We start from the raw sequence: 57,671 nt of genomic DNA, 5'->3' as shown, positions 1-57,671 counted from the left end.
CTTGTTCTTGGCGGTATCCTATTGATCATCGCAGAGAAGAAGAAGGAACAGCCGAGTGCTGTCGTTTTGGATGATTTGACTTATCGTCAAGCGTTCTTCATCGGTTTGTGGCAATTGGTATCCATTTGGCCAGGATTCTCCCGGTCTGGATCGACAATTGCGGGTGGCATGCTGTCCGGCGTAAGCCGCGCTGCTTCTGCCGACTTCACGTTCATTATGGCGATTCCAATTATGTTTGGAGCTTCAGGTGTCTACTTTCTTAAAAACTACGAAGCACTCTCTTCGAATGACTTAGGTTTCTTTATAGTCGGTTTTGTCGTTGCATTCATCGTTGCATTGTTAGCGGTTGTTACTTTCATAAAGCTTGTTCAAAATATGAAATTAACGTACTTTGCCTACTATCGATTTGCAGTAGCCATCATTTTCGCACTTTATATGTACTTAAAGTAACAATAACTGTTTTATTTATCGAACCGCGTCGAATGATGCGGTTTTTTTTATTGAACTTTTTTGTGAAATCTATTACATTTAGATAGAAAGTAACGCTCACCTATTCGGGGGTCCTGAAATGCTGTTAATGCCGATCAACATGTGTCATCCTGGAATGAGGTTGGCCAAGAATATTTACAACGACGATGGTATGGTCCTGCTGGCCGTTAATGTTGAGCTTTCTCAGAGACTCATTGATCGACTTTTTACATACGGAATCGACTACATATATATTCAAGATTCTAGGACCAATGACATCATTCAAGAGGATATTATTCAAGATGAAACGAGAACGAAGGCTGTTCTCGAAATCCGTAACACCTTTAAGAAGGTAATGGAAGATTCGAACAAACGCGGAGCCGTTAATTATTATGATATCGGACGTAACTTCCGCGATGTGATGAAAATGATTATTGACGATCTAAGCGCTCATCAAGGGGCTATGGTTATGCTCAATAATATGAATGTGAAAGATAATTACTTATTCCAGCATTCTGTGAATGTAAGTATTTATGCCATTATGCTGGGAATTAGCTTTGGATACAGTCGTGAGAACCTAGAAACACTCGGATTAGGCGCTTTGCTTCACGATATTGGTAAGACGAAAGTGCCACTTGGTATTCTTCGCAAGCCTTCGCAATTGACTGAGCAAGAATTTACTGAGATGAAGAATCATACGACATACGGGTTTAACATTTTGAAAGACGAACCAAACATTCCTCTTCTGTCTGCGCATTGTGCTCTTCAGCACCATGAGCGAATTAACGGAAGCGGTTATCCGCGTGGGATTCAAGGTACAGACATCAACGAATTTGCCAAATGGGTTGGGTTAGTCGATTCTTATGATGCTATGACGACAACAAGAGTATATAGAAGACCTTTACTGCCGCATGAAGCTATGGAGCAACTGTTCGCGGGCTCAGGCACGATGTATGATCAAAGTCAGATTGCCTTATTCCGTGATAAAATCGCGATTTACCCATTAGGCATAACAGTTCGATTGAATACCGGGGAGTTTGGCATCGTATCTAAGTTAAACGTGACCGTGCCTCATAGGCCGATCGTTCGCGTGCTGCAGGATCAATCCGGTCAAGAGCTAAAGGAACCGTACGAAATTGATCTGTCATCGAAGCTTTCTACATTAATTTCAGAAATTGGGGAAATTAAAGTAGGCGAATTTGATCCAGATGAAAGTATGCCGACGATATTTTAAGATAAAATATAGATAACAAGCACGAAGAACCTGGGATTCCAGGTTCTTTTTGCAAATTAGGGGGATGCATGTGAGAGAATCAGCTGTGAAAGGAAAGTTCTGGAGATGGGGATACGCGATGCATCGTTTCCGATGGCTCGTGCTGGTAATTGGCGTACTCCTGCTTCTCAGCTTTGCTATTTTTGCTCAGCAAACACCGGGTATGCTCAAAGATAACGGCTTTACGCCTAAAGGTAGTGAGTCTGATCGTGGCCTCATTCAAATGCGGGATGAGCTGGGTGTCCCACTTACGATGTTGAACCTGGTTTATACGGGGGAAGGGCTCGATATGACGGACAAAGTCCATCAACAAGCCATTTTGGACTCGCTTAGCGAACTTAAGAAGCTGCCGTATGTGGAAAGTGTGAAATTCGTCGCGACACCTCGTAACGAAGGTCATTTGGATGTACTAGCCGTATCCGTATCACTAAATCTAGATACCGACCCTGCTCTGGAGAAATATCCGGAGCTTAAAGAACGCGTGCACCCGCCAACTGGCATGAACGTATATGTGACCGGCGGACCTGCTATTTTGCATGATATGCAGGAAGCGAGTAAACATGATATTGCCAAATCAGAAGCGATTGGTTTGCCGATTGCGCTGATTGTATTATTAATTGTGTTTGGCACCCTGGTTGCGGCGCTATTACCTATGATCGTTGGGCTTATGAGTGTTACCCTTACATTAGGGATTACCTATTTTATCGCCCAGCACCAATCCTTATCGAACTTCCTTCCGAATATGGTGACGATGCTCGGTCTCGCCGTAGGAATTGATTACGCTTTGTTTCTCGTTAGTCGCTTTCGGGAGGAACTCAAGGTACAGAAGAATGTAGCTGAGGCTGTGGCTATGACGTGCCAGACTGCGGGGAAATCGATCTTTTTTTCAGGTATAGCGGTGCTGATTGGGCTGCTTGGCATGTTATTCGTAGATCTCACCTTTTTCCGCTCCTTGTGTTTGGGCGGTGTAATTGTCGTGTCGATATCCGTTATAGTCGCGAATACGATGCTGCTGTCACTTCTCGGTATACTTGGTGAAAGAATTAACTCTTTGCAGGTCGTTCCTAAACGCTTTCGGAAGCAAGAAACGTCACGCTTTTGGGAACGGATAGCTTATGCTGTAATGAAACGACCCGTTCTGCTGGTTGTCATCGTCGGGGGTGCCCTGATCTACACGATGACTCCGATGGGGCAAATAAAGTTAAACGTACCGAATGCTGAGGTGCTGCCTCCCAGCTATGAATCCCGATATGGCTCGGAATTATTGAAAGCGGCCTATGATCCGCGTATGATGGGGCCCATCCAAATTGTTATTCATACAGAAGGAGAAGTGTGGAAAGAGGCTTCGATTCGTCAGCTTCGGGCTTATAGTGATCAGGTTAAAGGAGTATCCGGGGTAAAAGATGTACAGAGTTTTATCAGTTCACTTGGTCAACGTTCGGATGCCGAGTTAGCAGCCATGCTAAGGGATTCAAATGTCAAAACACAAATAGAAGGCAATAAATTGGCAAAAGGACACACAGCACTAATGGTTGTAGTACCTGAGAAAGATACCGATGATCCGGCGACGGATGGCCTTGTCCGAGAACTTCGCAGCTTAAGTAAGGACGGACTTGAAATTGCAGTCACAGGAGGACCGGCCTATAGGTTGGATATTATAGATCGCATTCAGAATGAAATTCCTGAAGTATTAACTTTTGTGATGGGGATTACTTACATCGTTCTATTGCTTGCCTTTAGGTCCGTCTTGCTACCGCTCAAGGCTGTATTAATGAACATGCTCAGTCTTGGCGCGAGTCTAGGCGTTGTGGTGTTAGTGTTCCAGCATGGCTACATGGCTGATTTGCTGCACATAACGTCCATTGGTTATGTCAGTGCGACGCTGCCAGTTATCATTTTTTGTGTAGTATTTGGCATATCCATGGATTATGAAGTATTCCTGATTTCTCGCATTATGGAGGAGTATGAAGCAAGCGGTGACAATGATAAGAGTACGGCTGAAGGGCTTAAGAAAACTGGAAGTTTAATTACAAGTGCAGCTTTCATTCTAGTTGTAGTTGTAGGATCATTTATTTTTACAGATATCGAAATCATGAAGGCGTTGGGGCTTGGTCTAGGTCTCGCCGTGCTGATCGATGCGACCATAGTTCGAGTGATGCTGGTTCCAGCACTCATGAAACTGCTTGGGGATGCGAACTGGTGGGCACCTAAATGGCTGCGAATGAGTTCGCAATCGAAAGCAGAGAAGCGGTAGCGGAGCTACATAATAACTTGCCGCCGTTTCCTTTTTTGCGAATCATAAGTTACAATAAAGGGCATAGGTATAGGCATGATAGGAACAATTAGCTTGTGAATAGGAAATGATAGGTCAGGTGTAAACAGCATGAATATGAATGGAACAAGCTCCATCCTACCGGAGCTAACCCCCGATTACGATCCATGGGACCCTATTCGGTCTTATCGCAAATACGGGAAACACGTACTAACAAGTGTAGAGCTTACAATAACGAATTTGTGCAATATGCGATGTGAGCATTGCGCGGTTGGGGATTCGTTAACCATGTCGGAAGGACCGCGTATTCCCTTGCCGATCATTTTGAAGCAGCTGGACCAGGTTGAGCATTTAGAAACGATCAGCTTGACCGGTGGAGAGCCTTCGTATCACATCAAGATCGTCAAAGACTATATGCTTCCAATCCTTAAATATGCACGAGAGCGCGGTATACGTACACAAATCAATTCCAATTTAACGCTTGACTTAGCCAGGTATGAACTTCTCGCTCCATATCTGGATGTCATGCATATTTCTTTCAATTACTTGAACGCTGCCGATTTCCATCAAGTCGGCTTTGTGAATAGCGGGCATCCTGTTAGTCATGATACAGCGGCGCGCATGTATGAACGTATGGTTGATAACACGATCGCGCTTAGCAAAGGTGGACTTTATGTCTCAGCGGAATCGATGATTAATACACGCACACATGAGAAATTACCGCAGATTCATAAGCTCATTGAGGAAATGGGTTGCAAGCGCCATGAGGTTCACCCGATGTATGCCAGTTCCTTTGCCTCCCATCTTCCAATGGTATCTCTGGACGAGTTAAGAACGAGCATTCATCGGTTGTTAGACAGCCGGAATCGTGACATGTGGATGCTGTTTGGCACATTGCCATTCTTTGCTTGCAACGATCTTCAAGAGGACAGAATATTGGTTAAAAGGCTTCGCGAGGAGCCGAATGTAACCGTACGTAATGATCCGGATGGACGCAACCGCTTGAATGTGAGCACTTTTACAGGAGAGGTGTTCGTCACGGATTTTGCAAATGAACCCGCTCTCGGTAACATTCATGACGACCAGTTAGATACCATTTTTGCCCGTTGGGAGAATAATCCGCTGAATCAGCGTGTAAACTGCTTCTGCAGCAGCGCTTCTTGTTGTGGCCCTAACCTGCTGGTAGCCGACTCGTATTACCGTTCTGTTGATTTCAAAAGCCGCAAAGCTATCATCTAATCATATTACTGAAGGAGATATACGCTTGCCACATACTTCGTTTGATTTCGGTTCCATTGTTCTTAACCTGATAGTAGTTATTATATTAGTCTTGCTCAATGGTTTCTTCGTTGCTGCTGAATTTGCGCTTGTGAAAGTTCGACAATCCCGCATTCAACAGTTAGTCAATGAAGGCAGCGGCAAAGCAAAGTATGCCATCAAAGTTACGTCGCAGCTAGATACTTATTTATCAGCAACACAATTGGGGATTACACTTGCCTCTCTGGGACTAGGCTGGGTTGGTGAGCCTGCCATCTCGGAGTTGATCATGGAACCCCTCTTACATAAGCTTCAAGTAGAGACTTCGGTTTATACGACAACATTGTCTTTCATTGTTTCTTTTGGATTTATTACGTTCCTACATATTGTGCTCGGTGAGCTGGCTCCGAAATCGTTCGCGATTCAAAAAGCGGAATTAACCTCACTATGGCTTTCAGCGCCGCTGCTCTTCTTCTACAGAGTGTTTCGCCCGATTATCTGGGTGCTTAATGGTACAGCAAATAAATTTCTTTCATGGATTGGTGTAGATCCGGCAAGCGAGCATGAGGCGGCACATACAGAGGAAGAGATTCGTATCTTAATGGATGAGAGTGTCAAAAGCGGCCATATCGATCAAGATGAAATGGTGCTTTTCGATAATATTTTTGAATTCTCAGAACGCATTGCCCGTGAGGTGATGCTGCCGCGGACTGATATGGATTGTCTATACCTTGAGCTAAGCTTCATTGATAATTTGCGTATGGTTCATGAGACGAAGCATACACGTTACCCTGTGGCGGATCAAGATAAGGATAACATCGTCGGTTTCGTTCATATTGCTGATTTACTAACAGCAGATCCGGATGAAGAGCAGGAAATTAAAAACTTTATACGTCCAATTCTCAATGTTCCAGAGTCGATGGAAGTCAGCCGCGTATTGAAATTAATGCAGAAAAAACATTCCCAACTTGCTATCGTCATTGATGAGTACGGTGGTACTGCAGGACTTCTAGCACTAGGGGACATTCTGGAGGAGATCGTTGGCGAGATGCACGATGAGTTCGATATCGATGAACGGCCCGGTGTTGAGGTGAAAGAGAAGTATACGTCCGTAGACGGCCGTGTCCTGATTGAAGACTTGAACGATATGCTGGATCTGGACATCGAGGACGATGATGTGGACTCTATCGGTGGTTGGTTGTTTAAGAAGCTTGAAGGTGCACCTGTAAAAGGCAAAAGGGTGGCTTTTGGCAACCATGTGTTTGAAGTATCCGAAGTAGATCGACTGCGTATCGTGCGCATTCACATAACGAAAATCAACCCTGTCAAACCTGTAGATGAATAAGCGGAGGAGTACTGATGTCGCCTAAGACGATCTTAATCATGGTGCTTGGATTGCTGCTATTGTACGGATTGTTCACCATAGGTTTGCCATTCTTACTCGCGCTCGTGACAGCTATTTTCTTGGACCCTTTAACCGTACTTCTCATGCGTGCTGCAAGGGTGAACCGATTAATTGCAGCTGCGATCATTTGTACCGTCTTTACGCTGCTGACGCTGACCTTATTTTATTTCATTGGGTTAAATGTCGTCACAGAGCTCATTGATCTTGGCCGCAAAGCGCCAAATTATATGGATGAAGTGAATAAGTATATGGATCAAGCTGTCAACCGCACACAGTTGTTCTATGATTCCTTGTCACCAGATATGGCGGCACAAGTGCAAACTTGGCTGGAAAGCAGTACAGAAACCTTAACAGGGGCTTTAACCAATGTATTAAGCGGCATTTCTGGTTTCTTTTTAAATATGGCTGGAAAAATTCCGAATTTATTTATCTTAATGCTCATGTACGTCATTGCTTTATACTTGTTTATGTTTAGTTTGCCAAAGCTTAGGATGTCTTTTCTGTCCATGTTTGAAGAGCATTCCAAAGGGAAGATGGAAAACGTGCTGACTTACCTGCGGGAAGCTATCTTTGGCTTCATTCGAGCTCAGCTCATCATGGCCGTGTTAACCTATTTAGTCACGTTTATAGGCTTGCTGGTCTTAAGCGCTGAATATCCGCTAGCCATTTCCTTATTAGTAATGGTTATGGAGTTCGTTCCTGTGATTGGTACCGGGCTTGTGTTTATTCCTTGGCTCGTCTATCAACTGCTGATTGGACATACGGGAATGGGGGTAGGATTGTTAATCCTTTTCCTTGCTTTGACGATATTCCGCCGCATTGTAGAGCCAAAAGTGCTCAGTGATGCTGTTGGAATTAATGCGCTCGCTGCTTTGATCAGTTTGTACGTTGGTTTCGAGTTATTAGGAATAACTGGTCTCTTTCTGGGGCCTTTGGTTGTTATTATTTATCAAGCTATGCGTAAAGCAGGCCTGTTGAACTTAAATATTAAGCTGGATTGAGCCACAGTAGATGAACAGGGTGGTAAGGTATGAAGTTAATTTTATTTGATTTGGATGATACGCTGTTTGACTTCTCAAGTACGTGGAATGTCGTGATGAAGAAGATGTTTGCGGAACATGAGGTGACCAAAGAGTATGATAACGAGTCGTTCTTCTCCGCATTTCAAAAGAAAAGCGATGAATTATACTACCTATATGAACAGCGCATTTGCACGGTTGAAGCGTATCGCAACCGAAGGCTGATCGAAACATTAGCTGACCACCAGTACACGATGTCGGAAGATGAGGCAGATGCTTTCAACCTCCAGTACGTCCAACAATATGAAAAAAGCTTAGAGCCTGATCCTCACGTGTTGGAGCTGCTGCTAAAGCTCAAGGAGCGTTATCAGCTAGGAATTATTACGAATGGACCTCATGATATGCAAGAGGGTAAAATAGTGCGTCTAGGCCTGAAGGAATTATTTCCTCCTGAGCAGGTGTGGATCTCTAATGTCGTCGGTATAGCCAAACCTGATCCACGTATTTATCAACTGGCGCTTGATTATTTCAATGTGCTGCCAGAGGACACTTTATTCGTTGGTGACTCATGGGAAGCGGATGTAGCTGGTCCGCTGCAAATAGGCATGAAGGCAGTTTGGCTCAATAAATATGGTAAAACGGCTCCTGCCTCAGCCTCCGATAAAAAACCGCTAGCGATCGTTAGTCAGCTTCATGAACTTATTGATTTTCTAAATTGGTAAGCCTCTGATTCATAAATTGAAGTCCCTGCTTTGTTGCCCGATGGCAACGCGGCAGGGATTTTTTTTCAATATACGCGCTTGGCTCCTAAATATTTAGGTCCCCAGTACGAACTCATCATACTCTGAGGATAAATGCCAGCTGACCTAGTAGCTGATAAGAACTGCCCATTCCCCATGTAGAAGCCTACATGGTCCACCACTCCCGGAGCTGCAATTGCAAAGAAAACCAAATCGCCTGGCTGCAAATTAGGTTGACTTACAGAGATTCCTGAATCAAAAAGGCCTTTAGACGTAGTCCGCACAGCGGGTATCCCATGTTTGTTGAACATGAAATAGACAAAGCCAGAGCAATCAAAGCCTTGCGGGGTCACACCTCCCCAAAGATAAGGTACTCGAATGAAGTTCATGGCATCTTCCAACATCGTACGTTTGGTTAAGGCATGGACGATTCTGAGCCTAGTTGCGGCGTCTACGATCCCTGTGGAAGGAAGGAGATAAGCTTTCTGGTAATCTTTCACGGCTTGTGTGGTTATTGTTCCAAAGTAACCGGTTACAGTTGGATATGTAAAAAAACCGAGGCTTTTCAAGTTTCTTTGCAGTTCCGAAACAGAGGTACTCGTCATTCCTCGCGTCAAAGCTGTATTACTTGTTATTGAGGTAGTGGCAGCGGCAGAAACAGGAGATAAGGCGAATATACTGCTTACGGAGGTTGTTACGAGTATTGCGGCAATTGCGAGAATCAGCTTTGGATTAGTCATCGTAATTCCCTCCATGGTGTACGTAGATTCTACAAATCCTTCGTTTTGATAACGATTGATTTCATTGTAGCCGTCAACGATTAGCCCATACAATATGGAAATGTTGGAAAACATGTGATTTTGGCCAAGTCATGCAGCATATAACGAGCATATAGGCCTTTGTTGATACGCCTGTTTACTCCCAAGACAGAAGAGGAGGAGAGATATGCATATGCATGCGGATTCACAATTCAAAAAATATTTTCCATTCATCGGTCCGTTTGATCCTTGTCCACCCATTCGAGTGAAATTGTATAACACACCGCCACAATTATATATTAACTTTCAACCACCCGGCTTGCCACAGTTTAGCCCCTATGAAGCATTGAGAAAAGGAACGCTCTGGCCAGCGCTTTACGGACCTTATGAGTCCAAAGCGGTAGAAGGAGGCCCATTGACATGAGTGAACCCATGTTACCAGACTCGTATTACAGACAGCTTCACGATCTGCAAGCCGTAGATTTCGTCTTAGTCGAGCTGACGCTGTATTTAGATACTCATCCTGATGATCTGGGTGCCATTCAACAATACAATCAATTCGCACAGAAGAGGAAACAAATTGCTGGGCAGTTTGAGATGGAATTCGGCCCCCTCATGCATTTCGGTCATAGTTATACCAAACAACCTTGGCAGTGGTGTGAGCCTCCATGGCCATGGCAAGTCTGAGAAGGAGGAGAGCGCATGTGGATTTATGAAAAAAAGCTGCAGTATCCGGTCAGAGTCAGTAAATGCGACCCTCGGATGGCTAAACTGCTCCTTGAACAATATGGGGGTGCTGACGGGGAGCTTGCGGCGGCATTGCGATACTTGAATCAACGCTATTCGATCCCAGATAAGGTGGTGGGGCTGCTAACGGACATTGGGACTGAGGAGTTTGCCCATTTAGAAATGATCGCAACGATGGTGTATAAGCTTACAAAAGACGCAACCATCGATCAACTGAAGGCCGCTGGTCTGGACGATCACTATGTGAGCCACGACAAGGCGCTCTTTTATCAGAATGCATCCGGTGTACCTTGGACAGCCGCCTACATACAAGCCAAAGGAGACCCCATCGCGGACCTCTATGAGGACATTGCCGCAGAGGAGAAAGCAAGAGCCACCTATCAATGGTTGATTGATGTAACCGATGACGTTGACCTGCAGGACAGTCTAAAGTTCCTCCGCGAGCGAGAGATTGTGCATTCCCTGCGATTTAGAGAAGCTGTTGAAATTTTGAAGGATGATCGGGAGGCACAGAAGGTTTTTTAATAAGGAGGAGCAGACAAGGACGAGGTAGCTAGGATAAGGGATAAAAGAAGCGGGCCAGTGAGGCCTGCTTTTTGTTGTTTTACGCAAGTCGTAAAATCGGAAACAGACGTTCAGTCGATATCCACTAGTTTCATCGCTGTGCTACTTTAGGCTCCGAAATCGCGCTTATTTTAATTGCGATTAGTTGAAAGCGCGTTTTCTGAGCCTCCGGAGACCATTGATTCATTCATCCTATCTCGCTCTACATTGAAGTGTCATAAATCGGGATCAAGCATCATTTATGCCCAATTGAGGTTGCTGAATGAATAAATCTATATTCGAGGTTGAATGATGTTGTAGTAAGTGCAACAATTGGTGCCTAAAACTCGCCTCTCTCGCTTCGTTGTTGCATCATGTACAACAATTTGGTCCTATACAGGCCATTTCGCAACATAGGGACTAGAAATGTTGTACAAACTACAACTTCAAGTTGCGAAATAGCCTTTGGACGTGTGAATTGTTGTAGAGAATACAACATAGGTAACTACTATAACCCATTTGCCCTCACGAAAGCTGGATGACTCTCAATCGAATTTTGGAGTTTTGAATATCAGTTGTGAGGAGGCATAATGAATCAATCGACAGCCTCCTCTGTTCTCTCTTATTTTAGGCTCCGAAACGGAGCTTATCGCAAGTTCCATCAGTTGAAAGCACGGTATTGGAGCCTATACGCTTATGTCACTTCTAACTTGCATAGGCTCTTTGAAAGTGACAGTTGCAGGGTTAAGGAACAAGATTTAGTGGGGGAGAGGAGAATTGAAAGCCTCAGCAGCAAAAGATGCAAGGATGTATGAATGTAAGGATGTAAGGATGTAGGAATGCAGAAGATGCAAAGGATGTAAATGTTGTAAATGTTGTAAATGATTTAATGATACAAAAGGAATACCAGTGCTGTTCTTGTATGAGTGGCAATAAGCGGATATCCGTCTAATTGTTCCTAGCTGCAAGCAAGCCTAAGAATTCCTTCAGCGCAATGGTTGTAGTGGATAAACCGCTGGAAGATGGAATGAATTTGCTTATACTTAGGAGCTGATTCTGCTGAGAAATATAGTCGTTAGGGTATGGGACTACATCTATTTTGAGTTTTTGGAATTGCTTAACGGATCTGGCCATGTGGAAGGCAGATGTGATGAGAATTGGAGATTTCCATCCTTTTTCTGTGAGAATAGCTTGTGTATTCACGGCATTTTCCTCGGTATTGCGACTCTTATCGTCCATGGTAATGGATGATTCGGGAACGCCAAGCGCGAGAAGGTGCCTTTTGGCAATTTGGGATTCATTGCCCGTATCACGAAACACTTGACCGCCAGACAAAAGGATAGGCAGCTTTGTGCTTCGGTATAGCTCAGCAACAGTTAATACACGCGCGGCCGTGTTTCCAGTCAGATATCCTTCCCCTTTGGTAAGAGGGTCTGGATTTTCCAAGGTTGCGCCTCCTGTTAGGAGAACTAGCACGTCGCCGGACACTTGAACTGGTGGTGTGTACCTTCTTTCAATGGAATTTAGTAATGCATTGCCGAAATAAGGCATGGAGGATACGCCTAAAAGAAGTGCGGTTAGACCCACAAGTAGCGTACCGAGGTACTCCTTTTTTTGCTTCAGCCATAAAGCTATAGCCAAGAGTAGAAGTATGATAATTCCAGGAGGGAATAATAGGGTGTAAGCGATTTTTATCAAATAAATCATATCAGGTGTCAGACCCTTTCTTTTGTAAGCTCAAGTATGGTTTTAGGGGTTTTCGACAAAAGTTGGTACTTTCCTGCAAATTTACAAGAGCTTCAAAGTAGCGAGATGCAAAAAGCCCCGGCTTCGCGATATGAACGAAGTCGGGGCTAGTATCAACAAATATGTGCGTCAAGCCTACTTATGCTGTAATTTCTTTGCCGCGAACCCATACTTGTTCGAGCTCTAATTCAGGGCTGACGAGCAGCAAGTCAGCCTGCTTGCCCTGCGCAATCGAGCCGTGCGACCCCTCGAGGCGCAGCAGCCTCGCAGGGTTGCCGCTTGCGAAGCGGCTCGCGTCTTCGACGCTGACACCGACCTCACGCACCATAAACCGGAGCGCCTCGATCATCGTCAGCGTACTGCCGGCGAGCGCGCCGCCTTCCGTCAGCCGGGCTACGCCCGACTGTACGGTCACGGCTTGCCCGCCCAGCTTGTACTGCCCGTCGCCGAGTCCCGCGGCTGACATGGCGTCCGTGATCAGCAGCAAGCTATGCGGCTGCTTCACCATAGCCAGCAGGCGAATCGCTGCCGGGTGCACGTGGTGCCCATCAGCGATCACTTCGCCGCTGATGCGTTCGTCGGTGAGGATCGCACCGACGGTTCCAGGTTCGCGATGATGCAGCGGCTTCATCGCGTTGTAGGTGTGCACCGCATGCGTAAGCCCCTCTCGAACCGCCGCCTGAATGTTGGCATAGGTCGAGTCAGTGTGGCCGCAAGCGGCAACGATGCCATGATCGCGCAGCCACGCGATCATCTCAAGGCCCCCCTCGCGTTCGGGGGCTAGGGTCAACTGCTTCATGAGCTGCGGATAGCGCTCGTGCCAGTCTTCGATCCATGAGAGCTGAGGCGGTACCATGAGGTTCGGATCTTGCGCGCCTGCCCATTTGGGTGAGATGAAAGGACCCTCTAGATGTACGCCGAGCAGCTGAGCATATGGCATCTCCTGGTTCTTATAGCGGTCTACTTCACCAAGGACTCGATCAATTGCATATCGAGTCGCTGTCATCGTCGTAGCCAGCATGGAGGTTGTGCCGTGTAAGGCATGAAACCGAGTAATAATGTCAAGTGTCTCTGGATTCGCATCCATGAAATCGGCACCGTATCCTCCATGAACATGAACATCGATGAACCCTGGCAACAACCAGCTGCCATGGGCATCGACTGACCTAGCGGCAGAACCGGCAGCAGACGGGTCCCACTGTGACATATCGCCAACAAAAGCGATAAAGCCATCCTTCACATGAAGGATGCCTCGCTCAATAATTCCCTGCTCAGTTACGATTTTAGCCCCCGAAATCACAAGTTCACTCATTCAAAAAGCCTCCCCGCCTCAGCATCAAGAAGAACGACAAGGTGTGGGTGAGTTTGCAAAAGGGTTGCCGGAATTTCCGTTGTAATCGGACCTGTAAGTGCGCGATGTACGATTTCGGCTTTATCGGCTCCACGAACGATCAACAGGATCGTTTTGGCTTTCAAGATGGTGCCTACACCCATGGTTAAGGCATGAGTCGGAACTTCATCGATGGAGTTAAAGTAACGTGCATTCGCTTCGCGAGTTTCCTCTTTTAATTCTACGCGGTGTGTACCGCTGATCAAGGAATGATCAGGTTCATTAAAACCAATATGCCCGTTATGGCCTAAGCCGAGAATTTGCAAATCGATTTGTTTCGCTTCTTCTAAAAGCTGGTTATAACGTTCGCATTCCGCTTCTAGATCCGCTGCATTACCGTTTGGGATATGGGCTCTAGCAGCAGGTAAGTCAATATGTGCAAACAAATGCTGCTGCATATAAGCGTGATAACTTTCTGGGTGATCTACCGGTAAACCGCAATATTCATCCAAATTAAAGGTTGTGACGGATTTAAAGCTAACCCGTCCTTTATCGTAAGCTTTAACTAGCTCCTCATAAACGCCTACAGGTGTTCCGCCTGTGGCTAGACCCAATACCGCTTTAGGCTGCATTTGGACAAGCGAGGTAATAATGCCGGCTCCAGCTTCATTCAGCTCTTGTTGATTTTGAAAAATATGAAGATTCATGATCGTCTTCCTCACTTTCAAAGATAAGTTATCGAATAGGGATGTTTGCAAGATGTGATCCCTATTTTGACTAATTATGATGGTATTTTGCATGAAAATATCATTTTAAAAACAAATTACTCTCATTTCAATCATAACTGAATTTTTTCTTATCGGCAACAGGCTTTTTCCTAATTATGAATATTGACTTACATGGGTATGTTTGCCATTCTTATCTAAGATCATAACTTTTATTTTCTATACTGAGCATAAGAAGGAGCTTGATAATGAGTAATCAGAGAAACCAACCCGAAGCGATGCTTTTTGACTTGGACGGAACATTATTTCAGACGGAGACCTTACTTCTGCCTGCTTACCATAAGACGTTCGATGAGCTTCGAGCTAAAGGCCTTTTTACTGGTGAGACTCCGCCGGAAGAACGAATTTTAGGGGCGCTAGGTATGCTTCTTGAGCATATCTGGGAGCGGGTTATGCCAAATGAGCCGATGGCCACTCGTCAGGAAGCAGATAAGCTTCTGATCAAGTATCAAGTGGAGGGACTGCAGCAGGGGCAGGGCGATCTTTATAAAGGAGTGGCTGAAACCTTAGAAGTTTTACATCGTAAAGGAATTCGTTTATTTGTCGCAAGCAATGGACTTGAAGATTATGTTCGGCATGTTATTGATTCTAAAGGTGTAGCGCATTTATTCGAAGGATTGTACAGTGCAGGGCAATATCGAACAAGATCCAAGGTGGATTTAGTAAAAATACTGCTGGAAACACATCATATCCAATCAGCCTGGATGGTTGGCGATCGCTCATCCGACGTAGAGGCAGGACTCCAGAATAACCTAACCGTAGCGGCTTGCGATTATGCAGGTTTTCGTGAGTCGGGAGAGCTAGAGGGTGCGCATATACGAATCCGCAGCTTCGCCGAACTGCTTGAATATTTGTAATTGAGGGCTAGGCTGTCGCAAACATGGCTAGATAGGCATACACTGTAGAACTTTGATAGAAAAAGGGTGATCAGAATGCCTTCTTTTATAGGAATATTCAACGTTATTAGGAATGAAGGAAATCTGGTGAACGGCGATACTTGCGTAATTGCTCCGACAAGCGCATCCAAAACCTATACAGGTGGAGGCGGCGGAATTACGGGAGATTTTGGGGTAACCAATACGCTGGTTAGCGCAACGATCACGTTTGACCCGGATGGGATAGAGGCTGGAGCGAACAAAGCCGGAACGGTGGCATAGCAGTTAGAGAACCATTCGTTAGATCGATTCAGGCTCAAGTGAATTTGAGCAAATGAATCGATCTTTTTTTTGCAGAAACGATATTGACATCAGCATGTTTCACTTACTATTATGTATATATGAGCAATTGTTCATATATAGTGTTGCCATGTATAAACCAAACGGCAGCATTTCATTCTAAAGGATTGAGAGACAGGGAGGGAAATCCATGCAGCATCATGAGTCTGACGTACAATCACATCAACACAAAGATCACTCTAATTGCAGCGGTCACGTGGGTCACCAAGGACACGAGCACGCTCACCATGGACATCATCATGGACATCACCACCATGGCCACAGCGGAAATAAACAAGGACTCCTTATTGCGCTATGTATTACAGCGAGCATCATGATTTTAGAGTTTGCAGGTGGATTATGGACCAATAGTTTAGCGCTGCTCTCGGATTCAGGCCATATGTTAAGTGATGCAGGCTCTCTTGTATTGAGTCTCACCGCCCTTTGGTTCGCTGCCAAGCCATCATCAGCTCATAAATCCTATGGTTTTCATAGAATTGAAATCTTAGCGGCTCTTTTCAATGCTGTCACCCTATTTGTAATAGCAGGGCTCATTATCTGGGAAGCAATTGGGCGATTTATGGATCCTCCTACTGTTGCCAGCGGTTCAATGATGCTCATTGCATGCGTCGGTTTAATGGCCAACTTACTTAGTGCTTGGGCACTTATGCGTAAAGGGGATGTGCATGGCAATCTCAATCTGCGCAGCGCTTATCTGCATATTCTAGGTGATGCTTTGGGCTCTGTGGGCGCTATATTAGCCGGTGGGGCTATGCTGATCTTCGGTTGGTATGCGGCGGATCCAATCATTAGTATTATTGTATCTCTACTTATTCTTAAGGGGGCTTGGACCGTCCTGAAATCGACGATCCATATATTGATGGAGGGAACTCCAGCAACTGTTTCTTATGGGGATGTCAAACACGCACTGGAGAGCATTGATGGTGTTATTAATGTTCATGATTTACATATTTGGACAATTACTTCAGGCCTTGATTCTCTGAGCTGCCATTTACTCATTGCCGATGATCATGATAGTCAGGTAGTCCTCCAGAAAGCTATTCATCAAATAGAGGAACGATTTCAAATCACTCATGCTACTATTCAAATTGAAAACTCGACTAACGCCCATCCGGAACTAAAAGTATAACGAAGCAAAACGCTAAGGAGGGATGATCATGGAAAAAATAGAGATAGAAGCAATTGAAGATGAGGACACATGTACTTGTACAGGGGCTGATTCGGTACAGCTTATACAGGAACCTCAAATAACGGAGGAGCAGGCCGTAGGGATTGCGGAGGTATTCAAAGCCTTAGGCGATCCGACAAGGGTTAAAATGATCTATTACCTGCAGCAAAAGGAGCTATGCGTGCATGATCTTGCAACGCTTCTTGCGATGGGGCAGTCGGCTGTTTCACATCAGCTCCGCTACTTGCGGGATTTGCACATTGTCAAAAGACGTAAAGTGGGGAAAACGGTCTTTTATTCGCTAGACGATGACCATATTGAGCAAATTTTTGTTCAGACTTTGGGACATCTTCAGCATATGTAAGCCGGAAGCTGGCTAGTTTTTTAGCTGACGCTTCCGATTGCTTGCCTTATGATTCGGCTTTTGTTTCTTCTGTTTGTTGTTCTTCTATTTTTATTTTCTTTTGTTTCATCATCCAGACCGCATATTCAAGTGGCCTTGTAACCGCCTTCTGATAGATCGAATGTTGACCAATTTTGCGAAATACTTCTCGTGATGGCTTAGGATTGACTTCAAGCAGCCAAATATTTCCTTTGGGATCTACGGCAATATCCATGCCTAACTCGCATAACTTACCGAATTTACTTTCCAAATAGTTAGCGAGCTTATACGCGAAGCTGTTCATCTCTTTCTTAATTGCATCCATTTTTTCTTCAGAAGAAAAACGGTAGGCTAACAATTTATCCTGGGTGACTGCACTCCCGCCGCCATGAAGATTTGAAGTGATGCTGCGATGAGGACCAATACGTCCCGCACAACCTGTGACTTCCCACTCACCATGGCCATTTTTCTGAATTAGCAAACGATAATCATGCACACGGCCATCCCTCAGTGTTAGCTGGATTCCTTGCTGAACCACATAATCGGGGCTCAATTTCAGGGTATGCAGTTTGATCGCAAGCTGTTTTTCCGTCGCACGGAATGGAGCGATGATGGTTCGTTGCTGATTCCTTCCTTGTAATAAAAAAAGATCAGAACCGAGCTGTTCAATTCGTAATATTCCTCTTCCACCCGTGCCATTCTTCGGTTTTACATAGATTAGCTTATGCTTCTTTAGAACCTTCAGCAGCTCCTGCACGGAGCTAAATCGGACAGTAGCAGGTAAATAGGGGCGAATGCTCTCATTTTCTGAAAGGGTTTGATGCATCGACCATTTGTTAGCTAAAGGTTTACTTAAATAGGTAAGCTTGGCATGTTGATTACGAAATGCTTTGAGCATCTGATAATTTGCCGCCGCTTTATACCGGCAGCGATCATAAATAATAGGGGGAAAAGAAGTCCGCTTGCGAATCCATTTCCCCAGACCGGAATCATACGTCAGCGTACGAACGGCGTTGTCACCTTCGACGTCATCCGGGGTAAATACCTCAACTTGCACACCAAGTTTCTTTCCCTCCCTACTTAACCGCTGAAAGTAAGAGAGCTCTTCGAGCCGAGATTTACTTAAATAGATAGCGAGTACGCCCAGTCTTTTCGATGACAAGCATAATCACCTTCTTCTCCCATGATTGATCAAGTAAAGGCTGTAACGGATAATGCGTTCAAGTGACTTTTGACGAATTTTGGGTTCATCGAATTTCATTGGTTTAGAATTAGCTTCGAAGAACCAGATGTGTCCAGCGGTATCGACACCAATATCCATCGACATTTCGCCAAGTTGATTGCCGGATGACTTCTCAATTTGCGCAGCGAGTGTAACAGCGGCTTTGCGAACTCGTTTCAAAATATTTTTGGCTTCCGTGCCACCAAACGCACTCGTAAGCAGCTTGCGTGGCTCGTCGATTGATCCGCCGCGAGGTACATGTGTCGTGATGCTAGCTTTACCAGCTACACGAGCTCCAATACCGGATACACTCCAGACGCCTTTGGACGTCTTCTGGACCAAAGCGCGTAAATCGTAAGCTCGCCCTTTGTATCTCGTTAAAGCGATACCTTGCTGCACAATGTAGTCATGGGTACCACGGTGTTTATTCCATTCATTCCATAGTTCATCAGTGGAATTGTGGTAACTATAAGCCATCTTCTTATCTTCTTGGCGGCTCAGCCGATAACGGCGGCCATTTTCAGTCGTATATCGATCAATGCGCATAATGCCTTTCCCTGCTTTACCTTTAACTGGTTTTAAGTAGAGAACGGCATGTTTACGCAATAGCTGAGTCAGATCATTTGCCGAGTTCAATTGCTGCGTATCGGGCATATAAGGTTTGCTTTCTTTGGCACTATTTAACCACCCGAACAAGGTCCATTTGTTGAAGAAGGAAGGATTGAATAACTGAATGCTGGAGCTGCGATTGCATGATTGAATGGTTTGCTGGACTTCAGGCCTCATTTCCATCTTGCGATAGGGAATACGATTGTATACAACTTGTGGAGCGGGAACGAGTTCCCTGCTCCATTTTTTGGTTTCGGCATTGAAGCGATAACCATATATTTCGGGGCTGGATAAGGTGAAGTCCTTCGTAGTCACGATGTATACATCAACGCCAAGTTGTTCGCCAGTTTGAATTAAATCACGGAAATTGTCCAGATTGCCACGAAATACACGCTTACTATCCTTAACAGTGAGAATGGCCAGAGTAGGTTTTTTAAGTCCTATCTCATGAAGGAAGAAGACCATTAGTTTTCCCTCCTAGAGCGGAAGCGACTCAAAAAGAGGCAGTGCTCGTAAATATTTTGTAGGGTAGCGACGTCCCCTTCTTTCAAAGAGGGATGCTTGAAAATGGATCTCCCCGGTTTGGCATTTGCTTCGAACATCCAGATTTTCTCGCTTTGATCAATTCCGATATCGAATCCGAGTTCTCCAAGTAAATGGTTATAGTTATTCTCGATACCCTCAGCGAGCTTAATCGCTGTTTCTTTGGCATTGGTAAGCACTTGCTCCGCGCGACTGCCGTAGATTTGACGCAGTACCTGTTCTGGCGTCATTAATTGACCGCCATTGCGGATATGGGTTGTGACGCTGCCTTTACCGGATTTCTTTGCGCCGATCGCTGCTACGACCCAATTGTTATTGCCGTTCTTCGTTAAATGGAAGCGAAAATCAATAGGGCAGCTGTCAATTTCAATGAGACGAATTCCTTGCTGTGCGACATAATTCGTGAGGCGGCCACGTCCAGTTCCAAGCATTTGCATTAAACCCTCGAATTTTCCGTAACGGATGAGAACATTTTTACCGCCCTTGCGGTACCGAACGAAGTAACCTCGCTTAGGGTTATAAGTCACACGGAAAATGCCGATTCCTAAAGAGCCTGCCGTTGGTTTCAAGTAAATGAATTTATGCTTATCAAGCATTTCCTTAATTTGATCAGCAGACGGATTGATCTTGGATTCTGGGACGAAGCGGAAAGCATCATCGCCATCTAACATCTTGTAAACGTCCCATTTATCAAAGAAGCTCCAGTTAAAGAGGGGAATCCCCCTTCGAACAAATCGGTCTTTAAAGCCTTCCATCCCTGCAGATTTCTCCGCTTTGCGGCTGGACATTCGATTATAGACAACATCAGGCAATGGGAATGTTTTGCGTACCCAACCTCCGCCTTCTTTTGGAATAATGCCTGTAACCGTTTCTTGAATCCAATTTACGCTGCTGGGGCTGAAAGCGAAAGCGAAGGACTTCGTTGAGGCTGTACTCATAACTTGGCGAATGAATCCAGTTTTTGTACCGAAGGGCGATGTACCGCTCGCTACGTTGGTCAAGATACCAATGACAGGACCGATACGAAGTTCTTTATTATTGTTATTGGTTACGAACACACTCCCTGTTCGAGGAATGCGTAAGGAGGCCATTAGGGAAAGCGGAATGTACATATGCTGACCACTTTTTTTGATCAGACGGATCGGTAGGGTCGCTTTTTTAGTGCCAACCTTTACAGTTATCGATTTATTGCCGGTTAACCGTAAAGCTTTGACGAGTTCACTTGTTAAGTAGACCGATCTATCTGTTCGTTGTACGGCGTGGAGCATACACGTTGTCAAACTCATTAGGTTACCCTCCTAAACTTGTTGCCCTACGGGGCTTTCCGTGTCAAAACAGGCAGATTTGACCATCTGCCTACTTTGGCACATACCAGCAAAGCCAAGCTCAACTCAGCTTTTTGTGGAGTAAGAATCCAGCATAATGTATAGGGTTTGCAATGGATGTCGTGCGTGCTTTCTCGTTACACATTCGTGCGAAAATCATCCTGCCCGGCTTCGAGTTCACTTCAAGAATCCACACGCGACCACAAGAATCAATCCCTAGATCAATACCAAGCTCAGCCAGTCGCCCGTGATGAGCTTCCAGAAAAGGGGGAATTCGGCTTGAAAGCATATCGAGTGTTGCTATAAGCTCATTTGCCTTCGAGTCACCAAACTCCCTGGTAAGGAACGAGGTCACATCTTCAGCAGTGCCTCCGCCATGTAGATTGGAGGTGATGCTTCCAGGTTTACCAATACGTACGGCCATGCCGGTACTTTCCCATAACCCACGGCCGTTTTTTTGCACGAGGGAACGTACATCGTAAGCCATTCCCCCTGTTGAGTGGAGAGTTAGGTATTCTTGTATTAGATAGGGTCGCATACCAATCAGGTTGCGAAGCCAAAGCCAGCACGAGTCAAAGTCTTTAAAATTACGCTCTATGGGGTGATTATGGGCGTCGCGCCCTTTTATATGAAAAGAGCAGTTATCGTCCATAGTACTTATCTTGTGAATGTGCAAGGCACCTCTGCCTTGGCTGCCACCCTGTGGTTTCAGGAAAACGTCGCTCCTTCTACGAAGCCACTTTCTTAGCTCGGTGCCACTTGTCAGCATACTCGTTTTAGGTAAGTAGAGATGCAAAGTGCTGTCTTTCTGTAGGATCTGACCCACTTCCCATTTTCCGCTCAAACCGTAACCGAGAAAACGAATATGGGGTTTCGCACGCAGCTTGCCAACATGGTAACGGTACTGCCTATAGCTGTGTTTATTGCTAAAGAAGCATCGATCATAGATAAGTGAAGGAAGAGGGAAGAGTTTCATGACCCACTCGTGTGTTTCACTCAAGTAGGTGTAACCTTTCACCATATCTTGCTTCCAATCGATACGATTCGGTGAGAATACGAACACGTCGAGGCCCTCGCTATCACCATAAGAAATGAGATGTTCAAAAAAGTCCGAACTTGCAAAAGGCAGCTTTCGATTCTGTTCCGTCACCATGATCCCTAACAAGGGACGACTTGCGCTTAACCGCATGTTTTCACCTCAGAACTTCGCTAAAAAACGCGCATACTGCACGATTTGTTTCACAGACGGTCTAATTTTCCGTTCATTGTTAAGGGGGGTATTATCATCCTTGGACGGTTTGGAGTTTACTTCAAGCAACCAAACTTTCCCCATTTTATCTACAGCAAGGTCGATTCCTAGCTCTCCAAAATGATTAGGAATTTGTGTTTCAATCCCTTTGGCGATGTCTAGAGATGCCTTGCGCAAACGTCCCGAAACTGAGACACGTGTAGCAGACGAAAACGATGATTTAGCAAGTGCTCCAGGCACGGTCGTAAGGCTTCCGCCACGAGCCAGGTTAGAGACAAAATGCTGCGTTCCTGCAACGCGGCCAACAATCGACGTTATCGCCCATTGTCCTAAGGCTCCCCTCTGTACAAGCGCTCGGAAATCAACAGGGTTACCGTCGGAAGTGATGAGATCGAGTCCTTGTTGTAATTGATAACGTTGTGTCTTGAGCTTGCCGGATAAGGCCTGGAACACAGCGGTTAGCGAAGGGAAAGATTGTTTGCGAACCCCAGCTAGGTTCGTAAAATGACAGGTAAAGCCATCTCCAGCTTCCTTGCGAATGCGAATGATTCCTTTACCTAAACTTCCGGTAATCGGTTTAAGGAATAGGACCGGATGGCGTGCGGCCATGGATTTCAACATCTGATAGTTTTTGAAAAGATAGGATTCGGGTAAATATCCATGGAGGGTGTTATCTTTGCGCAAGGCCTCGAATACTTCAGTTTTGTTCAAATATTTCTCATTAAAGATGTCAGTGGCATGGCGAGCTTTGACGTCTTTCATGAATTGTTGAACATTGGTCATGTTTTCGTATTTGCGCGAGGTAAGGCGATTATAGATGACATTGGGGATCGGAAACGTTTTTTTGCTCCAGGAACCATTGGAATAAGAATACGCAGATAGAGTTTGGGCATTGGCATGCATTTCATCTGGCGGAAAAAAGCACACAATAGCCCCAAAAAGGTCACACGCGTCCGTCATTTCTCTACAAAAAGCGGTGATAGCACCGAATGGGCGATCATTTGAGCTAGCATAAACTCGGCTAATCATTACGCCAATCAAGGGTCCGATCGACAAGGTGCTTTCTTTTTGCCTATAATGAAGATTGAGTTGGGCCCCATGATGAAGACCGATTTTGGAAGCGAGAGCAGGGTTTATACGTAAACTGTTCGACGTTGATGCGGTGACAACTTTGACATCCTGCTTGGCAGAGCCAAATCGCATAGTAATCGTTTGATTGGACGGAACTTTCCATTTTTTTGCAATGGCTTCACTTAGAACAACGGTCCGATCATCCAAATAGATGCTGGTGCCTTGAATGGATATTCCAACTTTCGTCCGGGTCAATAGCGAACACTCCTTCCAGCATCAAAAATGGCATTGTTTGCTTAAGCAAAGTAAACTACTCCATCATATGAGGACATATTTCCCTTGGTGCCTAGGCATCTGTCCGAAAGTGCCCTTTTATTCGTTGAGTAAGTACATTGGCCATTACAAATGAAAAATGAGGAGGAAATAAAATGAATGTACATGATAAGGCTTACGAATTGGCAAAAGCAATTAAGGAAAGCAGCGAATACAGGGATATGAAGGAGTTCCGCTCCATTATTAACGGCGATGCATCCAGTAAGAACTTGTTGGGAGATTTTCGCAATCGTCAAAATGAGCTGCAGCAGAAAATGGCGGGAGGCGAAATGCCACCGCAAGAGGATATGGAAAAATTACAGAAACGGTATGAGGAGCTCGCCCTCAATCCGCGTATTAACCAATTATTCGATGCGGAGCGTCGATTGTCGATCATGCTGGAAGATGTGCAGCGGATTATTGCTGAGCCGTTAGAAGCAATGTTGAAATAAAAAAGAGTGTATCCCTGTAGAGAAGTCTAGTCATCTAGTCGTCTGGAAGTCTACTCCTGGGCTACACTCTTTTTTTAGTAAGCAATCTAAGAGCAGGGATACCTTTTTGCTAGGCTCGCTGTTGCGAAATAACTCGAAACTGTCTATAGTAAAAGGGTATTTATTAGGAAAAGAGGATTTGAAACCGTTATGGCAAAAGCAAAAATCACGGAGCTCGATCTCGTTAGAGCCTTCGCTATCCTTGCAGTCGTTATGATTCATGTTACCGCGGACTGGACAGTGGATCCGGCTTTGAAGGGGAGCAGCACAGAACTAATCATTTTATTTTTGAACAAAATAAGCTATTTCGCTGTTCCGCTGTTTATTTTTTTGAGCGGCATTGTATTATTCTACATTTATACGGATAATTGGAGCGCGAAACAGGCCGGTATCTTCTACTGGAAACGTGTCCGCCAAGTGTTAGTTCCTTATATCGTTTGGTCCTTCTTCTATTATATATATAATCCTTGGCTTTGGACGCCGGGGCACCCCGTTAAGTTTGATCTGCGTATTTTTCTGGAACAATTAAAATGGGCGGATTCCGGCTATCACTTGTATTTTATGATTATTATCGTACAGTTCTACCTGTTGTTTCCGCTGCTAGTTTGGGCTGTTAGAAATGCGCCTTGGTTTCGCCGGACGCTGGCACTTTGGGGACTAGCCATTCAAGCAGGCGTTTACATTTACACCCACTGGTTCGGTACAATTAGTCATAAACCAGAGCTTTGCATAACGTACTTCGGGTATTTTCTCGTGGGCGGTGCAATTGGCATGAGCTACGGTTCCTTTCGTTCTTGGATGGATCGGAACAAGGGTTGGGTGCTGCCAGCTGCAGTTCTTAGTGGTTTGGCCTATGTGATGCTTTACCTATTGGGACTAAAAGGATTTAAGTTTGAAAATACGTGGTATGAAATTTTATGGCTGCTCTACAGCATTGGCATTGGTGTAAGCTTTATCTGGATCGCGAAATGGCTTCTCCAAAAATCAACCAAAGTTGCGCGCTTTTTCGTCTCGTTAGGTTCGGTGTCGTTTGGTGTCTACTTAATGCATCCAGCGTTGTTATCCCTATGGAAATATAAAGTACATATACCCGGCTCGATTTTGCTTTTTAACGTGTATAATGGAATCGTTTTTGTGCTGATTGTTGCGATACCGTGGGTACTCACGCTGTTATATAGAAAAGTAAGAAAAGTGTTATCGATATGATGGAAGATTAAGACCCTGTTGGTTGGGTCTTTTTTTGTTTACTTCACAGTCGCACGTTTCCCACAACCAAAAGCGGATATTCATTGAAAATTCCTCTTGAGTATCTGATAATTGTAAAGACGGATTGTTGGACAGTCTGGTTTCAGTGTAGTCGAGGTTGCTTAGATCGTGACAGTTTGTCGACCATATCGGTGGAGACTTTCTAAATATATTCTACATATAGAAGAAAGGTTGTTGAAGGATGAACGAAATCATTTCTTTATTGCAAAATCATCGCTCCATTCGTAAGTTTACGAATGAGCCAGTAAGCTCGGAACAGCTGGATGCTATTCTGGCAGCCGCTCAAGCGGCATCTACATCCAGCAATATGCAAGCGTATAGCGTTATCCATGTAACGGATGACGGGCTGAAGAACCAGCTTGCCGCGCTAGCCGGCAATCAAGCATACGTCAGCGAGTGTCCGCTGTTCCTAGTGTGGTGCGCGGATCTGCACCGATACGCGCAGGCTGTCCACCGTCACGGGGACACTCCGGTTACTGGCAACGCTGAGAACTTCATCGTTGCCACAGTAGATGCTGCATTAGCGGCGCAAAATGCAGCCATCGCCGCGGAGTCACTCGGACTCAGCGTAGTGTACATTGGCGGGCTGCGCAATAAGCCCGCTGAGGTGTCCCAGCTGCTGGGCTTGCCGCAGCTGGTGTACCCGGTCTTCGGCATGTGCATCGGCATGCCGGATCAAGAGCCGCCGCAGCGCCCGCGGCTCCCGCGAGAAGCCGTATACCATGAGAATCGGTATACGGATAACGAAGGAGCGGTCGACGTGTACGACGAGAGCATCCGCGACTATATGAAGGTTCGATCGGGCGGCAAAGTCGATACGACCTGGTCCAAGGACATGGCAGCCAAAGCGCAGCGGCCGCGAGAGCACATGAAACCCTTCCTTAGCTCCCAGGGTTTCGAGATTGAGTAAGCCTTAATCTTTCGCATTGAACATATAACAAGAACTTGTCTCATACAATGACATTAGTATGAGATAGTTTCTTGTTTATTTAAAGCGAAAGGAGTGATCATTTTGAAAGGCTTTAAAAATGTCGTTTACATGAGCTTAACGTTAGGCATGCTATTTTACTCCATTCCCCAATTGGAGTTTCGAGATGTAGGATCGCTGCCTATGGTGTTTAGCAGCATCTGGATCGTGATGGCCCTGCTTGTGACAGCCTCTCATTTGCATCAAATACTTGGTGTGGATGAAGAGAAACGCAAAGAGATGAACCGCATCAATCGGATGAAAAAATGGCAGTTGGAGCAGCTTGTTCAAGGTCGCCGGAAACTTCTGCAATTTCGCAAGTAGCGAAGAAGAGATTTCCATTTTGACAACGAACGTATGTTTGCTATAATACAAATAAAGTATCCAATCCAATAGGGTTGGATTTTTTATTTAGGAAAAGCTGATTTCATTGTTCTTGCGCTTTGGAACGATTATACTAGTAGTACAGAGTAATACAGGAACAAGCGAATGAGGTGTAACAGTTGGATACACAATCCGTGGATACATTAACGAAGCATGAACAAATTTTGCGCTATATTGAAAGCTTGAAGCTTGGCAGCCGGATCTCCGTTCGCAAAATTGCCAAGAACATGGAAGTCAGTGAAGGAACGGCTTACCGAGCTATTAAAGAGGCCGAGAATCAAGGTCTGGTCTCGACCAAAGAGCGAATCGGAACCGTAAGAGTTGAGAAAAAGCTGCGGCAGAACATTGATAAGCTCACATTTGCTGAGGTAGTGAACATGGTCGATGGGCAAGTACTCGGTGGCTCGCGTGGACTCCATAAGACGCTGCACAAGTTCGTTATCGGCGCGATGGAACAGGATGCCATGATGCGTTACATTGAGGCCGGCAGCCTTCTAATCGTTGGTAACCGCAACCGTGCCCATATCTGTGCTTTGGAACAAGGCGCAGGCGTACTCATTACGGGGGGATTTAACACCAGTACAGAGGTGAAAGTCCTTGCAGATGAACTGGAGCTGCCTATTATTTCGAGCAGCTACGATACGTTTACGGTTGCCTCCATGATTAATAGAGCCATATACGATCGTTTGATCAAGAAGAAAATTATGCTTGTCGAGGACATCCTGGCATCAGGCGCTTCCCTTTATGCTCTTAAGGCAAATAGTACACTGAAGGACTGGCAGCGCATGTCAGAGGATACAGGGTACAGCCGTTTTCCTGTTGTAGACGAGTGGAACCGAATTATTGGTGTTGTGACCTCGAAGGATATGGTGGGAGCTAATTCTCTACAAACAGTAGATAAGCTTATGACGCGCAGTCCGCTTACCGTAACGCCCCAAACTTCAGTAGCATCAGCAGCCCACATGATGGTGTGGGAAGGTATTGAATTGCTGCCAGTCGTGGATACAAACCGCAAAATCCTTGGCGTGCTTAATCGCAGCGATGTGTTGAAAGCCATGCAGTATATTCAGAAGCAGCCGCAGAATGGTGAAACGTTCGAGGATTTAATCTGGTCCGGACTGGAAGAGGTTAGGGATGAAAAGGGGTCACTGCAGTTTCATGGCGTTATCACCCCACAGATGACGAATCATTTGGGGACGGTATCGGAAGGTGTTCTTACAACGCTGATGACCCAAGCGGCCTATCGCATCGTGCAGGAACATAAGAAAGGGGATCTCGTCATGGACAATATGTCGACCTATTTCTTAAAACCGCTGCAAATTGACTCCAAAATAGAAATACGACCCACCATCATTGAAGTGAGCCGTAAGTTTGGCAAAATTGATGTAGAAATTTATCATGCTGGGACTTTGGTTTCCAAAGCAATGCTAACCGCTCAAGTCATTTAACGCAGCATGCGATCGAAGTGCCCATGATTGCGAATGCCGGCGAATAAGTTGAACAGACCTAGCAGGACCAGCACGGTGCCGAAGATGCGGCGAAAGCTGGATTCACTAAAGAAGAAGATTTGGGTGATAGCAATAAGAACGAGCATCAAACCCATGCAAATATTCATGCGGGCGGAGAATAAACCGCGTCTGGCCGCAACCGTTTCACGTCGAGACCGGAAGCTGAAATATACGGAAAGCCCAAGCAGTATGCAAATAAGGGAGAATAAAGTGATTTGAATGGCGAACATCTGGTTAATCCGTCCTTTAGGCGAGTTTACTGTTTACTTTAGCGATTTTAATGAAAGATTGCAATATTCTATCGCTTAAAAAGTCCTCAGGGCGGTTATGTTCGTTTCTCTTGGGCCGTAATCCACACAGTTAGTTCGGTTTGAATCAATACGATGGATTTGATCTCAACGACATATTTTTTATCATGCAAAATATAGGTCCGCTGGGTAATAATTCTTTCATAAAGGGGCTGTGAGTCCCGTACGAACGCGGCCTTTTGGCCAATAACGAGCTTGAGCTCACTCTTCACATCCACCTCGATTTCTTTCTGAATATCTTCACTGATGAGTTCATTTTGGTTTTTGGGAAGCAGATGAACATTGACTGTGTTAATTAATGCCTGTTTATTTTTTGTTTTATTTAAATTTTCGATATCATCAAGGAGATCACGATTTTCCTCCAAATATTTATGCATCTGCACATAGAGCTGATTATAGGTGTGCTGATGAATGCTCATATAGACCGCGCTCCCAATGATAGCTCCCGAAAGCATCAGTCCTAAGCTCGAAAGCAGACGTTGATATCGGGCAAAAGGAGGGATCCTCAAGGCTGATTGCCCCCTTTGCAGATCATTTGAATAAGTGAAGTGCCCATCTGCGCTCCTATAAAAGCAACAATAATCAGAACGATTTGCTTAATAGCGGGATTCAAATGCCCTATAGCTACATGGCTTTCAATATAGCGTATCGGATCAATCGTGCCGCCAACAGCAGCTACCATGGCCCAGATTTTAATGTTTTCTGAAATGGTCAGCATTTTTTCCGTCGGTGATTGAAGCGTGAGCACGGCTGCTATTCCACTTAACATGCTGCCTCCAAATACGACCCCGAATGCAATACAGAAATACACGATAATATTTGCCCAAAAGACATACATGTCCTTATCGCTTCCTTTCCAGCTTAGTTAAAGAGGACAAACTCTCTATACTTAATGTATGGGAATGCCTAGCACCAATATGATAAAATATAAGGAATAAAATGAAAGAAGGGAGGACATGCTGATGAGTTCGTTTGTACACTTGCATGTTCATAGTGAATACAGTTTATTAGACGGTGCGGCACGTATGGAGGAGCTTGTTTCACAAGCAGCTAATCTTGGCATGACCTCTCTAGCATTGACAGATCACGGTGTCATGTACGGGGCCATTGCCTTCTACAAAGCGTGCAAACAGCGAGGCATTAAACCAATTATTGGTTGTGAGGTCTATTTCACAGCGGGATCTATTCGCGATAAAGGGACTAGACAGGAACAGCCAATCTATCACCTTATCCTGCTAGCCAAAAATTATCAAGGTTATCAAAATTTAATGAAGCTCTGCTCAATCGGACATTTACAGGGCTTTCACTATAAACCGCGTATCGATTTGGAACATTTAGCCAAGCATTCAGAGGGACTTATTTGTCTGAGCTCCTGCTTAGGCAGCGAGGTCTCTCAGCATTTGCTTCACAATCGTCATGAAGAAGCCCGAAAAGCGGCTGAGCGCTATCGTGATATTTTCGGCGATGATTTCTTTCTGGAAATTCAAGATCATGGGATGATTGAGCAGAAAAAAGTGATGATCTCGATGATCGAGCTAAGTAAAGAAACCGGAATCCCGCTAATTGCCACGAATGATGTGCATTATGTGACAGAGCCGGATCATGTGATGCAGGACATTCTCATTTGCATTGGGACAGGCAAAACGGTGGAGGACACCGATCGGCTTAAGATGGGGACGAGTCAGATGTATTTGAAAAGCGAGGAGGAAATGAGACGTTTATTCGTCCATGTTCCCGAAGCGCTTACGAATACGAGCGTTGTAGCTTCACGCTGTGAACTCGAGCTGGAGTTCGGTAAATCGATTTTACCTAGCTTTCGTCCCATTCCTGAGCACCTCGCAGCTGGAGAATATTTGCGTGAGCTCTGTGTACAGGGGCTGGAGCAGCGTTATGCGGCTAAAGCTGAGTGGCATACAGTGGATTCACCGCTGCGGAAACAAGCAGAGGAACGTCTAGCTTATGAGCTCAGCGTCATTGAGAAAATGGGTTTTTCCGATTACTTCTTAATCGTATGGGATTTTATTCGTTTTGCACACGAAAAGAGTATCATGACCGGACCAGGCAGGGGATCATCTGCCGGAAGTCTAGTTGCTTATGTACTGCGTATTACGAATGTCGATCCACTTAAATATAAGCTGTTGTTTGAACGTTTTCTTAACCCGGAACGGATTACGATGCCGGATATTGATATCGATTTTAGCGATGAACGCCGGGATGAAGTGATTGACTATGTGGTTGCCAAATATGGGCACGAGCATGTCGCGCAAATTATTACCTTCGGAACGATGGCGGCCAAAGCCGCGGTAAGGGACGTCGGACGCGTATTAAATGTACCCTATGGAGACGTTGACCGAGCGGCCAAGGCGATTCCGAATCAACTAGGTATGACCTTATCGGAAGCACTGCAGGTTAGCTCTGATTTAAAGGGGCTGGTCGCAAGACAGCCCAAGACAGCAGAATTGCTGGAAATGGCGATGCGTGTTGAAGGCATGCCGCGCCATGCTTCAACGCATGCGGCAGGGGTTGTCATTTCCAGAGAACCGTTAACGCAGTATGTCCCTCTCCAAGAAGGCACGGCTCAGACAGCTCTTACCCAGTATACGATGGAGCATTTGGAGGCCATCGGACTGTTGAAAATGGATTTTCTCGGCTTGCGGACGCTGTCTATTATAGAACGAACGGTTGATTGGATAGCACAGATGGAAAATGTGCGTCTCAACTTTGATATGTTGGACATGGATGAGGATGCCGTGACCTACGGTATGCTTAGTAAGGGAGAAACGACGGGCGTCTTCCAATTGGAGTCATCGGGTGTACGCAAGGTGTTGAAGGATTTGAAGCCCTCTGTGTTTGAAGATATTATTTCCGTTGTGGCCTTGTACCGTCCAGGTCCGATGGAGTTTATACCTAAGTATATTTATGGGAAGCACGGACAGCTGGAGGTCGTTTATCCGCATCCCACGTTAGAGCCTATCCTTCGGGATACGTACGGCATTATCGTCTACCAAGAGCAAATTATGCAAATTGCCTCATCAATGGCAGGTTTTAGCTTAGGCGAAGCAGATTTGTTAAGACGAGCAGTGTCCAAGAAGAAGCGGGAAGTGCTGGATGAAGAACGGGCACATTTCGTTTCGGGCAGCTTGCGTCAAGGTTTTAATGCCGATGAGGCTAATCATGTGTATGATATGATCGTGCGTTTTGCTGATTATGGTTTTCCGCGTGCGCATGCAACGGCTTATGGGGTGCTGGCATTCCAAACGGCTTATTTAAAAGCGCACTATCCGATTTATTTTATGGCTTCTATGTTAACGGCTGTTATGGGGAATCATCGGAAGGTAGCCGAATATGTGGATGAGTGCCGGCGGGTGAAATTGGCTGTGCTCCCGCCTGATGTTAATGGCAGCGGAACGGTATTTACACCGGATCCTGGGGCCGGGGCAATCCGCTTCGGGCTTGCAGCGATCAAAAATGTAGGTACTCAAGCCATCGATGCTATTCTTAATGAACGGAAAAAGTCACAGTTCGAGAGCTTGCTAGATTTCTGCCGACGTGTTGATTTACGCGTATGTAATAAACGAGTGATTGAATCGCTCATTCAAGGTGGAGCTTTCGACACTCTAGGCGGGCATCGCGCTCAGCTGATGGCTATTCTCGATGAAACCATCGCCTCCGCAACCAAATGGCGCAAGGAACGGGATGATCTGCAGCTTCACCTCTTTGGCTTCGTTGAAGAACCGAACTGGGAGGTGGAGGTTCCGAACATTCCTCCGATGCCGCAAAGTAAACAATTGGAGCTCGAGAAGGAACTTCTCGGCATGTATATATCCGGACATCCGCTTGATGCTTATGCGGAGCAGCTTAGTGAGATGGAAGCGGCTATGCTTCATCAATTAGCGGAGCTGCCAGATAACAGCGAGGTTCTTGTAGCGGGCATGATCCTCTCGAATAAGACGATCGTCACGAAGAAAGGGCAGCCCATGGCGTTCATGGAGCTGGAGGATCGCATTGACAAGGTCGAGGTGGTGTTGTTCCCCGAGACCTGGAAGAATGCGGCTCCGCTCGTGCAGAAGGGCAGACTGGTCCTCGTCCGGGCGAAGCTGCAGCTTCAGGACGAGGACCCGCCCAAGCTGCTCGCGGAGCAGCTTGTCGCGCTGGACGACCCTGCAGGCGTCCAGCGGCTCCGCCGGCAGCCAGGGGCGCATAGGCGATCAGCTGACGTAGTCAGCGATCGGCCTGCGCGCACGGCTGCCATCTCAGGCGGCGCAAGCAGCGCCGCCGCTGTCACACAGGCGGCCCCTGCGGCGGGCCGCCAGGAGTCCCGCGCTGCGGCGCAGCCGGCGCGCACGAACGCTGCGGAGCCGAAGGCGCAGCGGGTGTTCGTCAAGATCTCGGCTGACTGCGAGCAGCCGGATAAGCTGCTGCAGCTGAAGGCGCTGCTGAAGCTGCATAAGGGCCAGCTCGCGGTTGCGCTTTTCTACGAAAGCAGCAACAAGCTCTTGGCCCTGAGCGACCAATATTTGGTCGATCCTTCGAAGGATTTGTTCCGTATGATTGAGACCATCATGGGTAAAGATTCGGTCAGAGTGAAATAAAGATAGCATCCTCCGCATATGAATAGGAACCCGGTATTTCAAGGGTTTAATACATGCGTAGGAGGAGACTTATGACCGAACAACATATGATCCAGTTGCTGCAGAGACGTGGTGTAACGGTAGAGCAAATCTCTGAAATTGTGTTCAAGCTGCAAAAGCCCTATAATGATCAACTATCGCAAGAAGAGTGTATCGAGAGTGTGCTGGCTGTTCTCGCCAAGCGGGAAGTGCAGTATACACTTTATACGGGCATTGCTCTTGATGAATTGGCAGAGAAAAAGCTGTTGCCCGAGCCTTTGCAATCGATTCTTGAAGCGGATGAACCTCTGTTCGGCGTCGACGAAACTCTGGCCCTAGGCATTGTTCATGTATATGGGATGATTGGCTTAACTAGCTTTGGCTATTTAGATAAAGAAAAAATGGGTATTATCCGAACATTGAATGATGATCGAAGTTCTGTTCATGTTTTTCTGGATGACTTGATCTGTGGTTTAGCGGCAGCAGCTTCTGCCAGAATCGCTCATCAGAATGAGCATGCGCCTGATTATAGCAGTAAATTACGTCTGGACTAGCTCAAAAAAGTTCAGACTTCACTTTTTTTCATGAACGTGCTCTGTTGCGGGAAAAAGAGAAATTATGATATCATTATTCCATTGTGTGCGCCTATGCTTATGTAGGATGTTAATTATCATCGTTGCTAACTTGCCCTAATCCATGTAGTTGCACGTCATAGGAGGTTTTTTTTCATGTGGACGGTGATATACATAGCTCCTACCGCGAAGATTGCAGAGCGGATTAAACAGAGGCTGACGGAAGAAGGATTTCTCGTACAAGTTCGGGGTATCTCCTTATCCAAAAATCAGTTCGAAATCGTCGTACCCGCAGGTGAAGTAGAGGAAGTTCAGGAAGTGCTCAATTCTATTTTACATAGATAATGAAAAGTAGAAGCAAGTAACGTGGCTTGTCAGAAGTTCAAGATAATAGCCAAGTAGAGGTGGAAATGTGCTAAAGGATTTATTTCAAAAGCGTAAATATGCAACGATTCCTTCCGAGAAAACAAAAAGGGATATTCCCGAAGGTTTAATGAATAAATGCCCGAAATGCGGTACGATCCAAACGAGTAAAGAGCTTGAGAAAAATCTAAAAGTCTGTACAGCTTGTGGCTATCATTATCGTTTAAGTGCCTTGGAACGTATCCAATTAACGCTTGATGAAGGTCAGTTTTTGGAATACGACGCAGACATGATCTCTGAGGATCCTTTGGAGTTCCCTGACTACGTTGAGAAATTGGATAAAGCGAAGAGTACAACGAAATTACAAGATGCAATTATGACCGGTGAAGGTACGATTGGTGGCTATCCGGTTATTGTTGCGGCCATGAGTTTTGACTTCATGGGTGGATCACTAGGCTCCGTTGTTGGGGAGAAAATAACCAGAGCAATCGAAGCTGCCATTCAAAAGAAAGTTCCAATTATCATTTACTCCACATCAGGTGGAGCTCGTATGCAAGAAAGCATTCTAAGCTTGATGCAAATGGCGAAGACAAGCGCTGCTTTGTCCAAGCTCGGCGCGGAAGGCGGATTGTTTATTTCTATTATTACAGATCCGACTTTCGGGGGTGTATCTGCGAGTTTTGCTATGCTAGGCGATATTATTATTGCTGAACCTGCTGCACCATTTGGATTTACAGGCCGTCGTGTTATTGAACAAACGATTAAACAAAAGCTGCCGGACAATTTCCAGACATCTGAATTCAATCTCGAGCATGGTCAGCTCGACAAGGTCGTGAGCCGTAAGGATATGCGTCCTACGTTAATCAAGCTGTTAGACATGCACGGAGTGAAGGGGGAGGCGACTTATGGCGGGTGAAATGCCGTTTGAACAGCCGCTGGCGGAACTAAAGAAGAAGATTGCGGAACTGCGTACTTTTGGCGCTGAGAAGCAAATTGACTTTTCGGAGGAAATTCGTCGTTTGGAAGAAAGATATGCTGAACTCGAAGATGAGCTTTATGCGAATATGTCTTCTGCTGAGAAAATGCAGTTGGCTCGTCATCCGCAAAGGCCGACAACGATTGATTATATTGGAACCATTTTCACGGATTTCATAGAGTTTCATGGCGATCGCCTTTATGGGGATGACCTTGCGATTGTAGGTGGACTAGCCAAATTGAACGGCATTCCAGTTACGGTTGTCGGTCACCAAAAAGGGAAAGATACGAAGGATAATATCGCTCGTAACTTCGGCTGTCCGCATCCGGAAGGGTTCCGTAAAGCGCTGAGGTTGATGCGTCAAGCGAACAAATTTAAGCGTCCTATTGTGACGTTTATTGATACCAAAGGTGCATTCCCTGGGAATGCTGCAGAAGAGCGCGGCCAAGGAGAAGCGATTGCCAGAAATTTACTGGAAATGGCCTCTTTTCGTGTCCCTATTATCTGTATTGTTATTGGGGAAGGCGGCAGTGGCGGCGCACTTGGATTAGGTGTAGGTAACAAGGTATTGATGTTGGAGAATGCTATTTATTCGGTTATTAGTCCCGAAGGCGCGGCTTCCATCTTATATAAAGATGCTTCCAAAGCTTTACACGCGGCAGAAGCGATGAAAATTACTGCAGATCATATCTTGGAGCAAAAGGTGATCGACGGTATTATCCCGGAGCCTAAAGGTGGCGCACACCGGGATTTAGCAGCACAAGCAGAATTGATCAAAACAGCTATCTGGGAACAGCTTCAGCATTTGCTAAGTATGAACGAACAGGAGCTGCTCGAGGACCGTTACCGCAAATTTAGAGAGATCGGCCGGTTCACATTCACTCAGGAGGGAAACCATGCGTAAAACGAAAATTGTCTGTACCATTGGACCTGCAAGCGAATCACAAGAGAATTTGAAAAAGCTTCTAGAAGCGGGAATGAATGTTGCCCGTCTTAACTTCTCCCACGGAGATTTTGAGGAGCACGGCGCACGTATCCGCAACCTTCGCGCTGCATCCGCTGAGACAGGCAAAGTAGCAGCTATTTTGCTTGATACCAAAGGACCGGAAATTCGTACGGGAAAATTGAAAGAAGAGCCGATTGAGCTTGTTCAGGACAAGCACATCATTTTGACAACAGAAGAAATCTTAGGCGATGCAGATCGTATCTCAGTTACCTATTCGAATCTGCCGCGTGACGTTGCTGTTGGATCTACCATTCTAATCGATGATGGTTTAATTGGTCTTTCGGTTGTTGGTATTCGTGGAACCGAAATCGAGTGCCGCATTGTTAATGGCGGAACGATTAAAAGCAAAAAAGGCGTTAACGTCCCAGGTGTGAAAATTAGTCTTCCAGGGATCACGGAGAAGGATGCCAACGATATCGTCTTCGGTATCGAGCAAGGCGTAGATTTCATCGCCGCTTCTTTCGTACGTAAAGCAAGTGACGTTATGGAAATTCGTGAATTGTTGGAAAGACACAATGCTTCACACATCCAAATCATTAGTAAAATCGAAAACCAAGAGGGCGTTGACAACTTAGACGAAATCCTTGAAGTATCCGATGGTCTGATGGTTGCTCGTGGGGATCTTGGCGTTGAAATTCCAGCTGAAGATGTTCCTGTTGTCCAAAAACAAATGATCAAAAAATGTAACATCGTAGGTAAGCCGGTTATTACGGCAACGATGATGCTCGACTCCATGCAGCGTAACCCGCGTCCAACGCGTGCAGAAGCAAGTGACGTAGCCAATGCGGTGTTCGACGGAACGGATGCTGTGATGTTGTCCGGTGAAACAGCTGCTGGTAAATATCCAGTTGAGTCGGTGCAAACGATGGCTCGTATCGCTGAGCGTGCGGAAGCAGCTTTGGAATATAAAGAGATTTTCCTTCGTCAAGCACAAGCGCAACAAGTTACGGTAACCGAAGCAATTTCTCAAGCAGTAGCTAACTCAGCTTTGGAGTTGGGTGCGAAAGCGATTTTAACGGCTACAGAAAGTGGATATACAGCTAGAATGGTGTCCAAATACCGTCCGAAATCACCAATCATCGCCGTTACGCCAAGCGAGCAAGTCATTCGCCGCTTGTCCCTCGTATGGGGTGTTATTCCGGTGATGGGCGTGCAAGCGAAAACGACGGATGAGCTGTTCAATCTTGCGGTAGAAAGCAGCATCAAAACAGGTATCGTTTCTCTAGGTGATATCGTTGTTATTACGGCAGGTGTACCAGTTGGACGCTCCGGAACAACGAACTTGATCAAGGTTCATCACGTAGGTGAGATGATTGCCAAAGGAACCGGTATCGGTATGCAAACAGCAACGGGTATCGTTGTAACAGCTCGTACACCAGAAGAAGCGAATGCGAAAATGGTAGACGGTGCTGTACTTGTAACGGTATCGACGGACAAAGAATATATGCCTGCTGTACAAAGAGCTTCAGCGTTGATTACCGAAGTTGGCGGGATCACTTCACATGCGGCAGTAGTCGCATTAAGCCTTGGAATTCCGGTCATTGTAGGCGTTGAGAACGCAGTTGAATTAATCAAAGACGGCACAGAAGTTTCGATCTATCCAGAAGTTGGCGTTATCTACTCTGGTCAAGCGAGCGTTCTGTAGGTATAGCAAGAGTGAAGCGAGAGTAGTCTCGGCTTCACTCTTTTTTTATTTTACTAACTATGGTACCTTACGCATTCATACCCGCCTCGAAGGGAACATTCGAACTCAAACCGACACCAGAAGGAACGAGATAACGCTATTTACAGTAAAATCTCGATTTCAGATGTTTAACGGAACGAACTGACGCTATTTAATCAAAATGAAGGGTTATAGACTCAATTTTAATGAAATAGCGTCATGTTGTTCCGCTTCATCCCTTCTAAAGGCTGAATTCAGCGAAATAAGGCTTCTGGGTTCCCTAAGCGTCAGAATGTTGCTAATGTACCGAACAAATCATCGCAAAGAGATCATAGAGAGCGAATACGGGACTCAGCATACGTTCTAACCAAGTGCCTAAACCACGTCTAGTAGGACTTAGCTCCATATCACTTGCATCACTCCGCGCCACTCCCAGCACTCTGTATCATTCGTATCACTCCAGTACTCCATATCACTTGCATCACTCCGCACCACTCCCAGCTCCGTATCACTCGTCTCACTCCGCCTCACTCTTCACCACTCCGTATCATTCGTCTCACTCCGTCTCATTCCGCGCCACTCCCAGCTCCGTATCATTCGTCTGACTCTGCCTCACTCTTCACCACTCCGTATCACTCGTCTCACTCCGTCTCACTCCGCGCCACTCCCAGCACTTCGTATCATTCCTCTGACTCTGCCTCACTCTCAACCACTCCGTATCATCCGCTTCACTCGCCAGCACTACCCATCCCTAACCCTAGCTGTGCTATAATTGTTCTAAGACTTGTTATTGGAGGCGTACATCATCATGACTCAGGAGCGCTGGCATCAGCATCAGTTTCGTGTGAGATATGAAGAAACGGATCAAATGGGGGTTGTGTACCATGCCAACTATTTGACGTGGTTCGAGATTGGGCGGACCGAACTTATCAGGGAGCTTGGATACCCATACCGGCGTATTGAGGAGAAGGGGCTGTTGCTGCCGCTTGTTGAAGCGGAGGTTAAGTTTAAGAAGCCTGCTCGTTATGATGACTTGGTATGCGTGAACACGCGAGTGATTGATATGAGCAGTGTTCGGCTCCATTTTGCCTATGAAATCCGTAAAGTTTCGGAAGAAATGAGGGCTCTAACCGCAGATTCTGCTGCACAACCTACGGGGGAATTACTTGTTACTGGAGCAACTCATCACGTTTGGGTGAATCCTTCTTGGAAGCCAATACGTATAGAGAAGGAAGCGCCAGAATTATGGCAGCTGTTAGCTAAGTATTCTTAAAAGGGGCTGAGCTTATGTTTCGTATCATTCTTGCCATTTTTATTCTAGTACCTGCCATAGAAATTACGCTTCTTATCACATTGGGGCATTTTATCGGCGGCTGGACAACATTCGCGCTTATAATTATAAGCGGCTTCCTAGGTGCCTATTTCGCCAAGCGGGAAGGACGCAAAGTGCTGGAGTATGCCAAGTTTGAGTGGTCTCAGGGCCAACTGCCGGCACAGCACTTGTTAGATGGAATCTGTATTTTCATTGGCGGTATTTTATTAATTACGCCGGGATTCATCACGGATATTTTCGGATTTCTACTTGTTTTTCCTTACACGAGACCGATCTTCAAAGTGATGCTGCTTGCATTGATTCAAAAACAAATCGGCAGAGGCCGAATCAATATCATAAAGCGTAGATAAAGAATAAAGGCTCGGTCACCCCGTCTATTTGGGAGGAACCGAGCCTTTTTGTATGTAAGTCGCAATATCATGAAAGATTCTTGCGCGATAGAACGCTGCAATCAGAATGAGAGTCACAGGACCCACAATAAGTCCGAGGAGTCCGAATAGTTTCAATCCAACGAACATAGCGATTAACGTAGCCAGAGGGTCTAATCCGACTGAGGAGGCGAGCACCTTTGGCTCCATAATCTGTCTGGCAATCACGATGACGCCATACAGCACACTGAGGCCGATTCCGAGGAAAAAGTCTCCTTGCGCAAAGAAAACGTACAAAATCCAAGGCACCATGACCGCACCTGTCCCCAAATAAGGCATCAGGTCTGCTAAGCCTGTTAATAAACCGATGGTTATGGCATAATCAACGCGCAAGACCAGCAAGCCAATGATGACCACAAGAGCGGTTAGTGAAACAAGAATGAGTTGGGCACGCATGTAGCCGAACAATGCTTTTTGCAAATCCGTCCGTATTAATTGGGTGGTCTTCACAATCATGTCGGAGAAGATCCCTTTATACCGTTTGATAAGCTGATACCAATCTTTACTAATGAAAAAGGTGGCCAGCATAACAATAATGGTGATGGTCGCGATATTCGGTAAAGAAGTTAGAAATCTTTTCAAAGTATCAAATACATAGCCAATAATGAACTTACTTACGTCTGCAATGGAGCCTGCTGTCGAAGATAAATTATTGTTGACGGTTTCTTGATATTTCGGGTTATTTTCAAAAAACTGATTAATACGTTCAATCAAATCCTGGAAAGCTGTAGAATTAATGAAAACATTGAATTGCTCCACCCATAGGTTAATTTGAATCTGTAAGGTATCCGCAAGTGAACCTAATTCTACGACGATATTCGCAACTAGTAAGGTTATGGCCGTAACCATGGCACCTATAAATAACAACATGGATAAGGTAACGGCAAGCCAGCGCGGGAATTTCACTTTGAATTGGAAGAAGTTCACAAGGGGATTAAGCATAAGAGCTAGAATCCAGCCGAAAATAAATGGGTAAATCAGAGGGATAACATAGTAGAAAGCGAGTCCGATTAGAACAATAATTAGTGCCACCCAAATACCCCTGAAAATCTGATGAACTAAACGTGGATTCAGGATACCCATGGTTTTTTCTCTCCTAGTTTCAAGTCTTTTCATTGTAACATGATCTTGGATAAATACGGAAATAACATCACCTTTACAAAATCTTCATATATTGAAACAGGGGATTCTGCATTGTCGGTGTAGAGCACGCATAGTACAATGAAGATATAAATGGCACAGATAACAGATAGAAAACATAAGAAAATATAAGTGGAGGCTTTATGAGTATTGCGCGTGAACCAGATTTGAAAGAAGTTAAAGAGCTCAAAGAAGTTAAGGAAGTCAAAGAGATTTCGACCAAGTACTTAAACCGGGATTTAAGCTGGATCGAGTTCAATTGGCGTGTTCTGGAGGAGGCTCAAGATGCGAGCACTCCACTCCTTGAGCGTGTGAAATTTCTGTCAATCGTATCCAGTAATCTCGATGAGTTCATGAGTGTTCGTGTCGCAGGACTGAAGGATCAAATCAAGGCTGGGTATACCAAAAAAGACTTCACAGGCTATACTCCCGCCGGCCTTATTAAACGAATTATGAAGCGCACTGCCAAAATGGTAACAGAACAGTACAAAACGTATCGTGAAGTTACGAGACTGCTAACCAAAGAAGGCATTGTGTTTACGGAATTTGAAGATTTGAATACGACACAGAAAAAAGCTATGGATGCTTATTATCATGATATTATTTTTCCTGTATTGACGCCGATGGCCGTGGATCAAAGTCGTCCATTTCCTCTTGTACATAATCAATCCGTCTATTTAGCCGTCTTGCTTGTTCGGGAAGGGGATGATCCGGATGATGAGCCTTATTTTGCCATCGTTCAAGTACCGAGCAATTTATCCCGTTATATTCCGGTGCCAACACGGCCAAATAGTAAAAAAACAGAATTTATTCTAATTGAAGAATTGATCGAGCATCATATTGAATCGCTTTTCAGTGGATACATTCCGATTTCCGTTCACGGGTTCAGGGTGACTCGAAACGCCGATTTAACGCTCAATGAAGAAGGAGCGGAAGATCTGCTTGAGGAGATCGAGAAGGAGCTTAGACGCAGACGCTGGGGCTCTCCTGTTCGACTTGAAGTACAAGAAGGCATTCATCCATATGCGCTTGCACAGCTTCAGGATGAGTTCGAGATTGAAGAACAAATTTTTGAAATTGATGGTCCGTTGGACATTACCTATTTCATGAAGCTGGCCGGTACGTTGAATGGCTATGAAAATCTTCGCTATCCGCGTATTGCTGCCAAATACCCCATAGAATTTGAGGATACGACTGATTTCTTCGAAGTTCTTAAGCAAAAGGATGTATTGGTACATCATCCCTATGAAACGTTCGACGCCGTAACAGACTTCATCATCCATGCTGCCTATGATCCGAAAGTGCTCGCAATCAAAATGACACTGTATAGAGCGAGCGGAAACTCGCCGATTATTCAAGCGTTAGCCAGAGCCGCGGAGTCTGGGAAGCAGGTCACGGTAGTTGTTGAGCTGAAAGCCAGATTTGACGAAGAGCGCAATATTGCATGGGCAAGAATGCTTGAAAAGTCAGGCTGTCATGTGGTTTATGGACTTGTTGGGCTCAAAACGCATGCCAAGATCACACTCGTCGTGAGACAAGAAGAACAGACGCTCCGCAGATATGTTCATGTGGGAACAGGTAATTATAACGACAGCACTGCCCGTCTTTACACAGATGTAGGGCTATTCACTGCAAATAGTGTGATTGGAGAGGATGCCTCCGCGCTTTTCAATGAAATTACTGGCTACTCCGCGCCTCATGATTGGCAGTCTTTCGCTGTGGCACCTACGGATTTGAAGGATAAGCTATTTGAGCTTATCGAACGTGAAGCTGAGCACGCTAGAGCGGGCAGACCAGCCCGAATTATTGCAAAAATGAACTCATTATCCAATCAAGAGATGGTAGATGCCTTATATGCGGCGTCGCAAGCAGGTGTAAAGATTGAATTAATTATTCGCGGCGTCTGCTGCTTGCGTCCAGGGGTGCCTGGGATTAGCGAGAATATTACAGTTCGGAGTATTGTAGATCGTTTCTTGGAGCATTCACGCATTTATTACTTCGAAAATGGCGGACTAGTTGATGTATATTTATCTTCAGCCGACTGGATGACACGTAATTTGACACGTCGTATTGAGCTGATGTGTCCGGTTCTTGATCGGGAAATGAAGAAAGTGATGATACAAATTCTGAATGTTACGCTGCATGATAACGTCAAAGCAAGAGAACTGATGCCCAACGGGATGTACAGTCGCATCAAAAATGAACTGACCCCTTATCGGAGCCAGTTCGAGGCGATGAAAATTACTTCTTGGAAAAAACTCCGGCTTGGGTCTTAAGCTTAAGCCCCCAGATTTTTTCGAAATCCTTACTGATAGCCGCGAGTTCCTTTAGCTCCATAATGGGGTTGTGGATACATAACAGCTTGAGAGTTAGCGCTGATTCGGTTTGCGTTGTTTGCAGCTCTTGAACAGGCTGCGTCTCACTATGATCCAAAGCGATAGCTAATTTAAGCAGTGTACCTAACTTTACTATTAATGCCGCGTCGGATTCCATCAAAAGGTCCTTGTAAGCTAGGACTTGTTGGTGGGTCCGGCTTTTTGTTTTGTAAGTAGCAATCAAAGAGCAAATAACAATTTCTCGATGACTGAGGCCGTCGATATGTGCCCCTGTCATCATATATTGTGTATGTTTGAGGTAATGGTAATAATGGACGCTGGTTCCGATTCGATGCAAGAGGGCAGCGGTATGCAAGTATCTTTGACTTCGATCTTCCGATTCGGGCGGAGCAGTGAGTGTATGATAAAGCTGTATAGCGAATTTATCTACATGAGAGACATGCTTCACAGCGGCATTCGGATGGAGCATAAGCAAATTATGGATACTTGCTTCAAGTACATCCGCCTTGATTGGGTGCTTAGGATCGAATGTTTCGTAGAAGAGTCCATCACGAAGTCCTGATCCGCTGATAATGCACGCTGATGAACCCGCTGCTTCGAATATGGTGTCCATAATGATCAGTCCAGGAACCATAATATCTGCGCGGTCTTTGGAGAGACCATCTATTTTTTTCCGTTTTTCCAGTGGCATGGAGGATAACAATAAGAGGAAATCACGAAGCTCCCCAGGTTTCAGCGTGTAATTGTGGGCAAGCTGAAGCGAGTATTTGCTTCGTTTTTGGCTGATTTTCCCAAGGGTTCGAATCGTTCCGCCTAGACCAATCATAGGCAGATTAGGAGAACCGGCAATCCAAGGATGAGCCAAAATCGCATCTTCAACCATCCGGCGAATATCGCCCATTTCCTGCTCGGTCAGATTGCCATTTTTCATAAATTGGCGTGTGGTGTTCACCGCACCGAATGGAAAGGAAACGCTGTGAAGCAATTTCCGGTTACGAAGCAAGGTAACTTCCGTGCTCCCTCCGCCAATATCAATGATCAAGCCGTCCCGGATATCGATGGTATTAATTACGCCTAAATAGCCATATCGTGCTTCTTCTGTCCCACTCAGAACTTCAATATGAAGTCCGGTCTGTTCCTGGAGAATCCGCACAATTTCAGCTGAATTGGCCGCGTTACGTATGGCTGCCGTTGCTACGGCTCTTATTGTCGGAACCTCATGAACTTTGCATAACAGAGCATAGTGGGATAGAATTGGTACGATAGAGATAATGTCTTTGCTATGTAATATGCCATCGGAACCGATGCGTTCGCTGAGTCTAGCGGAATCCTTATGCTCACTTACAACACGGTATGCCCCTTGGGCATTAATTTCGTAGATAACAAGTCGAATCGAGTTGGATCCGATATCAATGATGCCGATACTTGTGCTGCTGCTCATGTATTTGCTCCTTTTTCAGAGAAAAATCACTTTTACTTTGCCTACATTGTATCAATCTGGGCACGACTCGACAAACTTTTCCTACAGGGTTGTATAATTCGGGGAAATTAACAAAAACTTGTATCGTGTGTTTTGAAGAGATGGTTCAAAAAAAGTGCCGATTTCCGCCAAAAAGATTCTTTATGATAGTGATAATGAAGTTTTATGTCTGCTTTTGTTCACTTATTAAACAAAATACTTTATTATTAAGTTAGGAAAAAAGCAATTTTTTGCTAATAGAGTAGCTAAGGAGAGATTCCCATGTCTGCAACCAAAGGTTTAGAAGGAATTGTAGCCACGACCTCGTCGATCAGCTCCATTGTAGATGGAGTGCTAACGTATCGCGGGATTGATATTGATGACCTCGCAGAGAATGCGACATTTGAAGAAGTTATTTATTTGCTTTGGTTCGGCAAATTGCCTAACCAAGCTGAGCTTGAGAAACTGCAAAGCGACCTGAACGCTTACAGCAAGGTGCCTGATGCGGTTATCAACCAGATTAAAGCATTCCCGAAAGATGTTAATTCCATGGCTGCTCTTCGTACAGCAGTATCGGCTCTTGCACTTTATGATGAAGAAGCGAACGATTTGAGCCCTGAATCCAATGTGCGTAAAGCGATCAAGCTGCAAGCACAAATTCCTGGCATTATCGCTGCTTTCGCTCGTATCCGTGAAGGTAAAGAACCATTAGCTTCCCCAGGATATGCTTCTGTTGCTGCTAACTTCTTGTACCAGCTAACAGGTAACGAACCGGATAAAATCGCGATCGAAGCTTTGGACAAAGCATTGGTTTTACACGCTGACCATGAGCTGAATGCTTCCACATTCGCTGCACGCGTTACTGTTGCAACATTAACAGACATCTACTCCGGTATTACTTCAGCGATCGGCACGCTTAAAGGACCTCTTCACGGCGGTGCGAACGAAGCTGTTATGGCGATGCTGGAAGAAATCGGTACTGTAGAGAACGTAGTTCCTTACATCAACGATAAATTAGATCGCAAAGACAAAATCATGGGCTTTGGACACCGTGTTTACAAAAACGGAGATCCGCGTGCGAAGCACTTGCAAAAAATGTCCTATGAGCTTGGTAAACTAACTGGCAACCTGAAATGGTACGAAATGTCCATTAAGGCAGACGAATTGGTCACCAGCCTCAAAGGCTTGAAACCAAACGTTGATTTCTACTCTGCTTCCGTTTACACAACGTTGGAAATCCCACGCGACCTGTTCACGCCGATCTTCGCGATCAGCCGTACATCTGGTTGGGCTGCCCACATCTTGGAGCAGTACGAAAACAACCGTTTGATCCGCCCTCGCGCTGAGTACACGGGTCCGGTTAACCAAAAATACATTCCAATTAGCGCTCGCTAATCGGCATACATGCAGACTCAAGGTGCGGGCAGTTCGGTACCCAGCCTCAGGGACTTCGACTTTCCTGGGCGTACCGCAACTCCCGTCACTTTTTGTGTGTTTACCTTCACTACTACTGTGACGAGTTAAATTTCTTAGGAAGTTTCTCGCAGCAGTTATATAGCTAAGTGGAGTGCTTGGCAGTGCCTGGAGAAACGTAAGTGTCCGCCTTTAGAATCCTGTCCATAAAATAAAATCAATTCAATTGGACAGGATGATAACAGCGGTCGGAAGGCATTGCCAAAAGCACGCAACGTAACGCGCAACAGTAACTTTTTCGATAAACTAATCTACATAAATTTTAGGAGGAACTAATCATGCCACAATTCGAATCCTACGAACTACCAAAAGAAGGTCAAAAAATCACTATCGAGAATGGTGTTCTGCAAGTACCTAACAACCCAATCATCCCTTACATCGAAGGTGACGGTACAGGTCCTGATATCTGGGCTGCTTCCGTACGCGTTCTGGATGCTGCAGTTGAGAAAGCATACAAAGGCGAGAAAAAAATCGCTTGGTACGAAGTTTTTGCCGGAGAGAAAGCTTTTAACAAATACAACAACTGGCTGCCTAACGATACATTAACAGCTATGCGCGAATACATCGTTTCCATCAAAGGACCTTTGACTACACCAATCGGCGGCGGTATTCGTTCCCTGAACGTTGCACTTCGTCAAGAATTAGATCTTTACGTTTGTTCCCGTCCAGTTCGTTATTTCAATGGCGTTCCTTCACCGGTTAAACGTCCTGAGCTGGTTGACATGGTTATTTTCCGTGAAAATACAGAAGATATCTATGCTGGTATTGAGTGGGAAGCTGGTTCCGACGCAGTTAAGAAAGTTATTAAATTCCTTCAAGATGAAATGGGCGTTAACAAAATTCGCTTCCCGGAAACTTCAGGAATCGGTGTTAAACCAGTATCCTCCGAAGGTACTGAGCGTTTGGTACGCGCTGCAATCGAGTACGCGATCAAACATGGCCGTAAAACATTAACTTTGGTACACAAAGGTAACATCATGAAGTTCACAGAAGGCGCGTTCAAAAACTGGGGTTATGAGCTTGCTGAGCGTGAATATGCGGACAAAACTTTTACATGGGCACAATACGATCGTATTAAAGAAGCAGAAGGCGCTGAAGCAGCTAACAAAGCTCAAAAAGACGCTGAAGCAGCTGGCAAAATCATCGTAAAAGATGCAATTGCTGACATCGCGTTGCAACAAGTATTGACTCGCCCAACTGACTTCGACGTAATCGCAACATTGAACTTGAACGGTGACTACCTGTCTGATGCACTTGCTGCACAAGTTGGCGGTATCGGTATCGCTCCAGGAGCAAACATCAACTACTTGACTGGTCACGCGATCTTCGAAGCTACGCATGGTACAGCTCCTAAATACGCTGGTCTTGACGTAGTTAACCCAGGTTCCGTAATCCTATCTGGCGTTATGCTGCTTGAGCACCTTGGCTGGTTGGAAGCGGCTGAATTGATCTACAAAGGTTTGGAAACATCCATCAATAACAAAACTGTAACTTATGACTTTGCTCGTTTGATGGAAGGCGCGAAAGAAATCAAATGTTCCGAGTTCGCTAACGAAATCATCAAAAACATGGCTTAATTCTTTTGAGAAAAGTTGATCTACTAAAAACTATTAGGAGGTACATCTCAAATGGCAATTCGTCGTAATAAAATTACCGTTGTCGGCGCAGGTTTCACGGGAGCAACAACTGCTCTTATGTTAGCTCAAAAAGAACTTGGTGACGTTGTTCTTCTCGACATCCCGCAACTGGAAAACCCTACAAAAGGGAAAGCGCTCGACATGCTTGAAGCAGGTCCGGTTCAAGGATACGATAGCCAGATTACAGGTACTTCCAACTATGCGGATGCTGCTGATTCCGATATCGTCATCATTACAGCAGGTATCGCTCGTAAACCGGGTATGAGCCGCGACGATTTGGTAAACACGAATGCAGGTATCGTCAAGTCCGTTTGTGAAAACGTGAGAGAAGTAGCTCCTAATTCCATCGTTATCATCTTGAGTAACCCTGTTGACGCGATGACTTACGTAGCATTCCAAGCACTTGGTTTCCCGAAAAACCGTGTAATCGGTCAATCCGGCGTACTCGATACAGCTCGTTACCTGACGTTCATCTCCCAAGAGTTGAATGTATCCGTTGAGGATGTTAAAGGTGTTGTTATCGGTGGACACGGCGATGACATGGTTCCACTCGTACGTTACACATACGCTGGCGGCGTGCCAATCGAGAAGCTGATCCCAGCTGACCGTATTGAAGCGATCGTGCAACGTACACGTACTGGCGGCGGCGAAATCGTTAACCTACTTGGTAACGGTAGTGCATATTACGCACCAGCGGCTTCCCTTGTGCAAATGACTGAAGCAATCCTTAAAGATAAAAAACGTATCATTCCAACCATCGCTCTTCTTGAAGGCGAATATGGTTATGACAACTTGTTCATGGGCGTTTTAACTGTACTTGGTGCTAACGGTATCGAGAAAATTCTTGACATCGAGCTGACTGAGGAAGAGAAAACAGCTTTGGACAAAACAGCAAGCTCTGTTCGCAACGTAATCAAAGTTGTAACAGGTTAATAAGCTTTGGAAGAAGAATCAACTACCTGTGTGAATAGGTGGTTGGTTCTTTTTTTTGCTTATTTTATAGAGGCGATGCACAATTTTTTGTTAATATTGTAAATTGAATTCCAACCACTATTCCCAGTTAATGGTCTATGCTACGATAGGCATAAGCCAGCAAAATTGGCTAAAAAATCTATAGGATGGTGGGATTTGATGTTGAAGAAAAGCTTGCTAGGAACAAGAAACTGGAGAAGACTCTGTTTAACTGCACTATTATCCGTATCAATGTTAGGCATTGTTCCACAAGCTTTTGCGGAAGGTCCGAATGACCCCGCGCCATCGATAACGCCGACAACGGCGAATGGCAAAAAGGTGCTGTTTGACAATACGCACGGTCAAACGGCAGGTGCAGCTGATTGGGTTATTGACGGCGGTTTCTCTGATTTTGCTAACGCATTAGGAAATGCAGGCTATTTTGTAAAAGAACTGCGTAAGAGTACAGCGATTACACTCTCCGATTTATCAGCATATGATGTGTTCGTTATTGGTGAGGCTAACATTCCATATAAGACATCTGAGCAAAGTGCCATGCTGCAGTATGTGCAAGGCGGCGGCAGCATCTTCTTCATTGGTGATCATTACAATGCAGATCGTAATAAAAATCGTTGGGACGCTTCAGAAGTATTTAATGGCTTTCGCCGCGGCGCGTGGACCAATCCAGCTGCGGGAATGAGTACAGCAGAAGCTGCTTCGGCTGCAATGCAGGGTGTTGCAAGCTCTGATTGGTTGTCGGCCAATTTCGGAGTGAAGTTCCGTTATAACGCATTAGGTGATATTACAGCGAATAATATCGTGAGCCCCTCTCAGGCTTTTAATATTACGAGTGGTGTCTCCACGGTTGCTATGCATGCAGGCTCGACTTTAGCGGTTACTGACCCTAACAAAGCCAAAGGTATTGTTTACCTGCCAGCGACGACGACCAAATGGGCTAGTGCTGTGGATCAAGGGGTATACAACGGCGGAGGAGTAGCAGAAGGTCCTTTTGTCGCGGTTTCCAAAGTAAGTGCAGGCAAAGCTGGATTCATTGGCGATTCCTCGCCAGTTGAAGATGCGACGCCAAAGTATAAGAGAGAAGAGACAGGCGGTACGAAAACGACGTATGCGGGATTCCAAGAGCAGAATGATGCTTCTCTTTTAGTGAATATGGTGAACTGGTTGGCAACCAAAGAAAGTTATACAAGTTTAACGCAAGTGCCGGGCCTTACATTGGATTCAGCAACTACACTCTACTCATGGGAGCAGCCGGCTAATACAACAGAGCCGCAGGCCGAGCCTTGGGCAGCACCTGCAGCTGGTTATAATTGGTGGGATCCTTCAACGTTTAAAGTAGGATCTTACGGATATAGTACCGCCACGAATACAACAGATCCGTTTGCATTTGTCCATCAAGCGCAATTGCCAAATCAGGCGGTTTTTCAAGTGAAGATTATTCTAAATGGCCTAACAGCAAATTCAACAACAACAGGCTATAATATTGGTATTTATAATGGTTCAGGTACCCAGGTCGCTAAGGTTCAAAATAGCAATGGCACATGGCCTTCCACTTACGGTTACAGCACGAGCTTCTCATTAACAGCTGACGCAAGCGGTCATGCGGAGAAGATTGTGAGTATTCAAATTAATCCAAGCATCTCCGGTGCTGCTAATATGCGCTTGAGACAGAACACGACTGCCAAATTTACTGAGGCCGTTACGATCGCTAATGTTCCAGTTGAGCCACTGCCTTAAAACGTTAAGCGGACAGGAATCAGCTTGATCTATAGGAAGTGAATATAACCCTGCGGGCTCATGATCCTGATGAGTTCGTTGGGTTGTTTTGCATAAAATTGGTCACAGTTTTGTGTAGATATAGTGAATTAGCTGGATTCATGGGATCGCTTTCTTGTCTGGACTCTTCCAGTTCGGTTATACTTAATAAAACCAATACATAAAATTGCGGAGGTTGTCCAAATGTATCCAGTTATGATTTTTTTACATGTCGTTAGTGCTTTATTGCTTGGTGCTTATGTCATGTTCCCATTCTTAGTGGGACGAGCTGCAACCTTGTCTGGAGCTGCTCAAGAGAGTTTTGTCGGCGTGATAGCTAAGATCAATCGCATTGGTCAATTTTCACTGATTGTAACCTTCCTTACAGGTGGCGCAATGATCAGTCAAGTGGATCCAAAGCCGTCCGTCCTATGGATGATCTCTTCTATTGTTCTTCTTCTGATTGTAGGAGCAATTACGGGGATGATCGGTGGTAGAATCAAAAAGCTGATTGCGAATAGCAAAGCAGGTAAAAGCACAGCTTCTGATGCTGCCAAAATTAAAACCTTCAGCTGGATCGCAGCCATCGCTGTTATCGTGGCTGTACTGATTATGACGAATCCGCAGCTGCTGTCGTAAGCTTAAGGAAACAGAAAAGAAAGAGCATGTTCATCTTCTGGATGACATGCTCTTTCTGCATTTGCGGGACTCGGATCATGTTAAAGAGTTCTCTGGTGCGTCGATTAATCCAATGTGATTTCATCTAATGTTTTCTCAAATGATGCACTCATATGCTCGAGGAAATAATCAACTTCTGGCATGTTCATTTTCTGTAAGCTTTCCAGAATTTGCTGCTTCGCGACGACGAATTCTCGGTTGCCGGTGGAGAGCTCGGTTAAGCATTTAATATACGCTTCGAGCAAGTCGGCAGCTTTCACCCAGCGGTAGAGCTCAGGGTCTGGATCTTGAATTAAGCTGCGATAAATACCGCTGATTTCAGGTGGAATCGTTTGAATTAGGCGTTCGACTGCGACATCTTCGATCTCACGGAAGTTCCGCAGTATTTGCTCATTGTTATGCTTCACAGGCTGGGGAATATCCCCCGTTAGTACTTCGGAAGCGTCGTGGAACAATGCGATGGATACCACGCGATCCGTTGGCACGTTGCGTCCATATACTTCATTGGCAATGGTGCACAACATATGGGCAATCGTCGAAACATAGAAAGAATGCTCTGCTACGTTTTCTCTGCGCATGTTCCACATGAGACTCCAGCGATCAATATATTTAAGTCGATATAAGTAAGCGAAAAAGTGATGATTCATCGGGTTAACTCCTCTTTCTATTAAAGTAAAACAAAACGGCTTATTTGACGCTCGGCGTCACCCTCACTGCCACCTTCCCGGTGGCCGGGGTGTAGACGAGCGGTTGCCCGATCAGCGCGCCAAGATCATCCTGCGCGATCGTGACCAGCCCGTGCTCGCGCAGCACGGGCTGCCGCAGCGTAACGCGCGCGTTTCCGCGCGTCGCTGCCTTCGCATTCACCTGCAGGGTGAATGCCTCTTGCCCGAGGCGGAGGCGAAGCGCTCCGCCTTCCACTACAGCGCTGCCGCCGAGCTGCGCTGCGGCAGCAGACGCGTCCACGCGCAGCGGGGCGCTGTCCGGCTGCGCCAAGACCCGGCGCTGGATCGAGCGGTGCAGCAGCTCCGGCGTGATGCCGGGGCTGCCCGCGTTGATCCGCGGGATCAACAGATGATCAGCGCTTCGCGTCGCCATCTCTGGCGAAATCGTGAAGGCATAGCGGATGCCCGCCTTCGCTACTTGCTCTGTCGCCGCCGGCGACGTGATGCCGTATGGGTACGCCAACGTGTCGAGCGGCGCATCCGTTAAGTCCGCAAGCTTGCCGATGCAAGCTTGCGTATCCTTGTAAACACGCTGCGTATAAGCATCATCGCTCTCCGCATCCAATCTTCCTACCAGCGCTGCTTCACCACTGGGAAGCTTGTGGTGAAGATTGTTGGTATGGCAGCCAATATCGATAAAGTTCGTGGCATGCGTCATCTCACTGATTTGTTCCTTCGACATGGAAGGGATGTAGGACCCCAGCGGATTCGTTAAGTCATTGGTAATAACGAAATTCACAGCAGGAATTCGCAAGCTTTTCAAAATCGGATAGGCCGCTGTGTAAAAGCTTTGATAGCCATCATCGAACGTAACCAGGACAGCATTCGATGGGACGGTAGCGCCCTCCATGTACTGTTTGAACTCTTCTAAGGAAATAAAATGATAGCCTTTGCTAAGCAGGAATTGAAGCTGATTTTGAAAAAGCGAGCTTGTAATTGTGCTAGAGCTGGTGTCCTTTTCATGCACATGATGATACATAAGAACGGCCACTTGGTCCTGGTAGTAAATATCCTCTGAACGCTTAGCCTGCAGCGGCGTAAGCAAAAGGGTGAGCCCAATCAGGCTAACTAGAATCGAAACAGCGATTCTTTTGTACATGTCAGTGAATCTCCTTGTTTTCCTCACAAGAACCGTCGAACTCTTCATGGGAGGTATGTTATAATAGTTTGTAATTATTATTATGTGTGTATTTGAGAGAGGAGCCAGACCTAGTCATGCAGCATTTTTATCAAAGCGTCTACGATTTGATTGTCGAAACTTCCACTAACCTTCCCGGTGATGTGCGCCGTGCGGTACAAGCCGCTCAGGAAAATGAGGACAAAGGCACGCGTTCTGCGTTATCTCTATCCCGCATTGCGGATAACATCCATATGGCGGAATGCAATGTATCCCCAATTTGTCAGGATACGGGTATGCCAACGTTTATTATACACTGTCCGGTTGGGGCAAACCAAATTATCATGAAGAAGCAAATCTTAGAAGCGGTTGCTAATGCAACCAAAGCCAGCAAGCTGCGCACGAACTCCGTAGACTCTCTTACAGGTGCAAACAGCGGAGATAATCTTGGGCCTGGTACGCCGGTTGTTCATTTCGAGCAATGGGAACGTGATGATATCGAAGTGAAGTTGATTCTAAAAGGCGGCGGCTGTGAGAACAAAAATATTCAATACAGCTTGCCTGCTGATCTTGAAGGTGTAGGTAAAGCAGGACGTGATCTTGACGGCATTCGCAAATGTGTCATGCATGCGGTTTATCAAGCGCAAGGTCAAGGATGCAGTGCTGGTTTCATCGGCGTAGGTATTGGAGGCGACCGTACAAGCGGGTACGAGCTGGCGAAGCACCAATTATTCCGTCATGTTGACGATGTGAATCCACATCCGGAGCTGCGCAAGGTCGAAGAGTACGTCATGGAGCATGCCAATACGCTTGGTATTGGAACAATGGGCTTCGGCGGTCAAGTGACTCTGCTTGGCTGTAAAGTTGGCGTAATGAACCGTTTGCCAGCAAGCTTCTTCGTTTCTGTGGCATACAACTGTTGGGCTTTCCGTCGTCAAGGCGTAGTCTTGAATGCGGAAACTGGCGAAATCAATGGCTGGTCTTATCCAAGAGGGACAGAGGTTTCTTTCCAAGAGGCTTTCGAAGCGAGTGCAGAAGAAGCTAAGAATACGCCAAAAGAAGAGCGTCGTGAGATCGTATTGACAACGCCAATATCGGAAGAGCAAATTCGCAGCCTCAAAGTCGGTGATGTCGTAGTCATCAATGGTACGATGCACACAGGACGCGATGCGCTGCATAAATATTTGATGGATCATGATGCGCCGGTTGATCTCAATGGGGCTGCGATTTATCATTGCGGGCCGGTCATGAGTAAGGATGAAGCTGGCGAATGGCACGTTAAAGCGGCGGGACCAACGACTAGTATCCGCGAGGAGCCTTACCAAGGTGATATTATCAAGAAATTTGGCATTCGAGCAGTCATTGGTAAAGGCGGAATGGGGCCAAAAACGTTAGCAGCTTTGAAAGAACATGGCGGCGTTTATTTGAACGCTATCGGTGGTGCTGCGCAATACTACGCACAGTGCTTTAAGAAGGTTGAAGGCGTTGATTACATGGAATTCGGAATTCCTGAAGCGATGTGGCACTTGGAAACAGAAGGATTCGCTGCTATCGTAACGATGGATTCACACGGCAACAGCCTACATGCTGACGTAGAGAAGAATTCACTTGAGAAGCTGGCAGCTCTGAAAGAGCCTGTTTTCAAATAATTTTCTAAGCGGTGCACTTAACCTTCATCTTTACAAAAAAAATACTGGATTAGGCACGGAAGAAAGGGTTACTATGTAGAGTAGCTCTTTTCTTTTTGTTTTCACCCATGAAATGGACAGACTGAACCACATCGGAGGCTAGTATCAGATGACCAAATTCCGTGCCAAACTAACTTTTATTTTGATTTTATTGATTGGTTGTTCCATGCTGATTGCGGGCATTTTCATGGCTAAGGTGCTTGAGAATTCTCACATTAATTCTTTACAAGATAATATGGAGCGCGAGCTCCAAGTCATTACGGCAACTGGTGATTGGAACCGAAAAGGTACCGATGCAGAGTTGATGTCTTACTATTCTGATCAAGCCAAACGCCTTAAAGAAGCAACGAATGAGAGATTGACGTATGTTCGAGCCGATGGCAAAGTATTAGGTGACTCTGATCAAAGGCCCGAACAGATGGACAATCACTTGAATCGACCGGAGATTGCTTCGGCAGCAGCGAATGGAGTCGGCTACGTTACGCGTTACAGCGATACATTGAAAGAAAATATGCTTTATGCCGCTATTCCAGTGAAGAATGAAGCGCAGGAGACAACAGGTTTTCTACGTATTTCTATGAGTTTGGAACAGGTAGGGAATTCGATTCGCAGCCTATGGTACTTCCTGATTTCTGGGTTGATCATTTTGTTCCTGATCGCAGGAATCGTTAGTTATCGGATTGCCAAAGGGATTACTCACCCCATTGAGAAGATGACGAAAGTAGCCCAGCAAATTACGAATATGAACTACCAATCTCGCGTTCCGGCTTACAGTAACGATGAGGTTGGACAGCTGGGTCAGGCGATTAATCGCATGTCCGAAAGTTTGCAGCAGCAAATGGCACGGATTCAGGAAAATGAACGCAGGCTTCAAGGCGTTATGGAAAATATGATGAGCGGCATTATGATGATTGACCGTGAAGAGCGGATCATGCTTTTAAATCCTGCTGCGGAATACATTTTAGGTTTCTCCTCACAGGAGCTTCTAGGGAAGAAATATAATGAAGCGAAGCAGCAATATGAATTTACAAAGTTGATACAAGAATGTATTGAGACACAAGATCCAATTCGCGATGAGATGGTTTTCTATTATCCGGCAGAGCGAATTCTTGATATTCATTTGAGTCCAATTGCCCATGAAGATGAGGAATGGTCGGGTGTTCTTATCGTTATTCACGATATTACGGCTGTACGCAGACTTGAGCGGATGCGTAGCGAATTCGTCGCGAATGTATCGCATGAGTTAAAGACGCCAATTGCCGCGGTTAAAGGCTTTGCCGAAACGCTGCTGGCTGGTGCGCTTAACGATAAGGAAACGGCAGTGTCGTTCTTACAAATCATTTTTGATGAGAGTGAGCGGTTGAATCGATTAATAGGGGATATTCTAGAGTTATCCAAAATTGAATCAAAGCGGATTCCGATGAATTTTTCGCCAATTTACTTGCCTGAATTTCTTGAGAGATCGTTAAGTGTGTTACGAAAAGAAGCGGAGAAGAAGCATATTGAACTAAGTATGCTGGTCGATGACGATATATATATCGAGGCGGATGAAGATCGGTTACGGCAAATTATCATCAATCTCCTTTCCAATGGCATTGCTTACACCCACGATGGCGGCAAAGTGAAAGTGCGTGTAGAACCACTCGATATGAATGCTGATGGGGATTATGAACGGCTGCGGTTAATTGTTTCGGATACGGGTATGGGCATACCGAAGAAGGATTTACCTCGAATTTTCGAGAGATTCTATCGTGTTGATAAAGCGCGCTCCAGAAGCTCAGGCGGAACGGGATTAGGATTATCGATTGTGAAACATTTAGTTGAGCTGCATAAAGGAACGATTCGGGTCGATAGTGAGGTTGGCGTCGGTACGAGGTTCACGATTGAATTGCCTGTTATACACTAATTTACACAGCGATGATGAAACATTTACATTGTTTTTACAATCATGTGGTAAAATGAGGTTGTGCAATGTAAATATACTGTAAACGCGGGGGATCCCATGGCACAAAAAATACTAGTTATTGAAGACGAGCCAACTCTAGCTCGATTGCTATCGTACAATCTATCTCAGGACGGGTATGATACGAAAGTTGTCGACCATGGCGGCGATGGACTTCAAGAGGCGTTACAGCAGACTTACGACTTAATTATTCTGGATATCATGCTGCCTGGACTGAATGGCTTCGAGGTATTGGCGAAGTTAAGGCAGAAAGGAAACAGCACACCTGTTATTATTTTAACGGCACGCAATGCCGAGGATGAAGTGGTGCAAGGTCTTAAGCACGGTGCTGATGATTATATAACGAAGCCCTTTGGGGTGGCGGAATTGCTTGCCCGCGTCTCTGCCGTTCTGCGAAGAACACAATCGGAGGAAGTGGCAGCGGACAAACTTAAAAGCAATGAGAAAGTGATTCAGGCGGGGGAATTGTTCATTTATCCGGAGAAATATGAAGTCGTCCTGAATGGGGATTCCATTCCGTTAAGACCGAAGGAGTTTGAGGTCCTGCTTTATCTCGTGCAGCGTCCGGGTGTCGTCGTAACAAGAGACGATCTAATGAATATCGTTTGGGGATTCGACTATATTGGCGGTCAGAGAACCGTAGATGTTCATGTGAGCTCGCTTCGTAAGAAGTTGGAAATGAATCAACAGTCTGTTCAAATCGATTCCATTCGTGGCGTTGGCTACAAGCTGGTAGCAAGTATGATCAAAAAATAATGAGCCTTGGGTGCTGGTTAACAGCGGCCCAGGCTCATTTTTGTGCGTAAACAACGTAAATGCTGTTCCCCAATGGCTCCGATTTAACTTGGCTTGTATGAGAGAGCAGCCACTCTGTTAAATGGGTATGCGTCATGTAGAGATCGACCTGCTCATGCATCATAGGCAGCTTGGTTGCCTTAGTCGAGATGAGGTTGGCAAGAAAGACATCTGCCTCATTTCGATCTTGCATCATATAATCGGCTAAGCACACGATTCCGCCAGGCTTCAATACCCGCATCATTTCACCCCATGCGAGTTCCCTTTGCGCTTCTGTCAGATGATGAAGGGCAAACGAACTGACAACATAATCAAACGTGCCGTCCATGAATGGAATGGCCAGAACATTGCCTAGCTTGAGTTCGATGTCAGCATATTTGGCCGCACAAATCTTGAGCATTTGTTTGGATTGGTCGATCGCGGACATGGTGAGGCCAATTTGCTGCAGCTTGCCGGCTAAGTTGCCGGTACCTGTTCCTACATCAAGCCCCTTAAGGCCATGAGCAGGAGAGATAAGCTGGGCGATTTTGTCTAAAGCTGCTTCGTAGCTTGTATATACAGGAGGGCTGCTCATCTCGATGTCGTTCAGTAGGCCGTTTTCT

At 45.6% G+C, this 57,671-nt stretch carries 54 protein-coding genes (2 of these 54 cut by a window edge); 36 read left to right on the top strand and 18 right to left on the bottom strand.

The features are described 5' to 3' along the window. The 7 genes from AC58U0_RS09180 to AC58U0_RS09150 all read left to right on the top strand — a co-directional run. On the top strand, positions 1-450 hold the 3' portion of the coding sequence (locus tag AC58U0_RS09180; protein WP_497378701.1) for an undecaprenyl-diphosphate phosphatase. Its footprint begins 363 nt before the window's first position; 450 of the gene's 813 nt are visible here — the last part of the coding sequence; its start codon lies off the left edge, out of view; the stop codon is at positions 448-450. A 118-nt stretch (positions 451-568) separates the two neighbouring features. Continuing rightward, the gene (locus AC58U0_RS09175) at positions 569-1,702 is read left to right on the top strand and encodes an HD-GYP domain-containing protein (RefSeq protein ID WP_497378699.1); all 1,134 of its coding nucleotides are present in this window, start codon (positions 569-571) and stop codon (positions 1,700-1,702) included. 64 nt (positions 1,703-1,766) lie between these two features. Continuing rightward, positions 1,767-3,995, top strand: a complete 2,229-nt coding sequence (locus tag AC58U0_RS09170; protein WP_497378698.1) for an MMPL family transporter — start codon at positions 1,767-1,769, stop codon at positions 3,993-3,995. A gap of 129 nt (positions 3,996-4,124) precedes the next feature. After that, entirely contained in the window at positions 4,125-5,252 is a 1,128-nt protein-coding gene (gene yfkAB, locus AC58U0_RS09165) for a radical SAM/CxCxxxxC motif protein YfkAB (RefSeq protein ID WP_497378696.1), read from the top strand. A 25-nt stretch (positions 5,253-5,277) separates the two neighbouring features. Next, complete coding sequence (locus AC58U0_RS09160; RefSeq protein WP_497378694.1) at positions 5,278-6,615, top strand: hemolysin family protein; 1,338 nt, start codon at positions 5,278-5,280, stop codon at positions 6,613-6,615. Positions 6,616-6,629: 14 nt separating this feature from the next. Further along, positions 6,630-7,676 carry a sporulation integral membrane protein YtvI gene (gene ytvI / locus AC58U0_RS09155; RefSeq protein ID WP_497378692.1) on the top strand — a complete coding sequence of 349 codons (1,047 nt, stop codon included), beginning with the start codon at positions 6,630-6,632 and terminating at the stop codon, positions 7,674-7,676. A gap of 29 nt (positions 7,677-7,705) precedes the next feature. Beyond that, on the top strand, positions 7,706-8,416 hold the full coding sequence (locus AC58U0_RS09150; RefSeq protein ID WP_497378690.1) for an HAD family hydrolase: 711 nt from the start codon (positions 7,706-7,708) through the stop codon (positions 8,414-8,416). Positions 8,417-8,481: 65 nt separating this feature from the next. Here the strand turns inward: AC58U0_RS09150 and AC58U0_RS09145 are convergent, their stop codons facing one another. Next, positions 8,482-9,174, bottom strand: coding sequence for a C40 family peptidase (locus AC58U0_RS09145; RefSeq protein WP_497378689.1), 693 nt, complete (start codon positions 9,172-9,174; stop codon positions 8,482-8,484). Positions 9,175-9,379: 205 nt separating this feature from the next. Between AC58U0_RS09145 and AC58U0_RS09140 the strand changes: the two genes are divergently transcribed. The 3 genes from AC58U0_RS09140 to AC58U0_RS09130 are packed head-to-tail and all read left to right on the top strand — an operon-like array spanning position 9,380 to position 10,464. After that, positions 9,380-9,616 carry a spore coat associated protein CotJA gene (locus tag AC58U0_RS09140; RefSeq protein WP_376773852.1) on the top strand — a complete coding sequence of 79 codons (237 nt, stop codon included), beginning with the start codon at positions 9,380-9,382 and terminating at the stop codon, positions 9,614-9,616. Then, positions 9,613-9,879 (top strand): spore coat protein CotJB, encoded by a 267-nt coding sequence (locus AC58U0_RS09135; RefSeq protein ID WP_047676707.1) that lies wholly within the window; start codon positions 9,613-9,615, stop codon positions 9,877-9,879. The genes AC58U0_RS09140 and AC58U0_RS09135 overlap by 4 nt, the downstream gene beginning before the upstream one ends. 15 nt (positions 9,880-9,894) lie before the next feature. Next, positions 9,895-10,464 carry a manganese catalase family protein gene (locus AC58U0_RS09130; protein WP_060645668.1) on the top strand — a complete coding sequence of 190 codons (570 nt, stop codon included), beginning with the start codon at positions 9,895-9,897 and terminating at the stop codon, positions 10,462-10,464. Positions 10,465-11,430: 966 nt separating this feature from the next. Here the strand turns inward: AC58U0_RS09130 and AC58U0_RS09125 are convergent. The 3 genes from AC58U0_RS09125 to nagB form a co-directional block, all read right to left on the bottom strand. Next, entirely contained in the window at positions 11,431-12,033 is a 603-nt protein-coding gene (locus AC58U0_RS09125; protein WP_497378848.1) for a YdcF family protein, read from the bottom strand. A 334-nt stretch (positions 12,034-12,367) separates the two neighbouring features. Continuing rightward, entirely contained in the window at positions 12,368-13,540 is a 1,173-nt protein-coding gene (nagA, locus tag AC58U0_RS09120; protein WP_497378688.1) for an N-acetylglucosamine-6-phosphate deacetylase, read from the bottom strand. Beyond that, positions 13,537-14,265, bottom strand: a complete 729-nt coding sequence (gene nagB / locus AC58U0_RS09115; RefSeq protein WP_497378687.1) for a glucosamine-6-phosphate deaminase — start codon at positions 14,263-14,265, stop codon at positions 13,537-13,539. The genes nagA and nagB overlap by 4 nt, the downstream gene beginning before the upstream one ends. A 266-nt stretch (positions 14,266-14,531) precedes the next feature. Here nagB and AC58U0_RS09110 point away from each other — a divergent pair, with 266 nt between their 5' ends. The 4 genes from AC58U0_RS09110 (at position 14,532) to AC58U0_RS09095 (ending at position 17,110) form a co-directional block, all read left to right on the top strand. Further along, positions 14,532-15,200 (top strand): HAD family hydrolase, encoded by a 669-nt coding sequence (locus AC58U0_RS09110; RefSeq protein WP_497378686.1) that lies wholly within the window; start codon positions 14,532-14,534, stop codon positions 15,198-15,200. 75 nt (positions 15,201-15,275) lie between these two features. Next, a complete protein-coding gene (locus AC58U0_RS09105; protein WP_497378685.1) occupies positions 15,276-15,500 on the top strand; it encodes a spore germination protein in 225 nt (74 codons plus the stop codon). Between the two features lie 208 nt (positions 15,501-15,708). Then, positions 15,709-16,707, top strand: a complete 999-nt coding sequence (locus AC58U0_RS09100) for a cation diffusion facilitator family transporter (RefSeq protein ID WP_497378683.1) — start codon at positions 15,709-15,711, stop codon at positions 16,705-16,707. 28 nt (positions 16,708-16,735) lie between these two features. Next, the gene (locus AC58U0_RS09095; protein ID WP_497378682.1) at positions 16,736-17,110 is read left to right on the top strand and encodes an ArsR/SmtB family transcription factor; all 375 of its coding nucleotides are present in this window, start codon (positions 16,736-16,738) and stop codon (positions 17,108-17,110) included. Positions 17,111-17,156: 46 nt separating this feature from the next. Here AC58U0_RS09095 and AC58U0_RS09090 read toward each other — a convergent pair whose 3' ends face one another. The 5 genes from AC58U0_RS09090 to AC58U0_RS09070 all read right to left on the bottom strand — a co-directional run bounded on the left by AC58U0_RS09090 (position 17,157) and on the right by AC58U0_RS09070 (position 23,402). Then, complete coding sequence (locus AC58U0_RS09090) at positions 17,157-18,290, bottom strand: YheC/YheD family endospore coat-associated protein (protein ID WP_497378680.1); 1,134 nt, start codon at positions 18,288-18,290, stop codon at positions 17,157-17,159. A 6-nt stretch (positions 18,291-18,296) separates the two neighbouring features. Next, complete coding sequence (locus tag AC58U0_RS09085) at positions 18,297-19,424, bottom strand: YheC/YheD family endospore coat-associated protein (RefSeq protein ID WP_497378679.1); 1,128 nt, start codon at positions 19,422-19,424, stop codon at positions 18,297-18,299. After that, the gene (locus tag AC58U0_RS09080) at positions 19,424-20,788 is read right to left on the bottom strand and encodes a YheC/YheD family endospore coat-associated protein (RefSeq protein WP_497378678.1); all 1,365 of its coding nucleotides are present in this window, start codon (positions 20,786-20,788) and stop codon (positions 19,424-19,426) included. The genes AC58U0_RS09085 and AC58U0_RS09080 overlap by 1 nt, the downstream gene beginning before the upstream one ends. Positions 20,789-20,888: 100 nt before the next feature. Then, positions 20,889-22,016 (bottom strand): YheC/YheD family endospore coat-associated protein, encoded by a 1,128-nt coding sequence (locus tag AC58U0_RS09075; RefSeq protein ID WP_497378677.1) that lies wholly within the window; start codon positions 22,014-22,016, stop codon positions 20,889-20,891. A gap of 9 nt (positions 22,017-22,025) precedes the next feature. Next, positions 22,026-23,402: a YheC/YheD family endospore coat-associated protein gene (locus AC58U0_RS09070; protein WP_497378676.1), complete on the bottom strand. Its 1,377-nt coding sequence runs from the start codon at positions 23,400-23,402 to the stop codon at positions 22,026-22,028. A 173-nt stretch (positions 23,403-23,575) separates the two neighbouring features. Between AC58U0_RS09070 and AC58U0_RS09065 the strand changes: the two genes are divergently transcribed. The 5 genes from AC58U0_RS09065 (at position 23,576) to AC58U0_RS09045 (ending at position 28,015) form a co-directional block, all read left to right on the top strand. Continuing rightward, positions 23,576-23,911 carry a YlbF family regulator gene (locus tag AC58U0_RS09065; RefSeq protein WP_497378674.1) on the top strand — a complete coding sequence of 112 codons (336 nt, stop codon included), beginning with the start codon at positions 23,576-23,578 and terminating at the stop codon, positions 23,909-23,911. Between the two features lie 189 nt (positions 23,912-24,100). Beyond that, complete coding sequence (locus AC58U0_RS09060; RefSeq protein ID WP_497378673.1) at positions 24,101-25,156, top strand: acyltransferase; 1,056 nt, start codon at positions 24,101-24,103, stop codon at positions 25,154-25,156. A 241-nt stretch (positions 25,157-25,397) separates the two neighbouring features. After that, entirely contained in the window at positions 25,398-26,126 is a 729-nt protein-coding gene (gene nfsA, locus AC58U0_RS09055; RefSeq protein ID WP_497378672.1) for an oxygen-insensitive NADPH nitroreductase, read from the top strand. 102 nt (positions 26,127-26,228) lie between these two features. Beyond that, positions 26,229-26,507 carry a hypothetical protein gene (locus tag AC58U0_RS09050; RefSeq protein WP_057307273.1) on the top strand — a complete coding sequence of 93 codons (279 nt, stop codon included), beginning with the start codon at positions 26,229-26,231 and terminating at the stop codon, positions 26,505-26,507. A gap of 179 nt (positions 26,508-26,686) precedes the next feature. Then, positions 26,687-28,015, top strand: a complete 1,329-nt coding sequence (locus AC58U0_RS09045; protein ID WP_057307274.1) for a DRTGG domain-containing protein — start codon at positions 26,687-26,689, stop codon at positions 28,013-28,015. Here the strand turns inward: AC58U0_RS09045 and AC58U0_RS09040 are convergent. The 3 genes from AC58U0_RS09040 to AC58U0_RS09030 all read right to left on the bottom strand — a co-directional run bounded on the left by AC58U0_RS09040 (position 28,012) and on the right by AC58U0_RS09030 (position 29,221). Beyond that, positions 28,012-28,305, bottom strand: a complete 294-nt coding sequence (locus tag AC58U0_RS09040) for a YtpI family protein (RefSeq protein ID WP_057307275.1) — start codon at positions 28,303-28,305, stop codon at positions 28,012-28,014. The genes AC58U0_RS09045 and AC58U0_RS09040 overlap by 4 nt on opposite strands. A 95-nt stretch (positions 28,306-28,400) precedes the next feature. Beyond that, positions 28,401-28,892 (bottom strand): sporulation membrane protein YtrI, encoded by a 492-nt coding sequence (locus tag AC58U0_RS09035; protein ID WP_497378671.1) that lies wholly within the window; start codon positions 28,890-28,892, stop codon positions 28,401-28,403. Continuing rightward, positions 28,889-29,221 (bottom strand): YtrH family sporulation protein, encoded by a 333-nt coding sequence (locus tag AC58U0_RS09030; protein ID WP_307439973.1) that lies wholly within the window; start codon positions 29,219-29,221, stop codon positions 28,889-28,891. The genes AC58U0_RS09035 and AC58U0_RS09030 overlap by 4 nt, the downstream gene beginning before the upstream one ends. Positions 29,222-29,345: 124 nt before the next feature. On the opposite strand from AC58U0_RS09030, the gene AC58U0_RS09025 reads away from it, so the two are divergent. The 6 genes from AC58U0_RS09025 (at position 29,346) to pyk (ending at position 37,555) form a co-directional block, all read left to right on the top strand. Then, complete coding sequence (locus tag AC58U0_RS09025; RefSeq protein WP_497378669.1) at positions 29,346-32,975, top strand: DNA polymerase III subunit alpha; 3,630 nt, start codon at positions 29,346-29,348, stop codon at positions 32,973-32,975. Between the two features lie 71 nt (positions 32,976-33,046). After that, entirely contained in the window at positions 33,047-33,547 is a 501-nt protein-coding gene (locus AC58U0_RS09020; protein ID WP_057307279.1) for a phosphatidylglycerophosphatase A family protein, read from the top strand. Positions 33,548-33,721: 174 nt separating this feature from the next. Then, positions 33,722-33,910, top strand: a complete 189-nt coding sequence (locus AC58U0_RS09015) for a hypothetical protein (protein ID WP_057307280.1) — start codon at positions 33,722-33,724, stop codon at positions 33,908-33,910. 67 nt (positions 33,911-33,977) lie between these two features. Further along, positions 33,978-34,844 (top strand): acetyl-CoA carboxylase, carboxyltransferase subunit beta, encoded by an 867-nt coding sequence (gene accD, locus AC58U0_RS09010; protein ID WP_057307281.1) that lies wholly within the window; start codon positions 33,978-33,980, stop codon positions 34,842-34,844. Beyond that, on the top strand, positions 34,834-35,808 hold the full coding sequence (locus tag AC58U0_RS09005; protein WP_060645678.1) for an acetyl-CoA carboxylase carboxyltransferase subunit alpha: 975 nt from the start codon (positions 34,834-34,836) through the stop codon (positions 35,806-35,808). The genes accD and AC58U0_RS09005 overlap by 11 nt, the downstream gene beginning before the upstream one ends. After that, positions 35,801-37,555: a pyruvate kinase gene (gene pyk / locus AC58U0_RS09000; protein ID WP_497378667.1), complete on the top strand. Its 1,755-nt coding sequence runs from the start codon at positions 35,801-35,803 to the stop codon at positions 37,553-37,555. Before AC58U0_RS09005 ends, pyk begins: the two co-directional genes overlap by 8 nt. Before the next feature lie 414 nt (positions 37,556-37,969). Here the strand turns inward: pyk and AC58U0_RS08995 are convergent, their stop codons facing one another. Beyond that, a complete protein-coding gene (locus AC58U0_RS08995) occupies positions 37,970-38,104 on the bottom strand; it encodes a hypothetical protein (RefSeq protein WP_497378666.1) in 135 nt (44 codons plus the stop codon). A gap of 277 nt (positions 38,105-38,381) precedes the next feature. Between AC58U0_RS08995 and AC58U0_RS08990 the strand changes: the two genes are divergently transcribed. Continuing rightward, the gene (locus tag AC58U0_RS08990; RefSeq protein WP_497378665.1) at positions 38,382-38,846 is read left to right on the top strand and encodes an acyl-CoA thioesterase; all 465 of its coding nucleotides are present in this window, start codon (positions 38,382-38,384) and stop codon (positions 38,844-38,846) included. Positions 38,847-38,860: 14 nt separating this feature from the next. After that, complete coding sequence (locus AC58U0_RS08985) at positions 38,861-39,256, top strand: FxsA family protein (protein ID WP_497378664.1); 396 nt, start codon at positions 38,861-38,863, stop codon at positions 39,254-39,256. A gap of 24 nt (positions 39,257-39,280) precedes the next feature. Here AC58U0_RS08985 and ytvI (AC58U0_RS08980) read toward each other — a convergent pair whose 3' ends face one another. Next, positions 39,281-40,417: a sporulation integral membrane protein YtvI gene (gene ytvI / locus AC58U0_RS08980; RefSeq protein WP_057307287.1), complete on the bottom strand. Its 1,137-nt coding sequence runs from the start codon at positions 40,415-40,417 to the stop codon at positions 39,281-39,283. Between the two features lie 200 nt (positions 40,418-40,617). Here ytvI (AC58U0_RS08980) and AC58U0_RS08975 point away from each other — a divergent pair, with 200 nt between their 5' ends. Beyond that, entirely contained in the window at positions 40,618-42,750 is a 2,133-nt protein-coding gene (locus AC58U0_RS08975; protein ID WP_082562601.1) for an RNA degradosome polyphosphate kinase, read from the top strand. Here the strand turns inward: AC58U0_RS08975 and AC58U0_RS08970 are convergent. Then, a complete protein-coding gene (locus AC58U0_RS08970; protein WP_497378662.1) occupies positions 42,716-44,251 on the bottom strand; it encodes a Ppx/GppA phosphatase family protein in 1,536 nt (511 codons plus the stop codon). The two genes, AC58U0_RS08975 and AC58U0_RS08970, sit on opposite strands and share 35 nt — an antisense overlap. A 300-nt stretch (positions 44,252-44,551) precedes the next feature. Here AC58U0_RS08970 and citZ point away from each other — a divergent pair, with 300 nt between their 5' ends. The 5 genes from citZ to AC58U0_RS08945 all read left to right on the top strand — a co-directional run bounded on the left by citZ (position 44,552) and on the right by AC58U0_RS08945 (position 50,742). Next, the gene (citZ, locus tag AC58U0_RS08965) at positions 44,552-45,664 is read left to right on the top strand and encodes a citrate synthase (protein ID WP_497378661.1); all 1,113 of its coding nucleotides are present in this window, start codon (positions 44,552-44,554) and stop codon (positions 45,662-45,664) included. Between the two features lie 356 nt (positions 45,665-46,020). Beyond that, the gene (gene icd, locus AC58U0_RS08960; protein ID WP_057307290.1) at positions 46,021-47,319 is read left to right on the top strand and encodes an NADP-dependent isocitrate dehydrogenase; all 1,299 of its coding nucleotides are present in this window, start codon (positions 46,021-46,023) and stop codon (positions 47,317-47,319) included. 51 nt (positions 47,320-47,370) lie between these two features. After that, entirely contained in the window at positions 47,371-48,312 is a 942-nt protein-coding gene (mdh, locus tag AC58U0_RS08955; RefSeq protein WP_057307291.1) for a malate dehydrogenase, read from the top strand. A gap of 198 nt (positions 48,313-48,510) precedes the next feature. Further along, on the top strand, positions 48,511-50,085 hold the full coding sequence (locus AC58U0_RS08950) for a DNA-binding protein (protein WP_497378847.1): 1,575 nt from the start codon (positions 48,511-48,513) through the stop codon (positions 50,083-50,085). Positions 50,086-50,307: 222 nt separating this feature from the next. Continuing rightward, positions 50,308-50,742, top strand: a complete 435-nt coding sequence (locus AC58U0_RS08945; protein ID WP_497378660.1) for a hypothetical protein — start codon at positions 50,308-50,310, stop codon at positions 50,740-50,742. Positions 50,743-50,846: 104 nt separating this feature from the next. Here the strand turns inward: AC58U0_RS08945 and yfbR are convergent, their stop codons facing one another. After that, positions 50,847-51,428, bottom strand: a complete 582-nt coding sequence (yfbR, locus tag AC58U0_RS08940) for a 5'-deoxynucleotidase (protein WP_497378659.1) — start codon at positions 51,426-51,428, stop codon at positions 50,847-50,849. Positions 51,429-51,468: 40 nt separating this feature from the next. Next, positions 51,469-52,605 carry a polysaccharide deacetylase family protein gene (locus AC58U0_RS08935; RefSeq protein WP_497378657.1) on the bottom strand — a complete coding sequence of 379 codons (1,137 nt, stop codon included), beginning with the start codon at positions 52,603-52,605 and terminating at the stop codon, positions 51,469-51,471. 116 nt (positions 52,606-52,721) lie between these two features. On the opposite strand from AC58U0_RS08935, the gene AC58U0_RS08930 reads away from it, so the two are divergent. The 3 genes from AC58U0_RS08930 (at position 52,722) to AC58U0_RS08920 (ending at position 57,030) form a co-directional block, all read left to right on the top strand. After that, complete coding sequence (locus tag AC58U0_RS08930) at positions 52,722-54,272, top strand: fumarate hydratase (protein WP_060645682.1); 1,551 nt, start codon at positions 52,722-52,724, stop codon at positions 54,270-54,272. Positions 54,273-54,420: 148 nt separating this feature from the next. Further along, positions 54,421-56,217: a two-component system histidine kinase PnpS gene (pnpS, locus tag AC58U0_RS08925; protein WP_497378656.1), complete on the top strand. Its 1,797-nt coding sequence runs from the start codon at positions 54,421-54,423 to the stop codon at positions 56,215-56,217. A 96-nt stretch (positions 56,218-56,313) separates the two neighbouring features. Next, entirely contained in the window at positions 56,314-57,030 is a 717-nt protein-coding gene (locus AC58U0_RS08920) for a response regulator transcription factor (protein WP_497378654.1), read from the top strand. Between the two features lie 34 nt (positions 57,031-57,064). Here the strand turns inward: AC58U0_RS08920 and AC58U0_RS08915 are convergent, their stop codons facing one another. Then, positions 57,065-57,671, bottom strand: partial view of a MerR family transcriptional regulator gene (locus AC58U0_RS08915; RefSeq protein ID WP_497378652.1) — the 3' portion only. Its footprint extends 494 nt past the window's final position; 607 of the gene's 1,101 nt are visible here — the last part of the coding sequence; its start codon lies off the right edge, out of view; it ends in the stop codon at positions 57,065-57,067.

The organism is Paenibacillus sp. J31P190 (assembly GCF_059692075.1).
Note: the sequence above shows the minus strand (reverse complement) of the source record. Positions and strands in the feature narration are given on the sequence as shown.

Excerpts from the sequence above, each read along its gene's own strand:
- AC58U0_RS09065 (WP_497378674.1), top strand. The coding sequence starts at position 23,576 with ATGAATGTACATGATAAGGCTTACGAATTGGCAAAAGCAATTAAGGAA.
- AC58U0_RS09140 (WP_376773852.1), top strand. The coding sequence starts at position 9,380 with ATGCATATGCATGCGGATTCACAATTCAAAAAATATTTTCCATTCATC.
- AC58U0_RS09095 (WP_497378682.1), top strand. The coding sequence starts at position 16,736 with ATGGAAAAAATAGAGATAGAAGCAATTGAAGATGAGGACACATGTACT.
- yfkAB (WP_497378696.1), top strand. The coding sequence starts at position 4,125 with ATGAATATGAATGGAACAAGCTCCATCCTACCGGAGCTAACCCCCGAT.
- AC58U0_RS09150 (WP_497378690.1), top strand. The coding sequence starts at position 7,706 with ATGAAGTTAATTTTATTTGATTTGGATGATACGCTGTTTGACTTCTCA.
- AC58U0_RS09015 (WP_057307280.1), top strand. The coding sequence starts at position 33,722 with ATGTGGACGGTGATATACATAGCTCCTACCGCGAAGATTGCAGAGCGG.
- AC58U0_RS09030 (WP_307439973.1), bottom strand. The coding sequence starts at position 29,221 with ATGTATGTCTTTTGGGCAAATATTATCGTGTATTTCTGTATTGCATTC.
- nagA (WP_497378688.1), bottom strand. The coding sequence starts at position 13,540 with ATGAGTGAACTTGTGATTTCGGGGGCTAAAATCGTAACTGAGCAGGGA.
- AC58U0_RS09060 (WP_497378673.1), top strand. The coding sequence starts at position 24,101 with ATGGCAAAAGCAAAAATCACGGAGCTCGATCTCGTTAGAGCCTTCGCT.
- AC58U0_RS08930 (WP_060645682.1), top strand. The coding sequence starts at position 52,722 with ATGCAGCATTTTTATCAAAGCGTCTACGATTTGATTGTCGAAACTTCC.
- AC58U0_RS09170 (WP_497378698.1), top strand. The coding sequence starts at position 1,767 with ATGCATGTGAGAGAATCAGCTGTGAAAGGAAAGTTCTGGAGATGGGGA.
- AC58U0_RS09135 (WP_047676707.1), top strand. The coding sequence starts at position 9,613 with ATGAGTGAACCCATGTTACCAGACTCGTATTACAGACAGCTTCACGAT.
- AC58U0_RS09040 (WP_057307275.1), bottom strand. The coding sequence starts at position 28,305 with ATGTTCGCCATTCAAATCACTTTATTCTCCCTTATTTGCATACTGCTT.
- AC58U0_RS09110 (WP_497378686.1), top strand. The coding sequence starts at position 14,532 with ATGAGTAATCAGAGAAACCAACCCGAAGCGATGCTTTTTGACTTGGAC.
- AC58U0_RS08990 (WP_497378665.1), top strand. The coding sequence starts at position 38,382 with ATGACTCAGGAGCGCTGGCATCAGCATCAGTTTCGTGTGAGATATGAA.
- pyk (WP_497378667.1), top strand. The coding sequence starts at position 35,801 with ATGCGTAAAACGAAAATTGTCTGTACCATTGGACCTGCAAGCGAATCA.
- AC58U0_RS09075 (WP_497378677.1), bottom strand. The coding sequence starts at position 22,016 with ATGCGGTTAAGCGCAAGTCGTCCCTTGTTAGGGATCATGGTGACGGAA.
- AC58U0_RS09175 (WP_497378699.1), top strand. The coding sequence starts at position 569 with ATGCTGTTAATGCCGATCAACATGTGTCATCCTGGAATGAGGTTGGCC.
- AC58U0_RS08950 (WP_497378847.1), top strand. The coding sequence starts at position 48,511 with ATGTTGAAGAAAAGCTTGCTAGGAACAAGAAACTGGAGAAGACTCTGT.
- AC58U0_RS09005 (WP_060645678.1), top strand. The coding sequence starts at position 34,834 with ATGGCGGGTGAAATGCCGTTTGAACAGCCGCTGGCGGAACTAAAGAAG.
- mdh (WP_057307291.1), top strand. The coding sequence starts at position 47,371 with ATGGCAATTCGTCGTAATAAAATTACCGTTGTCGGCGCAGGTTTCACG.
- AC58U0_RS08975 (WP_082562601.1), top strand. The coding sequence starts at position 40,618 with ATGAGTATTGCGCGTGAACCAGATTTGAAAGAAGTTAAAGAGCTCAAA.
- AC58U0_RS08920 (WP_497378654.1), top strand. The coding sequence starts at position 56,314 with ATGGCACAAAAAATACTAGTTATTGAAGACGAGCCAACTCTAGCTCGA.
- AC58U0_RS09080 (WP_497378678.1), bottom strand. The coding sequence starts at position 20,788 with ATGAGTTTGACAACGTGTATGCTCCACGCCGTACAACGAACAGATAGA.
- AC58U0_RS08985 (WP_497378664.1), top strand. The coding sequence starts at position 38,861 with ATGTTTCGTATCATTCTTGCCATTTTTATTCTAGTACCTGCCATAGAA.
- AC58U0_RS09145 (WP_497378689.1), bottom strand. The coding sequence starts at position 9,174 with ATGACTAATCCAAAGCTGATTCTCGCAATTGCCGCAATACTCGTAACA.
- ytvI (WP_497378692.1), top strand. The coding sequence starts at position 6,630 with ATGTCGCCTAAGACGATCTTAATCATGGTGCTTGGATTGCTGCTATTG.
- ytvI (WP_057307287.1), bottom strand. The coding sequence starts at position 40,417 with ATGGGTATCCTGAATCCACGTTTAGTTCATCAGATTTTCAGGGGTATT.
- AC58U0_RS08935 (WP_497378657.1), bottom strand. The coding sequence starts at position 52,605 with ATGTACAAAAGAATCGCTGTTTCGATTCTAGTTAGCCTGATTGGGCTC.
- AC58U0_RS08945 (WP_497378660.1), top strand. The coding sequence starts at position 50,308 with ATGTATCCAGTTATGATTTTTTTACATGTCGTTAGTGCTTTATTGCTT.
- nagB (WP_497378687.1), bottom strand. The coding sequence starts at position 14,265 with ATGAATCTTCATATTTTTCAAAATCAACAAGAGCTGAATGAAGCTGGA.
- pnpS (WP_497378656.1), top strand. The coding sequence starts at position 54,421 with ATGACCAAATTCCGTGCCAAACTAACTTTTATTTTGATTTTATTGATT.
- nfsA (WP_497378672.1), top strand. The coding sequence starts at position 25,398 with ATGAACGAAATCATTTCTTTATTGCAAAATCATCGCTCCATTCGTAAG.
- AC58U0_RS09105 (WP_497378685.1), top strand. The coding sequence starts at position 15,276 with ATGCCTTCTTTTATAGGAATATTCAACGTTATTAGGAATGAAGGAAAT.
- AC58U0_RS09020 (WP_057307279.1), top strand. The coding sequence starts at position 33,047 with ATGACCGAACAACATATGATCCAGTTGCTGCAGAGACGTGGTGTAACG.
- icd (WP_057307290.1), top strand. The coding sequence starts at position 46,021 with ATGCCACAATTCGAATCCTACGAACTACCAAAAGAAGGTCAAAAAATC.
- citZ (WP_497378661.1), top strand. The coding sequence starts at position 44,552 with ATGTCTGCAACCAAAGGTTTAGAAGGAATTGTAGCCACGACCTCGTCG.
- AC58U0_RS09125 (WP_497378848.1), bottom strand. The coding sequence starts at position 12,033 with ATGCCTTATTTCGGCAATGCATTACTAAATTCCATTGAAAGAAGGTAC.
- AC58U0_RS09025 (WP_497378669.1), top strand. The coding sequence starts at position 29,346 with ATGAGTTCGTTTGTACACTTGCATGTTCATAGTGAATACAGTTTATTA.
- yfbR (WP_497378659.1), bottom strand. The coding sequence starts at position 51,428 with ATGAATCATCACTTTTTCGCTTACTTATATCGACTTAAATATATTGAT.
- AC58U0_RS09130 (WP_060645668.1), top strand. The coding sequence starts at position 9,895 with ATGTGGATTTATGAAAAAAAGCTGCAGTATCCGGTCAGAGTCAGTAAA.
- AC58U0_RS09100 (WP_497378683.1), top strand. The coding sequence starts at position 15,709 with ATGCAGCATCATGAGTCTGACGTACAATCACATCAACACAAAGATCAC.
- AC58U0_RS08970 (WP_497378662.1), bottom strand. The coding sequence starts at position 44,251 with ATGAGCAGCAGCACAAGTATCGGCATCATTGATATCGGATCCAACTCG.
- AC58U0_RS09085 (WP_497378679.1), bottom strand. The coding sequence starts at position 19,424 with ATGGTCTTCTTCCTTCATGAGATAGGACTTAAAAAACCTACTCTGGCC.